Genomic DNA, 55,951 nt, shown 5'->3' on the forward strand with positions numbered 1-55,951 from the left:
CACCGGCACCGCCTTCGGCTCCCTGGTCCTGTCGAGCCATCCCGGCACGGCCAGCATGGGCAAACTCCTCGCCCTGGCGCGGGTCTTCACCCTCGTCGCCGCGTTCTTCGTGGTCCCCGCCTTCCTCGGTCCGCCGCCGAAGAGGCCGGACCCGAAGCGCCCCGAGGGCGGGGATGCCGGGTCGGGGTGCAGGCCGGCTAAGTCCGATCCCGTGCCGGTGAAGGAGGGCTGAGGAACGGGCCATGAAAAAAGACGGCCTTCGCATCGCGCGGCGGCCGCCTTGTCTTTGCCGGGGCCTAGAGCATTTTCAAGCGAGGTGGACGCCGGATCGCGTGAAGAAAATGCGGCTACACAGCAGGGTAGAGCATTTGCAGTGATCCAGCGATTACGGAAACTGCTCTAAGAGAAGTCCGAAAACCCGCCCCTCACCGCCCCGGAATCCGCCAGGGCCGCGATCGTCTCCGGCGCGATCAAGGCGTCGCGCTCGGCGGCATAGGCATAGCCCGGCGCCGCGCCCGGAAAGCCGCCGCCCGTGGCGGGATGGGTGTACAGCTCGGTGAGGCCGTCCGGCAGGTGGCGCAGGAGCCCCGCCACGCGCTGCGGCGTCATCGCGCCCGACCATGCCAGCCCCAACGTGCGATCGGGGATCAGCAGGCCCGCCTGACGGGCGCGGACGGCGAGCAGGCCGGCCCAGGGGGCGATGTCGAGGGCGGGTTTCGGATTGGCTCCAGGCTCGGCGGCGCGCAGCACGGCGCGCGGCTCGCGCGGCACCCGGATCGCCCGCATGCCATAACCGCGGCCGATCGCCAGAATGCGGCCGGCGATGAGCGGATGCACATGGAAATGCTTGTGGGCGTTGACGTGGTCGAGGGGGAGGCCCGTCGCCTTGTACGCCTCGAACTGCGCCGTGATCTCCGCCGAGAGCTGACGACGCGCCGACGGCTTCACGGCGAGGTCGAGGCCGAGGCGGCCCATGTCGCTGCGGATGAGGCCATCCGGTCCGACGAGGTCGGGCAGGTCGCCGGCGGGCAGGGTCGGCCACGCTTCCACCATGACGAGGTGGAGGCCGACGCGCAGGGACGGCAGGCGCCGGGCGCGTGCGACCGCATCCGCGGCGGCGGGCGCGCCCACCATCAGGCTGGCGGCCGTGAGGATGCCCCCGCGATGGGCCTGCTCCACCGCCTCGTTGACCGCCAGGCTCAGGCCGAAATCGTCGGCGGTGACGATCAGGCGTTTCTTATGGGCCACGCTCAGTCCTCGTCGGGGGAAGCCGCTCCGCCACCGGGCGCCGATGCGGCAACGGCTTCTTCGCCTCTTGCCCGCCCCTCGGCGGTCGACCCGGTGTGAGCCCGGAACGAAAACGGCCGGGCAGCGAGCCCGGCCGTCATGTGTTCCTGCAAACGGACGCTCAGGCGGCCTTGGCGGTGCCCTGGCGCTCCTTGAGGAAGCGGTAGAACTCGACGCCCTCGCGCAGGCGGCGCTTCATCATGTCGGGCGAGCGGACCATCTCGGAGACGATGGAGGCGATCTTCGGGGCGCGGAAATAGAATTTACGGTAGAATTCCTCCACCGCCGCGAAGATCTCGGAATGCGACAGGTGCGGGTAGTGGAGCGGCGCGATCTGCACGCCGTTCTCGTCGACGAGCTCGGCGTTCGCGACATCGAGCCAGCCGTTCTCCACGGCCTGCTTGTAGAGGAAGGTGCCCGGATAGGGCGCAGCCAGCGAGGCCTGGATCGTGTGCGGGTTGATGCGCTTGGCGAAGGCGATCGTCTCCTGGATCGTCTCACGGGTCTCGCCGGGCAGGCCGACGATGAAGGTGCCGTGGATGGCGATGCCGAGGTCGTGGCAATCCTTGGTGAACCGCTCGGCCACCTCGACGCGCATGCCCTTCTTGATGTTGTTCAGGATCTGCTGGTTGCCGGATTCGTAGCCGACGAGGAGCAGGCGCAGGCCGTTCTCCTTGAGCACCTTCAGCGTATCGCGCGGAACGTTCGCCTTGGCGTTGCACGACCAGGTGACGCCGAGCTTGCCGAGTTCGCGGGCGATCTCCTCGGCGCGGGGCAGGTTGTCGGTGAAGGTGTCGTCGTCGAAGAAGAACTCCTTCGTCTGCGGGAACTCCTTCAGGCAGTACTTGATCTCCTCGATCACGTGCGCGACCGAGCGGGTGCGGTAGGTGTGACCGCCCACCGTCTGGGGCCAGAGGCAGAAGGTGCAGCGGCTCTTGCAGCCGCGGCCGGAATAGAACGAGATGTAGGGGTGCTTGAGGTACCCGATGAAGTACTTCTCCATCTGGAGATCGCGCTTGTAGACGCTCGTGACGAATGGAAGCTGATCCATGTCGGTCATGATCTCGCGGTCCACGTTGTGGATCACGACACCGTTGGCGTCCCGGTAGGACAGTCCCTTGATCTCGGACATCGGGGTGCCGTCGGCGACTTCCTTGACGGTGAAGTCGAACTCGTTGCGGGCACAGAAATCGATGCAGGGGGCCTGGGCCATGGCACCGGCGGCATCCACCGCGACCTTGGCGCCGATGAGCCCGGCGATGAGCTTCGGGTTGGCGGCCTTCAGCGCCTCGACGGTCTTCACGTCGGACTTGAACGACGGCACCGAGGTGTGGAGCACGACCAAGTCGAAGTCGTTGGCCTGGGCCACGATCTCGGCGAGCTTGATGTTATGGGGCGGCGCGTCGATCAGCTTCGAGTTCGGCACCAGGGCGGCCGGCTGGGCGAGCCAGGTCGGGTACCAGAACGACTTGATCTCGCGCTTGGCCTGGTAGCGGGAACCGGCGCCGCCGTCGAAGCCGTCGAAGGTGGGAGCCTGGAGGAAAAGCGTGCGCATGGGGTTCAAGGCCTCAGCGAGAAAGGAAAAGGGCGGGCGGGACGCTAAAAGCGAAGATCAGAGCGAGGATGCACCAGCATCGTGGCCGAGGCTTCGCTCGGGGATCAGTGTGCCATCTGCAACCACCCGATAATCGTGACCTTTCCATGTCACCGCCCCCGAGACGAAGCTCCAGGAGAAGTTCATGAAGGAGAGGATGTCGCGAATCGGCAACAGCCAGTAGGGGTGCGGAGCGAGGCCGAAGGCGCGCTCCAGGCGGACGCAGAGGATGATGCGGCAGGCAAGGGCCAGGGCCGCCACCACGAGGCCGCTCGTATCGGCGCCCGGGATCAGGGCGCCGATGAGGGCCAGCGGGAAAGCATGGGTGACGATGGAACCGGCATAGCCGGCCGGATCGACGTTGCGGATGGTCCGGTTCCAGCGCAGCTCGTGCTTCCACAGGCCGGCGAGATCGGTGTCGACGCAGGTATGCCCGATGGTGAAGGTCGGGATCGCCACGAGGCCGCCCTTGGCGCGAAGGGCCTCGCCCACGGCGTAGTCGTCCGCGAGATCGTCGCGGAAGGCCTCGAAGCCGCCCATTTCCGCCAGGGCCGTGGTGGTGAACGCGATGGTCGAGCCGAAGCAGGGCTTGGCGAGGCCGAGCGAGGTGCCCATCACCACGTTCGGCAGGAACTGCACATCGATGGCCAGGGCCGAGAGATGGGCCCAGACTCCGCGATGGGCCGGCACGCCGTGATAGAGGCAGGTGACGCCGTTCACGCCCGGTTGCCCTAGTTCGGCGACGATCCGGTCGAGGTAATCGGGCCTTGCCACCATGTCGCTGTCGGCCAGCACGATCACGTCGTGGGCGATCTGGGCTGACATGTTGATGAGGTTGGAGACCTTGCGGTTCGACCCGTGCTGACGGGCGTCGATGACGAGATCGAGCTTGAGGGCCGGATAGGCTTCGGTCAGGCGGCGCACCACGGCGATCGCCGGATCCGTTGCGTTCTGGACACCGAACACCACCTGGACCGGTCCGGCGTAATCCTGACGGCAGAAGGTCTCGAGGTTCTCGTAGAGATTGGGCTCCATGCCGCAGAGCGGCTTCAGGATGGTGACCGAGGGACGTGCGGCGTTCGCCGGCATGACCGGGACGGGGCGGCGTGCATAGCGGCCCGCCAGGAAGGCCGCCGTCAAGCCGTAGATGCAGCCGGCCAGGGCCATGAACTGGAACACGAGCGAGAGCCAGTTCAGGCTCGCCGAAGGCAGATCCGTCAAGGTGAGGTCCATGATGGTCGATGCTCGGTCACGGTTTGGATGATGGTGCCGCAGGGACGGGAAGACGGCACGGGTGGGGTCGTTGGGCCAGGCCCGGCGAGGGCGTCTGGCCTGCGTCTAAGGCTTTGGTTTGGCGGCGAGCATCGCCGCCGTCCGATCGCGAAGGAATTTCAGCAGGCTCTCCGCGCCGCCACCCTTCAGCGGATCGGCGAAGCTGCCGCGCATGGCGGCGATCTCGCTGACGTTGCCGTTGAGGTAGACGTCCTGGATCCGGTTGCCCGAGCCGACGAGGTAATCGACCTGCGAGGCGTCGCCCTCCGCATTGGCGACCTCGGTCTGGACCACGCGGTTCTGACCGCGTGCCTCGCTCTCGGGCTTGATGTCGAACTTGCCGCCGGCGGCCTGGGACAGGCGGGTGGCGTAGGTCGCGGTGAAATACTGTTTGAAGGCTTCCGTCAGCGCGCCCTGCTGCTCGGGCGTGAAGCCCTTCCACTTCGCGCCCACGGCGATCCGCGCCATGGTGGCGAAGTCCATGCTCTGGTCGAGGACCGGGCCGATGACGAGCGCCCGGCTCTTCACATCGGCCTCGGGCGCCTTGAGCGCGCCCTCGAAGCTCGCATAGAGCCCGCGCACGGTCTGCACCGCCGCATCCTCGGCGGCGCGGACAGCCGTTCCCGACAGGAGGGTGACGGCGAGGAGGGTCGAGGCGGCGAGCCCCGATGCGAAGCCGCTCACGCGCATTTCCGCAGCGTCCCCATATCGCTCTCCATCGACCGCAGAACGGTGTGGTTTCCCGCGAGATTGGCGGGCACCCGCGACACCGGCATGGTGTCCAGGCTCACCGCGCGGGCGATGTCGCCCCCGGCTCTCGATGTCCCCTGCTCCGCGGACACCTGGTCCGGGGAGGTCCGGTCTTCCGTGTCCGGCGCGTCCTTCTTGCCTTCCATGAAGTGCCAGGCCACCAGGCCGGGCACGCCGACCATGAGATCGGCCAGGCGCTTTACCAGGGAGAGCGCCAGGGCGGCTTCGGCGGGGATGTCGAAGATCGCGCAGAGGGCGATGAGGCCGCCTTCCTGGGCGCCGAGGGCGCCCGGCACGGCGAAGGCCGCGCCGCGGACCGCCTGGGCCAGGCTCTCGATGACGATGGCCTCGGCCACGGTCACCGGATAGCCCATGAAGTGCAGCGCCACGTAGACCTCGGCCGCGCCGATGATCCAGCCGATCATGTGCACGCCCATGGCGCCGATGACACGCCTGGGCGAGGAATAAAGTCTGCGCAGGCCGTCGTAGAGCACGTCGACCGCGCCGAGGGCGCGCCATTCGCGGGCGGCAGCGAAGCGGTTCAGCATGGCCTGGATGACCCGGTGACCGCTGCGGCGTTGGATCAGGAAGAAGGCGCCGAGGGCCGGCGCGGCGATGGCGAGACCGCCGGCGACGGTGCGCACCACCGGACCGTCGCCATGCAGCCAGGCGAGGAGGGCGACGCCGCCGACCGTGAAGAGGAACTGGGTGACGGCCTGCGTCATCAGGTCGACGAACATGCTGGCGCCGGCAAGGCCCCCCGATACGCCGCGCTGTGCCAGGAGCCGTGCGCCGACGAAGTCGCCGCCGACCTGGGCCACGGGAAGGAGCGTGTTGATGCCCTCGCGGACGAAACGCAGGGAGACGCAGTTCCACAGGCTCGGGCGTTCGGCCCGCGGGAACACGGCGAACCAGCCGAGACCGGCCCAGCCCACGGCGACGGCGCGTGCCACCACGACGATGGCGGCCCCCCAGCCGGCGCTCACCACCGCGGCGGCGACGTCATCCAGTCCCGATGACAAGAACAGGCCTGCAACCGTGCAGAGGCCGACGATGAGGGCCAATGTCGTCAGACGCTTCATGATCCCCCTTCGACCGTCGGCGCGGACGATTTTTTTAGAGAAATTCACCGACCCTCCGGACGAAAAACCTTCCGGAAAACGTTGGCATCATCGGAAGTTGCAGCTTTGGATTTCGTTGTCTATCACCCGATAGACACAGTGCGGGCCAAAGCGGCGATGGGGCCTGAGCCTCGAAGAAACAGCCGCATCAAAGGCGCCACTAAGGGACGAATGATGGACCGCGAAGCTTTCACCACGGCCGGGGATGCCGTGCTCGCCGACGCGCAGATCGATGCCTACGACACCAGTTCGGCTCCCTATCGCGGCACCCCCGCCCCGAAATCGCCGGTCATGGCATGGAACGAGTGGGACCCCCTGGAAGAGGTGATCGTCGGCAGCCTCGACGGCGCGACCATCCCCTCCCACCACCTCACGGTGATCTTCAACCTCCCGCGTGCCGCGCAGCCGTTCTATCGGTTCGCCGCGGGTTTCCGCTATCCGAAGTTCATGAAGAAGCTGGCCCAGGCCGAGCTCGACAACTTCATTTCGATCCTCGCCGGCGAGGGCGTGAAGGTGCGCCGTCCCGACACGGTGGACTTTTCGCGCAAGTACAATGCACCGCGCTGGTCGTCCCGCGGCTTCTGCGTCGCCTGCCCGCGCGACCCTTACCTCGTCATCGGCGACGAGATCATCGAGAGCCCGATGTGCTGGCGTTCGCGCTACTTCGAGGGCGATGCCTACCGTTCGCTGTTCAAGGAATATTTTCGTAACGGCGCGCGCTGGACCTCGGCGCCGCGGCCGCAATTGACGGACGAACTCTACAATTACGACTACCGCGTGCCGAACCTGAAGGCCGGCGAGCCGATGCAGTTCACGGTCAACGAGTTCGAGCCGGTCTTCGACGCCGCCGACTTCGTCCGCTGCGGCCGCGACCTGTTCGTCACCCGGTCCAACGTGACGAACCTGATGGGCATCGAGTGGCTGCGCCGCCATCTCGGTTCGGGCTTCCGCATCCACGAGATCGAGAGCCGCTGCCCTCAGCCGATGCATATCGACTCGTCCTTCATGCCGCTGGCGCCGGGCAAGGTGCTGGTGAACCCGGACTATATCGACGTCGAGAAACTCCCCGTCGTGCTGAAGACGTGGGACGTGCTGATCGCGCCCCGCCCCGACCCGGTGGAGGGCTTCATGAGCAAGATCTCCATGTGCTCGCCCTGGACCTCGATCAACGTGCTCGCCATCGACGAGAAGAAGATCGTCGTCGATGCGAGCCAGCCGACCTTGATCAGGGCGCTGAAGGATTGGGGCTTCGATCCGATCCCGGCTCCGTTCCTGTCCTACGGGCCGTTCGGCGGCTCGTTCCACTGCGCCACGCTCGATGTGCGCCGCCGCGGTGCTCTGAAATCCTATTTCTAGGAGCAAGGGCTCTGGCGCGTCGAAAGACGGCGCGGCAGAGCCAGCCCTCGCTCGACGTGCTTCCTTGGACACACCGATACGGAAACTGCGGCCTCGCGCGGATTACGGGGTGATGCATTAGGGAATCGTGTCCACAACCGGCGTCATGGATACACTGACCCCGACGCCGCGATCGCACCATGGTCAACGGAACCGCGCCGCCTCAGCCGGCGCGGCGCTTGCCCTAACGGCTTGTCTCGCATCCGGGACCGGCGCCCTGGCGGCCGACCTGATCGAGCCGCAGCGGCCTCCGACATTCGTTGCCCTCGACCAGAACCTCTGGATCGTCACGGTGACCGCCAACATCCAGGCGACGCCGCGATATCCGGGTTCGGACGACTACACCGCCATCGGCTATCCTTCGATCAGCATCAGCAAGGTCGGCGATCCGGTCCGGTTCTCGTCGCCCGACGACGGTATCAGCTTCTCCTTCTACGACTCGTCCAAGGTCCATGTCGGCGTCACCGCCCGCTATGTCCCCGGTCGCTATTACGGCGACGACCGTCGCAACCTCTTCGGCCTGCGCGACGCGCAATACGCGATCGAGCCCGGTGTCTTCCTCGAATACTACCCGGTGGAATGGCTGCGGACCCGCGCCGAACTCCGCCACGGCATCTTCGGTCACCACGGCTTCGTGGGATCGCTCGGTGCCGATGTGATCCAGCCCTTCGACCGCTGGCAGGTCTCGATCGGACCGCGCTTCAATTTTGGCGACGAATCCTTCGCCAAGCGCTATTTCGGCGTCCAGCCATTCGAATCGGCGCTCAACGGCGGGTTGAGGCCGTTCAAGCCGGACAATTACTTCACGGTCGGCGCGCTCGGGGCCCTCACCTACACGTTCAACGAAACCTGGGCGGTGACCGGATATGTCGGCTATAACCGGATCGTCGGATCCTCGTCGAACAGCCCGCTGGTCTCCGGCCGCTACGGCACGCCCAACCAGTACACGTTCGGCATGAAGGTGAATTACAGCTTCACCACGCAGCCCTGGTTCTAAGCGGGCTTCGGGGACTTGGTCCCCGGTTCCGCGACGTCGAGCGGCGACACTTCACAGAGCCGCGCCGTGTAAAGCGTCGGCGCGCCGACGCGAACCAGCTCGGGGCAACGAACCGGTTTAGGCAAACAGGCCCGAGTTAGACCGTCCGGGCCGCCGTATCACCCGGCGGTACGGGTCCGGACTTTGCCGTCCGGGACCGGCGGCGTCGCGAGTGCCCGTCGCCACGTGAATCCGGCGAGGGCGATGGCGAGCCCGTATTGCAGCAACCCGTTCTCGGCGAGGTCGGCCGGCGCCATGTGTGCCTGAATCCCCCAGCGCGTCAGGGCATTGAGCAGGATGAGCCCGGCACAGAAGGCGGCGGCGGTGATCAGGGCGGCGACGAAATCGGGCATGGCACGACCTCCGGAGAACCGGATTTCGAACTAGCAAGGCGTGCGCCAGACCGTCTCGGCGAACGAGTTCCGGTTCAGGCCGCCGGCGGCTTGGTCGCCGTCATGGCAGGGTGCGCGGCAAAGCTCGTGAACCAGGCCGCCAAGTTCGGGTGTGCCTGCGTCCAGCCGAGTTCGGCGAAGCGCAGATCGAGATATCCGAGGGCGCAGGCGATGCTGATCGTCCCGATATCGACCCGGTCCCCGAAGCGTCCCGCCTGTCCGTCGAGGGCCGCCAGCGCGCTCAGGATCTTCGCCTCCTGGCCGCCCATCCAGCCGGCCGAGCGTTCGGATGGGTCACGGACCGTGAGTTCGTAGCGGATCAGCAGGGCCGCATCGAGGATGCCGTCGGCGATGGATTGCTCATTGAGCGCCGCCCAGCGGGCGGGACCGGCCGGGGGGAACAGCCCTCCCCCGGAGCGGGCATCGAGATATTCGCAGATCACCCGGCTGTCGGCCAAGGCGTGGCCCTCGTCATCGAGGAGTGTCGGGACCTGCGCCAGGGGGTGATGGGCGAGGATGGTGCCGTCGCGTTTCACCGGATGCGCGGCGCTCGGCAGGAGCTCGATACGCTCGACGATGCCCAGGACATGAGCACAGGCCATGACCTTCCGCGCGAAGGGCGAGAAGTGCGAATGGAACAGCTTCATCGGGACCTTCCAGGCTCGGGGCGTGGGCGTGAGGGGAATAGGTCCGCTTTCGGGAAAAGCCGCTGAGAAGGCAAGCCCCTGAGGAGGCAAACCCCGGCGGCCTCGCGATCATGGTCGAAGGGGCCGAGATCAGGGCCGGCGCGCGGGCTTGGGCTTGGGCGGTGCACCGGAGGCGGGTGCCGGGGCCACCGGCGCGACCACCCGGGCGGGGCGCGGTGTTTCCACGGCGAGACGTTTCACCGGCCAGCCGTCGCTCCAGCGCTCCATGTCGCTGAGGCGTGGGTTGGCCTTGAGGGTCGTCGGATCCCCGCCGAACGCCGCGGTCGCGGCCAGATCGAACGTTTTCCAGTAGGCGAGATAGTCGAGGCTGTCCGCGCGGGAATTGTTGAGTTGCGCCAGCAGCGTCGTCTGTTCGCCGGTCAACGACATGTCGGCCGACCATTTGAACGGGGCGGGCGGTTGCTTGGGATCCTTCGGCGGTTCCGGCGGCAGCTTGATCGCGCCCCCATCATAGGCGGTGTCCACGGCGCCCGGCGACGTCAGCGTCGCCGTGAGCGACGGGAATCCGTGATCGTCGGACAGCGCGCGGATGAACAGCTTGCGCTCCGGCGCCACCGCACTCGCCTCGCGCAAGAGGCGCCTGGCGGCGAGGTCGGCCGCGCGGGCATCCCGGTCGCCGATGACGGTGATGACCAGGGTTTCAGGATCGATCTTCGACAGGTCACGCAGCACGACGCCCCTGGATTTGGCATCGCTCGCGATCCCGCCCGGCATGATCGCGAAGACGAGGCGAGGCACCGGCAGGCCCGCCTCCCCGGCATCGGCGGCGAGGTTGGCCGCGATCGGCGCACCCGCGAGGTGGCCGATGAGGGCGACGCGCTTCAGGTCCGGCTTGGCATCGGGATCGGTCTCGAGATCCGCGAGGGCGGCCTTCACCAGTTTCTCGGCGTTGGCGGTGGCATCGGCCGGCCTCGTCCGGTTGATCTCCTGGAAGCGCGGGAACACGACGAGATATCCGGCCCTGGCAAGGTGATCGATCCATGCCCCGTAAGGCTGCGGATTGGGCGAACCCCAGGCGTGGAGGAAGACGACCACGGGTCGCCCCTCCGCGGGGGCGGCACCGGCCGCATGGAAGATGAAGCTCGCCGCACTGGGCCGACCGAGCGCCCGTTTCACGATGGAAACGGAGCGGTCTCCGACCCCACCCGGACCGTCGGCGGGCTGATTGGGCGGTGTCGCGCCGAGGACCGGTTCGCACAGCGACGCGACGACGAGCGACGCGCCGAGAACGAGGCAGGCTTTCAAACGCATGACGGGCTCGTCAGATCGATCCGGAAGGGCGCGTCCGGAATATCAGGTTTCCGGCGAGGAAGGCGAGGCGATCCAGGCCTCGCGCCAAGTCCTGAGGGGTTGCGTCATTCGGGCCGCACCAACGACGCGATCCGGATCATGACGCGAGGGACAGGGCCCTATCGCTTGGCCGCACCGGCGCTGCGTTTCTCATCGATCCGCGCTGCCAGGCGAAGCAGTTCCTCGGGCATGGAATGATCGATGACCTCGCTGTAGAGCACGCGCAGATCTTCACCGACCTTCTGCATCATCCTCGACTCCGAATAGACCGTATACGATTGGTCGGATCGATTGATATTGGCCATGGCCATAGCGGCGGAAGTGGTCATGTGAAGCTCGTCAGATCGGATTCCAGCATACGTGGACTGTCGTTCCAACGGCTGGAGCCCGCGAAGTTTCCCCTTAAACTAGGATAATTTCGTCCGAGGGCCGAACCCGCCATCAGGGAGAGGTCCCGCCGATCCTGTCGATGCCCGGACCTTGCTCAGGCGTGCGACCCGCGGCCTCCTCGACCCAGGCCAGGATATCCGACGCCCGCCACGGCTTCGGGATGAAGGTCGCGGAAACCCTCAGGTCGCTCGGCTGGTCGCCGGCATCGCCGGACGTGAGCAGAACCCGTACACGGGGCCAAGTGACACCGATGATCCGGGCGAGTTCGAAACCACCGATGGGACCGGGAGTGCGCACGTCGGAGAAGACGACGCTCACCGCGCCATCCTTCTCGTTCAAAATCGCCAAGGCTCGCTCGGCGGTTTCCGCTTCGATGACGCTGAATCCGGTCTCTTCCAGTAATGCAGCCGCGAGGAATCGCTCGTCGGGCTCGTCCTCGACCACGAGGATTACCGGTTTCGCGCCCGATGGATTCACAGCACTCATGGGTCCGGAACGCTCTTCAGGGCTGACGACCGCATCGGCCGCCACCCCAGCAACGCTATGTAGTCCTGCCCGTCAATGTGTCGATCCGGCGCTTGGATCATGAATTTCGGCGGGTCGACGCCGAAGAAACATGATCACTGTGCCGGTTTCTCAATTCTAGCAGAGGGAACGCTCTGCCGGGAGAGGCCGGAATGCCCCGCTACGCCATTTCCGGCGCCGGTGCACCGCGGTACGATTTACCCGACCCCGTGGCTTTTAAGGAACGCCAGAGCGCGAGCCCAACCCTGCTCTGCGCTGTCCTTGCGATAGCTCGGCCGGTAATCGGCGTGGAATCCGTGCGGCGCGTCGGGGAAGACGACGAGTTCGACGCTGCGCCCTGCGGCGTTCGCCCGGTCTCGGGCTTCCTCGACACTGGCCACGGGGATGCCCGTATCGGCGCCGCCGTAGAGGGCGAGAAGCGGCGCATGGAGATCGGTCGCCACGTCCCCCGCGGTTTTCGGCTGAAGCTCCGTGCGGTCGCCCCCGAGGGGGCCGTACCAGGCCACCGCCGCCTTCAGGTCACGTCTGTGCGCCGCGTAGAGCCACGCCCCGCGTCCTCCACGGCACCATCCCATCGTGCCGATCCGCTCCGGGTCGGCTTTCGAATCGGCGACGGCCCAGGATGCCGCCGCATCGAGATCCGCGATCCACTGGGCGTCCGGCGTCTTCAGGATGATGTCTCGGACGATCGCCTTCACATCCGTCATCGTCGAAAGATCGCCCTGCCGCGCGTAGAGTTCGGGCGCGACCGCGCAATAGCCGGCCTTGGCCAGACGGCGGCAGACGTCCTTGATGTATTCGTGGACCCCGAAGATCTCTTCGATGACGAGGATCAGGGGAAACGGACCCGCTCCCTCGGGCATCGCCCGGTAACCCGGCATCGGCCCGTCGGCCGCCGGAATCTTCACCTCGCCGGCGACGAGACCGCCGGAATCGGTCGTGACGACCTGCGCCTGCGCATTCGCCTCGGCCAGGGTGAACCCGGCGATGAGGCTCGTCATGACGAAGCCCCGTCGCGAGAAGGGCGGGACCATGAGTCCGTCGAGACCGCCCAGACCCGTGCTGCGCTGGTCCTTGTTCGTCCCGTGATCGTCCATGGGAAACCCTCCTGCCCGGCGCCCTACGACGCGTCCTCAGGGAACTAGGGCATCCCGGGGAGAGGTCACGTCAGGACAGGGACACCCGCGCCATCTCGGCCTCGTCCTTTCGTCCGGCGCCATGGCGATGGAGGGCGGGACGGCCGTCCGTCAGGGCGGGCTTCCGCCGGGCAATGGATGTCGGACGCACCATTTCCGCCAGCTTGGTGAAGCCCTCGCTGCCGGACTGACCACCCTGCCCCATTCGAAGACCGAAGCCGGTGACGAAGGACTGTGCCAGCGCCTCGTCGCGCTCGATGTCGAACAGATCGGCAGCCGCATGGAAGGCTTCACGGAACGGGCGCAGGAAGCACCAGCTTTTTTCCGCGAGATGGAGCGGCCATTCCCACAGGCCGGTCTCGGAGCGTCGCCCCAAGCCGTCGCGCCCGATGAAATACCCGGTCTCGCGATGCTCCAGACCATCCGCGATCACGCGCCAGTCGGCATTCTCGAACAGGACCACATCGTCGCCTGACGCCGCGAGGTCGATCATCGCGTTCCCCTTGCCATCGTGGAGGAGCGCGCTGACGCGGGCTCGCTCGCTTCAAGAACAATGAGGGAACATTGGTGGGAAACGGAACGGGCGTCAAGCCGGTTGTTCACCCTGCGTTCGCATCGCTCCGGCGGTCGAGGAAGGCCGATCCGCTCTGTTCAGCGCGATCCGAACATCGGGTGCTCGACCCGGTCACCGGCCTTGATGCCGAGCTTCGCCGTCGTGCCGGCATTCAGTTCCAGCACCGCCAGCACCGGGTCGCCCGACGGGATGATCTTGGTCGACAACGGCTCGGTATTGGTCGCGATCCGGGCGATGCTTCCATCTGGGCGGATGAAGAGCATGTCGAGGGGCAGATAGGTGTTCTTCATCCACATGGCGACACGCTCGACCTTCTGGAAGTCGAACAGCATGCCGTGCTCGGGCGGCATCGAGCGGCGGAACATCAGGCCGCGCGAGCGCGATTCGTCGTCGCGCATCACCTCGACGGAGAAACCGTGCCGCACGCCCCTGCCGGTGATCTCCAGCGGCTCCGTCGCCGCGATCTCCTGAGCCGTGGCCGCGCCGAGGCCGGCCAGGATCGCCACCAGGATCAGGAACGCGCGCAGGGGCGCGAACGAGCGAACGTCGTGGAACGGTGTCACGTGGGTCAATCCGTCAGTGGGAGGCAGGCAGCGCGCCGTCCAGAAGCCGAACCTCGGCCGCCATCTTGCCCTTCGAACCGTCGCCGTACCGAACGAGAACGGTCTCGCCGGGCTTCAGTTCGGCGATTCCGTAGCGACGCAACGTCTCCATATGGACGAAGATGTCGGGGGAGCCGTCGCCACGGCTGAGGAAGCCGAACCCGCGCAGGCGGTTGAACCACTTCACCACGGCCGTCTCGAGTCCGCTCGTCGGCGTGACGCTCACATGGGTGCGGGGCATGGGGAGTTCGGACGGGTGCGTCGCGGTCGACTGGTCGAGGGAGATCACCCGGAAGGCCTGCCATCCCCGCGGGCGCTCGGTGGCTTCCACCACGATCCGTGCGCCCTCGCTCGCCGCCTGGTGTCCATCGCGGCGGAGGCAGGTGATGTGGACCAGCACGTCGGCGGAGCCGTCGTCCGGCAGGATGAAGCCGAACCCCTTCGAGACGTCGAACCACTTGATGCGTCCGGAAACCTCGACGAGGTCTAGGGGGCGCTGAGCCTCTCCGTCGGCGAGATCGGTGCGTCGGCCGTCGACCGATTCTCCCGAGGCGTGAAGCCCATGCGGGCCTGATCCGACATCGTCCGACATGTAAGCAACCCACACCGAATCACGCGTCGCGATCCGCACCACAGATTAACAAAGTCACAACCCGGCGGAAGCCCGTTTGACCCACATCGACTGCGACGATTGATACATTCTTCAGCATATCGGCTCGCGCGCAACAAACCGTCCCGGACGTGGCGCCGGGGCCGAATCCACTCCGGGTCATCCGGCGCAATCCCTCCCTGCCAGAGGAGCCGGATCGTGGTCCGGCCGATCATGATCGGTCGCCATCGCATTCGGAAAAAGCCCTGCTTGCGTTGACCGCGCCGGAGCGAACGGGTGATCCCATGATTGGCGGTGCCCTTGCGTCGGGCTCATGACCGGCGATAGCCAACGCGGATGATCCAGTCAGTCCACGTCGCGCTCGGGCCTGCGCTCCGCCCGCGCTCCTCGCACCTTTCCGAACGGCCCCCCCATCGGAGGCCGGGCGCATGAGCACTTCGACGGCGAGCCCCATTTCCGGTTCCGAAGCGCCGGCATCCCCCGCCCGGTTCCGCGAGACGCGGCGGTTCGACCTCATCGACGGGGCGCGCGGCGTCGCCCTGGTGGCGATGGCCGCTTACCACACCACCTGGGATCTCGGATATCTGGCGCTCACACCGGAGAACTACGCCCTGGCGCCGCTCGGCAAGGTCGCGGCCCATCTCATCGCGGGCTCGTTCCTCGTGCTCGTCGGCATCGGCCTCGTCCTGATGAACCGGGATGGCCTGCGGCCCCGCGCGTTCCTCCTGCGGCTCGCGCGGATCGGCATCGCCGCCCTCCTCATCACGGCGGCGACGCTCTACGCCTTTCCGGACAGCTATATCTTCTTCGGCATCCTGCACTGCATCGCCGTGTCGAGCGTGCTCGCCGTGCCGTTCCTGCGGGTCTCGCCGGTGGCAGCGTTGGTGGTCGGCATCGTCGTGCTGGCCACGCCGGCCGTGATGGCGAACCCCGACTATCACCTCGCCGTCTTCGACGATCCGATCCTGAGTTTCCTCGGCCTCGGCATGCTGCCGCCCCGCACCAACGATTACGTGCCTCTGTTTCCCTGGTTCGGGCTGGTTCTCCTGGGGCTCGCCCTGGCACGCCTCGGATTGCCGGCCTTCCTGCGCAGCGGCCTGTCGCGGTGGCGGCCGGGCTCGCTCGCCTCGCGGGGGCTGGCCCTGGCCGGGCGCCACAGCCTCGCGGTGTATCTCGTGCACCAGCCGCTGCTGCTCGCGCTGCTCACGGGCGTCGTGGCCGTGACCGGTCCGCATCCGAAGGCCGGCCTCGTCGCCTTCCGTCAGGATTACCGCACCCAGTGCGAGGCGACCGGGGGCAATGCGCAGACATGCCGGGTGGCCGCCCGCTGCGTCGCCGATGCCCTCCAGCGCGAGAATCTGTGGGCGATCAAGGGGCGGAGCTTCACCGTGGAGGAGCGGGCGAAGGCCCAGGCTCTGTCCCAATCCTGCTACGACACGGCCGATGGTCCGACCGTATCACCGTGAGGCCGTCCTGAACGAACGGCACCCGCCTCGCCGGGGAAGCGGGTGCCCGAGCCTTCGAGGCATGAGCCTCGATCGCCCGACAGGCTCAATGACCCAGGGATCTCAATCCTTGGCGCGTTCCACATAGGAACCGTCTTCCGTCAGGATGACCACCCGGGTGCCCACTGCCACATGCGGCGGCACGGCGGTGCGCACGCCGTTGGACAGGATCGCCGGCTTGTAGGAGGAGGAGGCCGTCTGCCCCTTCATGGCCGGCTCGGTCTCGGTGATCTCGAGGGTGACGCGCTGGGGCAGTTCGATCGTGAGCGGCACGTCGTTGTGCGAGGCCAGCATCACCTTCATGCCTTCCTGCAGGTAGGGCGCGGCGCTGCCGACCACGTCCTTGGGCACCGCGACCTGATCGTAGGTCTCGGGGTTCATGAAGTGGTAGCCCTCGCTGTCCTCGTACAGGAAGGTGTGCTCGCGGTCCTCCACGAAGGCGCGTTCCACCGATTCGGTGGTGCGGTAGCGCTCGGACACCTTCACCCCGTCGGTGATGCGGCGCATGTCGAGCTGCGTCACGGGGGTGCCCTTGCCGGGGTGGATGTTCTCCACCGTCAGGATGACGTAGAGCTTGCCGTCCTTGTCGACGACGTTGCCCTTGCGGAGCGTAGAGGCGATCACCTTCACGGGGTCAGATCCTGTTCGAGACAAACCATGCGATGCTCCGGCGCGGATTCGGCCCACGGAAGCGACATTTGTGTCCCGCCACTATCCTATCCGGCCGCGTGTTGCCAGCAGCACGGCGCCGGCACGCGCATTTGACGTGCCGGCTACGGGACGCGCGGGCGTGACCGGTTCTTCCTCGCCCTGGTGGGTACCGCACCGCCATGCCGACCGCCGCCCGGCCCTTCTGACGCGAAACCGCATCGTCGCGGCCCTGCGCCAGCATTTCGCGGCCCGCGACTTCGTCGAGGTCGAAGCCGCCGCCCTGCAGGTCTCACCTGGCAACGAGGCCCATCTCTTGGCCTTCGCCACCTCGGCCATCGGCCATGACGGTGCCGCCTCCCCGCTCTATCTCCACACCTCGCCGGAATTCGCCTGCAAGAAGCTCCTGGCCGCGGGTGAGACGCGGCTGTTCAGCGTGGCGCGCGTGTTCCGCAACCGCGAGCGCGGCCCCCTGCACCATCCGGAATTCACCATGCTCGAATGGTACCGGGCCGGCGAGGACTACGACGTGCTGATGCGCGACTGCGCCGACATCCTGGCCCTGGCGGCCGACGAGGCGAAGGTCCGCTCCCTCCGCTTTCGCGGACGGGAATCCGATCCCTTCGCCGCCTTCGAGCGCCTCACCCTCGCCGAGGCGTTCGCGCGCCATGCCGGCATCGACCTGCTGGCGACGATCGAGCCCGGCGGCGGCACGGACAGGGACGGTCTCGCCGCAGCGGTAGCCGCCTGCGGCCTGCGGGTGGCGGACGACGATTCCTGGGCCGACCTGTTCAGCCGCGTCCTCGTCGCCCTCATCGAGCCGAAGCTCGGCGACGGGCGGCCGACCCTGCTCTGCGACTATCCCGTGAGCGAGGCGGCCCTGGCCCGCCCCAGCGCCCGCGACCCCCGTGTGGCGGAACGGTTCGAGCTCTACGCCTGCGGCGTCGAACTCGCCAACGCCTTCGGCGAACTCACCGACCCGCACGAGCAGCGGCGCCGGTTCGAGATCGAGATGGCGGAGAAGGCGCGGATCTACGGCGAGACCTATCCGATCGACGAGGATTTCCTCGCTGCCCTCGCCGTCATGCCGGAGGCGAGCGGCATCGCACTGGGCCTCGACAGGCTGGTCATGCTCGCCGTGGGCGCGCCGCGCATCGACGACGTGATCTGGACCCCGGTGGCCGAGACGCCGGCGGCGAGGGACGGCAACGCGTGAACAGGCCGCTTCCCCGTTCTCTTCCCCGCTCCCTTCGCAACCCCGCGCAGCTCGCCGAGGCCGGGCTCGTCGCGGCCTCCGACCTTCCGGCCCTGGAGGCGGTGGCGGCGCGCTATGCGGTGGCGCTGACGCCGGACATGGCCGAACTCATCGACCCGTCCGATCCCGCCGACCCCATCGCCCGCCAGTTCCTGCCCCGCGCGGAGGAACTGGCGACACGTCCGGAGGAGGATTCGGACCCGATCGGCGATGCGGCGCATTCACCATTGCCGGGTCTCGTCCATCGCTACCCGGACCGGGTGCTGCTGAAGCCCCTCCATGTCTGCCCGGTCTATTGCCGCTTCTGTTTCCGCCGCGAGATGGTGGGGCCGGACGGGCTCGGCACGCTCGGCGAGGACGAACTCTCCGCCGCGTTCGCCTACATCGCCGACCGGCCGGAGATCTGGGAGGTGATCCTCACCGGCGGCGATCCGTTCGCGCTCTCGGTCCGCCGGCTCGGGCAGATCGCCGAGGCCCTTGCCGCCATCCCGCACGTCAAGGTCCTGCGCATCCATACCCGCGTGCCGGTGGTGGAACCCGCCCGCGTGGACGACGATCTCGTCGCGGCCCTGAAGCGTTTCGGCGGTGCGGTCTTCGTTGCGCTCCACGCCAATCATCCGCGCGAGTTCACGCCGGCCGCGCGAGGCGCCATCGCCCGCCTCGTGGATGCCGGCATCCCGATGGTGAGCCAGACGGTGCTGCTCGCCGGGGTCAACGACGACCCGGAGACGCTTGCCGGCCTGATGCGGAGCTTCGTCGAGAACCGGGTGAAGCCCTACTATCTCCATCACGGCGATCTCGCGCCGGGCACCGGCCATCTGCGCACCGGATTGGCGGCGGGGCGCGACCTGATGGGACGCCTGCGCGGGCGCCTGTCGGGCCTCGCCCAGCCGCTCTACGTCCTCGACATTCCCGGCGGCCACGGCAAGGTGCCCGTGGGGCCGCCCTATCTCGCGGCCGACGAATCCGGCTGGCGGGTCACCGACCCGCAGGGGATGGAGCACCCCTACCCGCCGGATGCGGACGGACTGGACCGAGATTGACCCGCGCACGGGGAATCGTCCGGCAGATATGAGGCTTCAGGGTCCAGACATGTTCTTTCCGCTCTCGAAACTGATCTATTTCGTGATCACGCCCTCGAACTTCTTCATCCTGATCGGGCTCGTCGGCTGCGTCCTCATGTTCGGTGGATGGACGCCGCGCCTCGGGCGCGGGCTGGCCCTCCTCGGCTTCGCGGGGCTCTTCCTCGGCGGTCTCCTGCCCCTTTCCACATGGATCGCCCTGCCCCTGGAAAACCGGTTTCCGCGCTTCGCGGACGACGGCGCACCGGTCACGGGCATCATCGTGCTCGGTGGCGCGGTGGAGACCCAGACCACGCTGGCGCGCGGCCAGCTCTCGGTCAACGATGCCGGCGAGCGGCAGATCGCGTTCGCGGATCTCGCGCGCCGCTACCCGCAAGCGCGTCTTCTCTTCTCCGGGGGCAGCGGTCTGCTCGGCACCGACGGGACGTCGGAAGCCGAGATCGTCAGCCGCTTCGCCGATACGCTCGGCCTGCCGCGCACGCGGCTGATCCTGGAGGATCGCTCGCGCAACACTCACGAGAACGCGCGGTTCTCGGCCGATCTGATCAAGCCGGTGGCGGGCGAACGCTGGCTGCTGGTCACCTCCGCCTGGCACATGCCCCGCGCCATGGGCTGCTTCCGGCAGGCCGGCTTCGACGTGACGGCCTATCCCGTGGATTACCGCACGATGGGGTGGAGCGACGCATGGAAGCTGAAGAGCTTCGCCTCCGACGGATTGCTGGTCCTCGATCTCGTGGTCAAGGAATGGATCGGGCTGATCGTCTACCGGCTCACCGGCTACACCGATGCGGTGCTGCCTGCGTCGGCGCCGTCGACCGACTGATCCCATCCTGGTGACGAGGGGTCAGCCTTCCCCGGTGGCCGGAACGGGCATTCCGAGGCGGTAGATCCCGCGAAAATCGTCCGGGTCGGCCACGGGCTTGCCCTTGCGCAGGATGGCGATGCGGCCCTCCTTGGTGAGGCGCACGGCCATGCGGCGAACCGGCTGCATCAGCGGGCTCCAGGCGTCGGGATGCGGCCCGCCGAGGTGACGCGCGACTTCCGATGGGCAGACGGTCTTGCCTGCGCCCCGCTCGGTGACGAGGCGGAGGATCGATTCGCCGATCTCCTCCTCGCTGACGGATTTGCGCTCTGTGCTCATGACTCGGTGTCCTGCAGGGTGGACTCGTCGTCCTCGTTGAGGAGGATGGCGCGGATGTCGGAGGTGAATTGCCGGCGCCACATGACGCAGATGACGGCCGTGGTGGCGATGATGAGGAACCAGGCGTTCACGAACCAGCCGAGATAAGCCAGCGCGAAGAGGAAGGCGCGCTGTCCTTTCGCGAAATGGCTGCCGGCGGCGATGTTCATGGCGGCGGCCCGGCGGGCGGCGCGGTTCATGTCGCCCTGCGCGGCGCCCGCACCCTTGGGGGGCACCGCGCCGATGAGGATCGCCCCGTAATTGAACAGGCGGTAGGCCCAGGCGAACTTGAAGAACGCATAGACGAAGACCACGGCGAGGCCCGCCACCTTGACCTCCCAGGTGACGCGCGTGGCGATGGCGCCGAAGGGCAGTGCGCCGAACAGGGTGAGCACATCGTCGCCGGAGCGGGACAGGGTCAGCACGCCGCCGAGCGCGATGAGGGAGGTCGAGGCGAAGAAGGCCGTCCCGTTCTGGAGGGAGGCGTTGATCGTGGTGTCGACCACCCGGTTGTCGCGGACGATGAGCTGGCGCGACCATTCCTCCCGCTGGCGGTTCATGATCTGGCTCAGGCTCGTGCGCCGCCCGCGCATCCGGGCCACCGCCATTCCGTAGCCGGCCCAGGCGGTGACGAAATAGAGGAGGCCGGCAATGTCGAGCGGCGAGAAATCCGCGAGGGTGAACGTGTGCTGCATGGGCTCGGATCGCTTCCCGGCATGGGGCCGACCGGAACCCGGCCACACCGGTCCGGCGCCCCTCCGCCTGCGGCGCGGACCATAGGGCATCGACCCGATCCGTGGGAAACGAATTTCTGACGATGCGGGATGGGAGAACGCCGTGATCGTGGCCGTCGGCACAGTGGGATCACGTTCGCAGGATGCGAAATCCCGCATCTGGAGGGTCGCCGGAGTCGGCCGCCTCGACCGAGGACACGACGGCATCGGCGGGCCCCTGCCTGCAGGCATCGAGCATGGCGTCGACCGCATCCGGCGGTCCGCTGAAGGTCGCTTCCACACCGCCATCGGCCCGGTTGCGAACATGTCCGTTCAGGCCCCGACGTTCCGCTTCGCGCGAGGTCCAGTACCGGTAGCCGACACCCTGCACCCGGCCACGGATGACGACATCGACGGTTCTGATCGTATCCAGGGCAACACTCCTCGCATGCCGCCCCGTCAGCGATGGGGCGATGTCCTCGTGGGAAGCCGGGCGCGGCTCAGTATGGAAATGTCATCGCGCCTGCCTATCATCGACCTCCATGGTGCCAGTTTCGTCATCGACGCCATCGCGAGGAAGGGCCTCTCGCGACCATACGATGCGATCCGGCTTCCGTCAGGGGACAATCCCCGCTGCGTGACACGGCGCCGGTCGCGGGCGGAGCCGATGCTGGCTGGATGAGGAGCGGCAGATGGATATTCTGAAGCGGCTGTTCGGGCGACGCGAGGCGGTGTCCGAACCGGCAGCGGTCGAGACGCTCATCGTCAACGCCTACGCCACCGTCCGAGACCTGCCGCCGCTCGACTTTCCGCATGAACTGTTCGGACGGCGCGATCTGTCCGATCCCGAACTCGCGCCGCATCTCGAAGGGTTCATCGGTTACGTCATGGGACGGGGCGACGGCCAGATGACGGCCGTCCGCTACCATCTCTGGCGTCACCTGCAGCGGGTCCGCAACCATGCGAGTTTCGAGGTCGTGCCCGCCGATCTGGATGACGTGGAAGCCTGGGCGCACGCTGCCAATGCGGTCCTGTTCCTGCCGGACGGATCCGTGCGGGCGCCCGACGGGAAGGTCGTCATCTCGGCCGAGGGCGAAACCGACCCGGCCGCCGTCCTGCCCTATCCGCCCGACGCGGTCGCGCGTCGCGCGCGGACCCTCGATCGCCTGCAAGGGCTGGAGCCGAAGCCGCCGACCGGCATGCCGCCCGCGATCGGGGAGAGCGAACTGGTCCTGCGACGCCCGGACGACGTGTTCCGGCGCGCCCTCGCGCTTCTTTATGTCGCCGCTCACGTTCAGGCGCAGGCGACCGGCGGGGAGGCGATGGAGGCGGGGCAGCCGGCCCGCAATCCGGTCGGCCTCGATGCGTTGACGCCCCGCGAGACCCGTCAGGTCCGCGCCGTCGCGGCTGACGACGCCTTCGCGATGACGTGGCGCTACGAGGCCGCGAACGCCCTGTTCTGGGCTCTCGGCGTCGCGCCCGCCCGGATCGACGAGAGTGACCGGCTGGTCGATGTGGATGCCCTCTGGCGGTCCGTCGCGCCTCTCGCCCGCGACGGGAGCGCATCCGCGGGATTGCGCCTTCGGCCGGCCGGAGAGATTCTCGACGCCCTCGACCGCGCGTGGCGGGAGCATTGGATCGTGCGGCAGGCCCGCGAGAAGGACCTCCGCCTCGACGGGCTCGACGGCGACGTCGTCGCGGAACGCCATGTCGCCCTGAACTGGCTCACCGGTTTTCAGAACGGCCACGAGACCGCGTGGGACGACATCGACACCCCGACGTGACGGCAGGCGACCCCGCGTGAGTGCGGAGGTGATCGTTCGGCGGCGACGCGGCCGTCCGCCGCCACCAGGCTTGGCAAGGGCTCGGCAGGAGCCGTCCTCAGCCGCGCGGCGCCCGCAGCCAGCGGCGCATCTCCGCGATGTAGGCGGGCGGGAGCGCGGCGGCTTCGGCGGCCGCCAGGACCGGCTGAAGATAATCGGGTCTCGGCGCCCCGGGAACGGCGCTGCATCCGAGATAGATCAGGGCGCGTTTCACCCCGGTCGGGGTCGTCACCGGCTGGTAGGCCTTGGTGTAGAGCCGCCCGGCGACCCCCTCGTAGCGGTCGAGGGCCGGCACGTCGGCCAGGGCCAGATCCCACAAGACGCCCCAGACGGTGGAGGCGGGGGCCCGGACCACCGAGGCATAGCCCTCCCGCATGATGATGAAGCGGTGCCGGTTCAGCCGGGCCGTGCCGAGGCGGGTCGAGCCGGGGCAGCGCATGGCCATCGCGGCGGCATCCATGTTGGCGCCGTAGGAAAAGTAGAGGGGCATGGGCTGGATGACCGGATGGGAGTTGCCGAGCGTCCGGGGCGCCCCTTCACCCTCGACCGGGCGCCCCTCCTCCAATGCTCCGCCCCGGAACGGTGAAGCGGCCGCGCAGCCCGGATCGGTCCGGCCGAGGGAGGCAGGAAGCCTCCGGGCCAGTGGGGTGGGACGAGGCCCACCCCACTGGCATGGAGGACAACGTGTTCAGGCGAATTCGATGATGACCGCGTCCACGGCGAGGCTGTCGCCTTCCTTTGCCGCGATCTTGGAGATCGTGCCGTCACGCTCGGCGCGCAGGACGTTCTCCATCTTCATCGCCTCGACGATGGCGAGGGGCTCGCCGTTCTTCACCTCCTGGCCTTCCTTCACCATGATGGACTTCACCAGGCCGGGCATCGGGCAGAGCACCTGCTTGCCTGAGCCGGCATTCTCCTTGACCGGCATCAGGGCTGCGAGTTCGGCCTCGCGCCGGGTGAAGACCCGAGCCTCCGCCGCCGCGCCGCCGTGCTGGAGTGCCACGCCGTTGAGGAGGCCGCGGACCTGGATGGCGACGCGGGTGCCGCCGATCTCGCCCGACCAGACCGGCTCGCCCGGACGCCAGTCGCTCTCCACCGTCCAGGTCTTGCCGTCCTCGGCCGTGACGATGAGCTGGTCGCCGAGATCGTCCACCGTCACCGGGTAGGATTGGCCGGCGAGGATCACGACGCGGTCGCGCTCGAAATGGAGCAGGGCCGGATCACGCATCTGGCCGGAGATGCCGCGCTTGCGGGTGTTGAGCTTGTGGTCGATGGCCGCCGCCGCCGCCGCCATGCGCTGGGCGATCTCGCCCGCCGGCTCAGGCGCCGTGAAACCTTCCGGGAACTCCTCGGCGATGAAGCCGGTGGAGATGTTGCCCGAACGCCAGCGCGGATGCGCCATCAGGGCCGACAGGAACGGGATGTTGTGGCGGATGCCGTCGATGGCGAAGGCGTCCAGCGCCTCGCCCTGCGATTCGATCGCCTCGGCGCGGGTGGGCGCCCAAGTCACCAGCTTGGCGATCATCGGATCGTAGTGGATCGCGATCTCGCCGCCCTCCTCCACGCCGGTATCGTTGCGCACGATGGCCGAGCCGAACGGCCCTTCCTCCGGCGGCTGGTAGGTGGTGAGGCGGCCGATGGAGGGCAGGAAGTTGCGGGTCGGGTCCTCGGCATAGACGCGGCTCTCCACGGCCCAGCCGTTGAGCGTCACCTGATCCTGGGTCAGCGGCAGCGCCTCGCCGTAGGCCGAGCGGATCATCAACTCCACGAGATCGAGGCCGGTGATCATCTCGGTGACCGGATGCTCGACCTGGAGACGGGTGTTCATCTCGAGGAAGTAGAACGACTTGTCCTGGCCGGCCACGAACTCGACGGTGCCGGCGGAATCGTAGGAGACGGCCTTGGCCAGCGCCACGGCCTGTTCGCCCATCTTCTTCCGGGTCGCCTCGTCGAGGAGCGGCGACGGCGCCTCCTCGATGACCTTCTGGTTGCGGCGCTGGATCGAGCATTCGCGCTCGCCGAGATAGATCACGTTGCCGTGCTTGTCGCCGATCACCTGGATCTCGATGTGGCGCGGGTCGGTGATGAACTTCTCCACGAACACGCGATCGTCGCCGAACGAGGAGGCGGCCTCGGACTTGGCGCGGGCGAAGCCCTCCGCGACCTCGTCGGACGAGTAGGCGATGCGCATGCCCTTGCCGCCGCCGCCGGCCGACGCCTTAATCATCACCGGGTAGCCGATCTCGTCGGCGATGGTGACCGCGTGTTCGGGGCTCTCGATGACGCCGAGGAAGCCCGGCACGGTGGAGACGTTGGCGGCCGATGCCGCCTTCTTCGATTCGATCTTGTCGCCCATGGCGGCGATGGCGCCGGGATTGGGGCCGATGAAGACGATGCCGGCCTCGGCGAGCGCCCGCGGGAACGCCTCGCGCTCGGACAGGAAGCCGTAGCCCGGATGGACGGCCTGGGCGCCCGTCTGCTTGCAGGCCTCAATGATCTTGTCGATGATCAGGTAGGACTGGGCGGCCGGAGCGGGGCCGATATGCACCGCCTCGTCGGCCATCGCCACATGCACGGCGTCCCGGTCGGCATCGGAATAGACGGCGACCGTCTTGATACCCATCCTGCGCGCGGTCTTGATGATGCGGCACGCAATCTCGCCGCGGTTCGCAATCAGGATTTTCTCGAACATCGGTCCAGGCACTCTGGTGAAGCAGGAAAGGTCACGAGCGCCGTCGCGCTCAAGCTCGTTCCCGTTAAAGCAGTTGTGCGGCTTCGCAAAGCTGGGCCAATGAAGGATTGTTCATGCGCTGCGACAGGGCGCGTGTGTATTCAAAATCATGGGGATGGCGGCCACCCGGCGGCGCAGCGGGTGCGCCCCTCCTCCTCGGCCCGATGGAGCGCGTGGTCCGCCCGGCGGACCCGTTCCGACAGCTCGATGTCAGGCGGCGTCGAGCAGTTCGGCGACGGGGGCCGAGGCCGCATTTTCCACCTGGACGCGCCGGTGTGCGCTGCCGATGGCGAAGGCCACGAGGATCTCGTGGCTGGTCTCGGCCTCACGCACGATCTCGAAGGCGATGCGGGCGGCAAGCGGGGTCGGTCCGGCATCGCTGCGCAGGGAGCCGACGAGCCAGCGGGCGATCTCGAGATCGACGTAGCCGGTGGGGCGCTCGCCCCAGACGGCGAAGTTCACCACGGCGGCGCTGACGAGGTCGGCAAAGGAAGCGTCGCTCCGCGGCACCGCCCGGTCGAGGGCGATGAGCATGTCGGCTTCGTCCGCGTGCGAAATGCCGTCCGGGAGGATGTCGCGGCCGAGGATCTCAACGTCGGCGGCGGTGATGAGGCCGGCGGCGACGACACGGTTACAGAAAAGCTGAAGCGAATGGTTGATCATTGGTTGGTGCCTCCCCGGCTTTATTTGCGCCGGTCTGTGTTTCTGCATGTCGATGACTATGCAGGAGGCACCCGTTCAAGACGTTAACGGCCAAATCTGAATCAACGTTCAGGTTAAAGCCTGCTCACGAATGAGCCTTTCCGAATCGTATAACCGGATTTCGGCTCCGCCGTTTCGGCGGCGGAGCCGGGAAACCGGTGCCGCCTCAGCGGACCACGACCTTGGCGCCGATCGGAACGCGCTCGTAGAGATCGACCACGTCCGCGTTGAGCATGCGGATGCAGCCCGAGGATACGGCCTGGCCGATCTTCTCCGGCTCGTTGGTGCCGTGGATGCGGAACAGCGTGTCCTTCTTGCCCTCGGCGAGGTAGAGTGCGCGGGCTCCGATCGGGCTGGTGGGGCCGCCTTCCAGGCGCTTGGGCAGTTCCGGCCGGCGGGCAATCATCTCCGGCGGAGGGTTCCAATCCGGCCACTCGCCCTTGCGGTCGACATTGGCGGTCCCGGCCCAGGCCATGCCCGCATGGCCCACGGCCACGGGGTAGCGCACGGCCTTGCCGTCCGGCAGCACGTAATAGAGGCGGCGCTCCTTCGTCACGACGATGACGGTGCCGGGGGGCTCGTTGGTCTTGTAGTCGACGGTGGTGCGGGCGATCTTGGGATCGACCGCCCCCTGCGGCGCCTGTTTCAACCACTCCTTGTCGCGGGCCTCCCCGGTGAGGGCGGCGGGTTGGGTCAAGGCCGTATGTGCGATCGGCGGGCTGAGCGGTGCGGTCGCCGTCTGCGTGTTGCAGGCGCCGAGGGCGAGGGCGGACAGGATCGTCGCGCCGCCGAGGGAGCGGCGCAGGATGTTCCGATCTGACGGGCTGAACGACCAGGGCATGGACGACATGGGATAGGGTGCCTGTCTCGAGGCCGGAGGGCTTCGAAGAATGTGGTTGATGGATTATGTCGCCATCTAACTCGCAGACTTGCCCGCGCGTAATCTCGCTGCCCTGAACCGTGGCGTAATTGCATCGTATGTTGTGCGCAAAGCACAGTCGGCTCGGGTGGGACGACGAGGATCGTTCGGAGGGATGAGCGTGACGACCCTGTACGTGAGCCACCCCTCCGCTCTGGATCACCAGATGCCCGAGGGGCACCCGGAGCGGGCGGACCGGATCCGGGCCGTGGAGGCCGCACTGGAGAAGGAGCGGTTCTGCGGTCTGCTGCGCGAATCGGCGCCCCGCGCGGAGACGGAGACCGTCGCCCTGGCCCATCCCGTTCCCTATGTGGAGGCGATCATCGCGGCCTCCCCGCGGTCGGGCTACGTCCAGATCGATTCGGATACGCTGATGTCGCCGGGCACCCTCGACGCCGCCCTGCGCGGTGTCGGCGGCGCGGTCCATGCCGTGGATGCGGTGATGAGCGGGGCCTGCTCCAACGCCTTCGTGGCCATGCGGCCGCCGGGCCACCATGCCGAGCGTATGCAGGCGATGGGTTTCTGCCTGTTCAACTCCGCCGCCATCGCCGTCCGCCATGCAAGGGAACGCCACGGAGCCAGCCGCGTGGCGCTGGTGGATTGGGACGTTCACCACGGCAACGGCTCGCAGGACATCTTCTGGGACGATGCGGCGGTGATGTACGCCTCGACCCACGAGATGCCGCTGTTTCCCGGCACGGGCGCCGTGGGCGAGCGCGGCACCCACGACACGATCGTCAACGTGCCCCTGCGGGCCGGAGACGACAGCGGGATTTTTCGCGAGAAATTCGAGAAGGGGGTTCTTTCCCGCCTCTCCGCCTTCGCCCCCGACCTGATCGTGATCTCGGCCGGGTTCGATGCCCATCGCCTCGATCCGCTGGCCAGCGTCGAACTCGACGAGGCCGATTTCGGCTGGGCCACCCGGAAGCTCATGGAGATCGCCGACAGGCATGCCGGCGGCCGGATCGTCTCGGTGCTGGAGGGCGGCTACAGCTTGGACGGTCTCGCCCGGTCCGTCACCGCCCATATGGATGCCCTGATGGGGCGGTGAGGAGGCCTCACCCTTCCAGCGGCACGTCGCCGAGCAGATCGATGCCGAAGCCCGAGAGGCCGACATAGGAGCGGGACGAGGTCGCGAGGTTACGGATCGAGACGATGCCAAGGTCGCGCAGGATCTGGGCGCCGAGCCCGACCTCGCGCCATTGCCGCACGCGCTGGGCCTCCGCCCCCTCCTCCGCATATGAGGAGAGCGGCACGCCGGCCGTTCCGTCGCGCAGGTAGACGAGGACGCCGCGTCCCTCCTTGGCGAAACGGCGCAGGACGCAATCGATCGACTTGCCGCCGCCGATCACGTCGGCGACCACGTTGGAGCGGTGCAGGCGCACCAGCACGTCCCGGCCGTCGCCGATATCGCCGTGGACGAAGGCGAATTGCTGAACCGTCTCGAACGGGGTCGTGTAGGCGAAGCCGGTGAGGTCGCCGACCTCGCTCTTGACCGGGAAGGTCCCGACCCGCTCCACCAGCTTCTCGCGGGCCTGGCGGTAGGCGATGAGATCGGCCACCGACACCCGCTTCAGGCCATGCAATTCCGAGAAGGCCGTGATCTGCGGTCCCTTCATCACCGTGCCGTCGTCATTGGCGAGTTCGCAGATGACGCCCACGGGCGGCAGCCCGGCGAGCTTGCACAGGTCGACGGCCGCTTCCGTGTGTCCGGAGCGCATGAGGACGCCGCCATCCTTGGCGATGAGCGGGAAGACGTGGCCGGGACGGACGAAGTCGGATTCGCCCATATTGCCGTTGGCCAGCGCCCGCACCGTATTGCAACGCTGCTCGGCCGAGATGCCGGTGGTGAGCCCGTGCTTCACATCCACCGTGACGGTGAAGGCGGTGCCCAGCGGCGCGTCGTTGGAGGCCACCATCGGGTCGAGGCGCAGGCGCCGCGCTTCGGCGCGGGTCAGCGGCGCACAGACGATGCCGCAGGTGTTGCGGACGATGAAGGCCATCTTCTCCGGCGTGCAGAGGGAGGCCGCGACGACGAGGTCGCCCTCGTTCTCGCGATCGTCGTCATCGGTGACGACGACGATCTCGCCGCGGGCATAGGCCTCGATGGCCTGCGTGACGTGGGTATGGGGCACGGGATGTCTCTTGAAAGTCTCTGAGCGGATGGGCTGCAGTTCGTCGGGTCACCCCCGCGTCCCGACCTGCCCCCGATGACGCAGATAGTGATCCGCGAGCACACACGCCATCATCGCTTCGGCGACGGGGACGGCGCGGATGCCAACGCAGGGGTCGTGGCGGCCCTTGGTGACGAGGTCGACGTCGCGGTTGTCGGCCGTCACGCTCATGCGCGGGGTCAGGATCGAGGAGGTCGGCTTGACCGCGAAACGGCAGATCAGCGGCTGGCCGGTGGAGATGCCGCCGAGGACGCCGCCCGCATGGTTGGCGAGGAAGGTCGGCGCGCCCGCATTGCCCGAGCGCATCTCGTCGGCATTTTCCTCGCCGCGCAACGCCGCCGAGGCGAAGCCGTCGCCGATCTCGACGCCCTTGACCGCGTTGATCGACATCATCGCGGCGGCGAGGTCCGCGTCGAGCTTGCCGTAGATCGGCGCTCCAAGGCCGGGCGGCACGCCTTCGGCGACGACTTCGATGACGGCGCCGATGGAGGAGCCGTCCTTGCGGATACCGTCGAGATACCCTTCGTAGAACCGCGCCGTCTCGGGATCGGGGCAGAAGAACGGGTTGCGCGCCACCTCGTCCCAATCCCAGCGCGACCGGTCGACCGCATGCGGCCCCATCTGAACCAGGGCGGCCCGGATGACGATCTCGGCCGGTAGGACCCGGCGCGCGATAGCGCCTGCGGCGACGCGGGCGGCGGTCTCGCGGGCCGAGGAGCGCCCGCCCCCGCGATAATCGCGGATGCCGTATTTTGCGTCGTAGGCGTAGTCGGCGTGGCCCGGCCGATAGCTGTCGCGGATCTCGGAGTAATCCTTCGAGCGCTGGTCGGTGTTCTCGATCTCCAGGGCGATCGGCGTGCCGGTGGTGAGCTGGACGCCGCCGGTGCGGTCGTCGGAAAACACCCCCGACAGGATGCGGACCTGGTCGGGCTCCCGGCGCTGGGTGGTGAAGCGCGACTGTCCCGGCTTCCTCCGGTCGAGCTCCGCCTGGATGTCGGCCGCCGCGATGGGAATTCCGGGCGGGCAGCCATCCACCACGCAGCCGAGGGCCACCCCGTGGCTTTCGCCGAAGGTGGTCACGCGGAAGAGATGGCCGAAGGTGTTGTGCGACATGGTGTGGGACGCTCTAGCGCGGGTTTCGGCTGAGGGCAAAGCGCCGGGCTCACGCCTCCGGCCGCGCCAGCACCCCGCCGGTCATCGCCTCCCGCACGCCCGTGGTCGACGGGAAGGTGATGGGCAGGCCCTTCAGCGAGCGCACGGCGAGATGCGCGAAGGCCTGGGCTTCGAGATAGGCCGAGGACCAGCCGATGGCGTCCGCCGTCGTGATCTCGGCGCGCAGGTGGTAGTTGAGCAGCCGCACCAGCTCGCCGTTGCGGGCGCCGCCGCCGGCCACGATCCAGCGGGTGGGGATCTCCGGCGCGTGGTCGAGGGCGCGTGCCACCGCGCGGGCGGTGAAGGCGGTGAGCGTCGCCGCCCCGTCCTCGGTGGAGAGCTGGCCGGCGAGCTTGTGCGAGAACCAGTTGCGGTCCAGCGATTTCGGCGGCCGGCGGAAGAAGAACGGATGGGTCAGGAGCCAGGCAAGGAGCGGCTCGTCGGGCCGTCCCCGCGCCGCCGTGCGCCCGCCGTCGTCCAGGGGTCGGCCGGTGCGCTCGCGCATCCAGTCGTCGATCAGCGCATTGCCCGGGCCGGTATCGAAGGCGATGACATCGCCGTTCGAGGCGATGAGGGTCGCGTTGGCGACGCCGCCGATATTGAGGATGCCCAGCGCCCCCTCGAACCCGGCGGCCTTGGCCAGCGCCTTGTGGAAGACCGGTACCAGGGGCGCGCCCTGCCCGCCTGCGGCGATGTCGGCGTGACGCAGGTCCGACACCACCGGAATCCCGAGGCGACGGCTCAGGGCCGCCCCATCGCCGATCTGGACACTCATGCGCTGGTCGGGGCGGTGGACCACGGTCTGGCCGTGGAAGCCGATCACGTCGATAGCGGCGGCGTTCAATCCGTTATCGGCAAGGAAGGCTTCCACGGCTTCCGCATGGGCGGCGGTGACGAAAGCCTCCGCCTCGGGCAGGCAGCCGGGCCGGTCCTCGCGGGCGACGACGGCCTCGGAATCGGACAGCGCCCGGCGGAGCAGCTCGCGATCCTCGTCCGAGTAGCCGCGATAGCCGGTGGGGCCGAGGGGTTCGAGGTAGCCGTTGGGGCTGCGCACGACCTTCACGTCCTCGCCGTCGGTCTCGATCAGGGCGACATCGACCCCGTCGAGGGAGGTGCCGCTCATCAGGCCGATCGCCCGCATCATGGTCATGCCGTCTACGCCCCGTGCCTTCCCGTGCCAGCCCTGCTAAGAGCCGGCGCATCACCGTGCGGTGCTATCACGGGGGCATTTGTCCTGTCCCGCATCGCGACCTATCGAATCCGGAACCTCGCATGTCCTCCGCTCCGACCCCTGCCGCCGAGCCCTTCGTGCCGAAATCCGATTTCCTGCGCACGCTTCAGGAACGCGGCTTCATTCACCAATGCTCGGACCTCGCCGGTCTCGATGGCGTGCTGAGCAAGGACCGGATCACCGCCTATATCGGGTTCGACTGCACCGCCGCCTCTCTCCATGTCGGCTCGCTGGTGCAGATCATGATGCTGCACTGGCTCCAGGCCACGGGTCACCGGCCGATCGTGCTCATGGGCGGCGGCACCACCCGCATCGGCGATCCGACGGGGCGCGACGAGAGCCGCAAGGTTCTGACCGCCGCCGACATCGAGGCCAACAAGATCGGGATCGCCCAGGTCTTCGCGAAATTCCTGAAATTCGGCGGTCCGGATTCCGCGGACGCCTTCATGGTCGACAATGCCGAATGGCTGTCGGGCATCAACTACCTCGATTTCCTGCGCGACGTCGGCCGGCACTTCTCCATCAACCGGATGATGTCGTTCGACAGCGTGCGCCTGCGCCTGGAGCGCGAGCAGGAATTGTCGTTCCTCGAATTCAACTACATGCTGCTCCAGGCCTACGATTACGTGGAGCTGAACCGCCGCTACGACGTCACCCTGCAGATGGGCGGCTCCGACCAGTGGGGCAACATCGTCAACGGCCTCGATCTCGGCCGCCGCATGGGCACCAAGCAGCTCTTCGCCCTCACCACACCGCTGCTGACCACATCGTCCGGCGCCAAGATGGGCAAGACGGCGGCCGGCGCCGTCTGGCTCAACCCCGACATGCTGAGTCCCTACGATTACTGGCAGTTCTGGCGCAACACCGAGGATGCCGACGTGGCGCGCTTCCTCAAGCTGTTCACCCTGCTGCCCATGGACGAGATCGCCCGGCTCGCCGCGCTCCAGGGCGCCGAGATCAACGAGGCCAAGAAGGTGCTCGCCACCGAGGCGACCGCCCTCATGCACGGCCGCGAGGCCGCGGACGCCGCCACCGAGACCGCGCGAAAGACCTTCGTCGAGGGCAGCGTGGCGCAGGACCTGCCGAGCGTCAGCGTCGCACGCTCGGCCCTGGAAGCCGGTCTCGGCGTGCTCTCGGCCTTCGGCCCCGACCACGCCAGGCTCGTTCCCTCCACCAGCGAGGCGCGGCGCCAGATCAAGAGCGGCGGGTTGCGGGTCAACGACGTCCAGATCACCGACGAGAAGGCCGTGCTGACGCTGGCCGATCTCGGCCAGGATGGCGTGGTGAAGCTATCCTTCGGCCGCAAGAAGCACGTGCTTCTCAGGGTGGAGTGAGGCGACGGGGGCGGAACCTCGATCGGCCATGGCGCGATCGCGGGCTTTGAGAGCCCAGCGCATCTCCTTCCCCCTTCGCGGGGGAAGACAGCCGGCGCCTCAGCGTTCGGTCTCTCCGGCGGACGTCGCGCCGGGCAGGCCGTCATTGCCGCCGGCGCTGAACAGGCGGCGCAGGATGCCGGGCGCCAGCACGGAGAGCGGGTTCACGCTCACATCCGGCTTCGACAATCGGCCCGAGACCCGGAAATTCAGGGCGAACAGGCCTTCGTTGTTGCCCCCTCCCAGAAGCTGACCGAACAGCGGCAGTCGCGAGACGACGTTGTTGAGGCCGTAGAGGGGGACGAAGGTGCCGTTGATGTCGGCGCGTTCTTTGGCCGTGTCGAGGTAGCCGCTCATGGTGAAGCCCATGGCGGCGTTGGAGATGGCGGCGTCGGTGAAATCGACGCGGCTGCCGATCCGGGTGAAGTTCGCCCGCAGGCGGTCGAAGCTCACATCGTTGCCGGCGTTCTGGATGATCTGCTTGCGGCCCTTGGCATCGACGACTTCGCTGGTCGCCGGACCCTGCGCCATGATGCTCGACAGGGCCGGTTCGTTGCGCAGCACGAAGTCGCGGATCTGGACAACGCCGGTCTGCGGCCCGTCGCCGAGGGAACTGCCGAGAACGAGCCGTCCGCCATACATGCGCTTGTAGATGTCGACGAAGCGAAGGGTCGCGCCGGCATCGGTGGTCTCGATGTTGATCGAAGGATCGCCGCGCCCCGAGCGGGACACCACCGCCGAGAATCCGGCACCGTTGAAGCGGCCCTGGAGACGGCCCGAGCGGAAATCCTTGCCCTTCATCGAGAGCTTCGCGCTGGCGCCGGTCAGCGCCTCGCCGTTGAAACCGGTGATGATGCCCAAATTGATGTCGGCCTCGATCTCCTTGGACGGGTCGCGGCCGCTCTCCTTGGCGGCCTTGCCCTCCGGTCCTCCGAGCGACTTCAGGAAGGGCCGCGCATCGGCCACGGCTCCCTTCACGGCCACCTTGTAGAGGCTGCCGCTGCGGTCGATCTGGATGCGCATGTCGTCGCCGGGCGACAGCTTGAAGCTCGAGAGGTCGGCCCGGTCGAATTGTCCGTCGCCATTGATCGCCGCCGTGCCGCGTGCGCTGGCGCTGCCGGCATCGAGGACGATGTCGCGCAGGTCCATCGCCCCGCCGGGGCTGACCTCGGTCATGACGAAGCCCAGGCGCCCCGGCTTGCCGGCGGGTTTGACGAAGCCGGGGATCAGGCCGTCGATGGAGGCCCGGGACAGGTCCGCCTCCATGCGGATGGGGGAGCGTGCCGGGCTGCCCTTTCCGATGGCGAGGTTGATCTTCAACGGAATCGGTCCGGCGAGCTGCGGCGCCACCGGCAGGCCCCGCCTCGCCCGCAGGGCCTCGTCGAGGAGGAGCGTCGCGTTGACCTCGCCGGGCGCACCCGCCTTCGGCTGGCGCAGCTCGAGGGTGAGCGGCGAGCCGAGCACCCGGCCGTCGCCCTTGAGGGTGAAGCCGCCGCGCTCGTAGGAGACGGCGAAGCGGCCGTTCTCGAGCTTCTCCTTGCCGAAGGCCTTCTCAACGGCGAGGTCGCTCAGGGTTCCGGTGAGACTCACGGGCAGATCGGGCAGTTCGGGGATGCGCTTGAGGTTGAGCGGGAAGTCGATCCGTAGGTCCGCATTCCCCTTGACCGAGGCCGGGTCGATCTCGACCCCGGTGAGGTTCTTGAACATCTTCGTCTGAAGCAGGGCGACGAGCGCATCCGCCCCGCCGCCGAGCTTGAGGCCGATCTGGGCGATGACGGTCTCCGGCGTGATCTTCGGGATCACGAAGGACCCGTCCGTGATGGAGAGCGTCCGGTCGTCCGGCATCCTGACGTCGGCGGTGACGCCACGGATGTTCGTGGTGAGGCCGGTGATCGTTCCCGTCACACGGCCGCGGCTCAAGGGAGGAGCGCCCTCGCTCACCGCCAGCGTCGCGTTGGAGACGGCGAAGTCGATATGGATGGCGCTGTCCGGCATCGGCTCGCCGCGCGTGGCGGCGGCGAGTTCGCTGCCGCTCATGTCCACGGTGATGTCGACCTTGTCGACGAGGCCGCCCTGGAGGTTGTCTACGAGGTACTCGCGGGCGGGAGGAGCGATATGCTCCGGCCACAGGCGCAGGGCCATGCGCCCGTCGGTATGGGCCGCGGTGATGTTGAGGGTCAGGCCGCCCTCGTCGGCATTGGTGTCCACCGTGCCGGTGACCCGGCCGGTGGCTCCCCCGGCACCGGCTACGGTGAACTCGTCGATGGAGAGGCCGCCGTCGCGCCCCGTGACATGGGCCGAAAGGGAATCGAGCTTGACCGGCTTGTCCGTCCTCGCGGCGCCGCGCAGGACCGCGTCCTTGCCCGCGAGGGCCAGGGTCCAGGCCGTGGGGCCGCCCACCGGGCTCGCGGTCCAGACGCCGGCGAGATGCACCGCGTTGCCGGCTCCCAGATAGTCGATGCCGTCGAGGTTCAGGATCCGCCGGGCCTCGTCCCAGCTGACCGAGGCGGTCAGGCTCTCGATCGTGACCGGGTTGAAGTCCTTCTCCTCGATGAGGAAATTGCCGTCGCTGGTCTTCACCGTCGCTTTCAGGGTCTCGACCCGGCCGTTGTCGAGGCCGACCTCCGCCTTGGCCGACACCTTCAGGTCGGTCTCGATCGGCAGTTTCGATTGGCCGGAGAGGAGGAGCAGATCGGTGACCGGCAGGTCGTCCAGGGTGATGATGCCGTTGCGCTTTCCGTCGCCGCCCTCATGCAGGTCGCCGCCGAAGCGCCATTCCCCGTGGGGGCCGTCGATGCGCAGTTCGAACACGCGGGAATCCCGCGCCGCGTCGCGTCGGAACAGCCCGTTCACGTGCTCGAACACGCCGCGCTGGCGGGCGTCGTCGTCGATCAGGGTCAGGCGGCCATTGGTGATCCGCGCCCGGTCGAGGGCGCCGACCACACCGGCGGGATCGAGGACGATGCCGAAGATCGAGGCAATGGCGGCCGAGATCGGCGACGAGGTTCCCCGGGCGTTGTCGACGCTGGGCAGGGTGTGGGGTTCCGCCGCCGCACGGGCGGGATCGGAAGCGGCGAAGGCGATGGACCCGTCCCGGTGGACGAGGGCGGTCATCTGCAGGTCGCGGAACTCGATTGCCCTCGGCTGGACCGCGAGGCGCAGCAGGCCCCAGGTATCCAGGCTCACCACCGCCATGGGAGCGCGCAGGACGAGGGCGCCGTCGGGGTTGTGGATGTCGAGGCCGGCGACCTGAAGCGCCAGGGAATTCTCGGAATCGAGCTCGATGGTGCTGTCGCGCAGGTCCACCCGCCAGCCGGGGCCGATGCTGCCCGCAATGGCCGAGGCCACGCGCTCGGACATGCCGTCGATGCGCAGGGGACCGTTGGTCAGACGCCAGACCACGCCGGACACGGCGAGCGTCAGGGCGACCATGAGAACGAGCGAGCACCATAGCAGCGGGCGCCGCCGCCGGGGCGACCCGCCCCGTCGCAAACCTCTGGCCGTGTCCTGGTTCATCGATCCTTGAGCCGCTGGATCGGACGGGCCGCTCACGCTATCGAGCGGGTGTCCGAGATTCGGGGTTGCCTTGACCCGGCAATCTTTTGGTCCTCAGCCGAGGGGCTGCCTGCACCCCTCGATCAACGCCTCTTGTGGCACACTATCAATCGGCCGAAAGGAAGGCATCATGCCTCTCGACACCGGAGATCACGCTCCCGCCTTCACATTACCGGGCGCGGGCGGTGAGGAAATCAGCCTCGGCGCGCTCAAGGGTCGCAAGGTCGCACTCTACTTCTACCCGAAGGACGATACCAGCGGTTGCACCCTGGAGGCGCAAGGCTTCAACGCCCTCGGCACCGCCTTCGGGGAAGCGGATGCCGTGGTGGTGGGCGTCTCCCCGGATACGGTGAAGAGCCACGACAAGTTTCGGGCGAAGTACGATCTGACCTTCCCCCTCGCCTCCGACGAGAGCAAGGCGATGCTCGAAGCCTACGGCGTCTGGGTGGAGAAGAGCATGTACGGCCGCAAGTACATGGGGGTGGAGCGCACCACCGTGCTCATCGACCGCGAGGGGCGCATCGCGCGCATCTGGTCGAAGGTGAAGGTGCCCGGCCATGCGGAGGAGGTGCTCGCCGCGGCGCGTGCCCTCGCGTAAGGAAGCTGCCGCGCGTCCCGCGCGCGATTTTGCGCTTCGTTAACCCTGATCCCCTCCAATGACGGGAGTTGGAGTGGGGTTGGCCCGGATGCGTCTCTCGTTTCCCATCACCGGAGGGATGCGCCTGCCGGACGGCGGACGGCGCCTCGTCCCGGCCCTGATCGGTGGTCTCGCGATCGCCACGCTCTGGGCCGGCGCCGCCACATGGTACCTCGTGTTCCACGACGAGGTCCTGGCCCGCTTCGTATCCCAGCAGACCGCCCTGCAATATGCCTATGAGGAGCGGATCGGCGCCCTCCGGCTGCAGCTCGACCGGGCGACGATGGAGCATCTCGCCGCGCGCGAGGGGTTGGCGGCGCGGGTGGCCGATCTGTCCCAGCGTCAGGCCGCGATGGAGACGCGACAGGCCCAGCTTTCGCGTCTCGCCAGCGACCCGGCGCGCGCCACCGCGATGGCCGACCGGATCGCGGCGGATGAACCCGCCGAGACCGGGGCGCTCGGTTACGCGAGCCCCATCCCTGATCCCGTCGCCAGATCTCCGGCCAAGCCGACGCCAAAACCCTTTCCGACGCCTGACGCCTTCGAATTGCGCTCGCGCGACGGCGCACCCGGCCGGCAATCCATGCGGGAGACCGAGCAGACTCTGGCAGGGCTGGAACAGCGCCTCGATCGTCTGGGCGCGCACCAGATCCGGACCCTCGACGGGTTGGGCGTGCGCGCGATCCGTGGCGCCCAGCGCCTGCGTGACATCGTCGTCCGGGTCGGCCTCGATCCGCAGCGTTTCGAACGCCAGCGCGAAGCCGGGATCGGCGGGCCGCTCGTGCCCCTCGCCACCGATCCGTTCGGCATCGCGGTGGGACAGGTCCAGCGGGCCTTTGACGAGGAAGCGCGTCTGCGACGCATCGCCTCCGCCCTCCCCCTCCGGCGGCCCCTGTCCGGGGATTACAGCCTGTCGAGCGGGTTCGGCCCTCGCCTCGATCCGTTCACACGCGGGCTCGCTTTGCATACCGGCCTCGACATGAAGGCCGAGTTCGGGGAAAGCGCCCGCGCCACGGCGGCCGGGCGGGTGACGGTGGCCGATTACAACGGCGGCTACGGCAACATGGTGGAGGTCGACCACGGCAACGGCCTCGCCACCCGCTACGCCCACCTGTCCTCGTTCGCGGTCACCCCCGGCCAGTGGATCGATGCCGGCGCACCTGTGGGCCGCGTCGGCTCCACCGGCCGCTCGACGGGAAGCCATCTGCATTACGAGACCCGCATCGACGGCGAGCCCGTGGACCCGCAACGGTTCCTCAGAGTGTCCGCCGATCTTCAGGCAGCGTGGCCCAGCGAGGGAGGCGCGCTCGACCGCGCCGTCGGATACCGCCCCTGAACCGCCGCCGATCGTCGGATGAGTACGACGGTCGTCGCACTGTCAGGCAATCCAGTCCGTTCGGCAGAGTAGCGTAGATCGCTCGCCATCCTGCGTTGTGCGCTGGGCCACTTGCCCGCATGCTCGGTCACTGAATAGCTGCCTTGCCAAGCGCGGGCATGATGCGCGATCGCTCGGCGGGCGGGACTTCGTGTGGACGCGATGCCGAAAGACGGTTTTTCCCGGCGCGCTGTCCTCAAAGGCGGAGCGCTCCTCTCCCTCGGCTGCGCCTTTCCCTCCGTCGTCTACGGCGCCGAGCGCCGGACCGTGCTCAACGATGCCAGCCGCCTGAATCCGACGCCCGTCCTCCGCCACCTGACGCTCGGAGGTCGGGGGTCGACCGTTCTGCTCGAGACCCTGCGGGTAGAGCTGAAAGCGGCAGCGGCGGAAGGAAGGCCGGTATGTGCCAGTGCCGCGCGCCATTCCATGGGCGGCCAGAGCATCCCTCGAGATGGCTTGGCGGTGACTCTCACGGGGGATCAGCCTGAGGTCGACTCCGCTACCCTCACCTGTCGGGTCTCGGCGGGAACACGTTGGTCCCAGGTGATCCGAAGGCTCGACCCACTTGGACTCTCGCCTGCCGTGATGCAATCGAACCACGATTTTGCGGTCGGCAGCACCTTCTGCGTCAATGCCCATGGCTGGCCGGCGCCCCATGGACCGTTCGGCTCCACTGTCCGGTCCCTGCGCCTGCTTCTCGTGGACGGCACCCTTGTGACCTGTTCGCCGGCGGAGAACGCCGAGCTGTTCGGCCTTGCAATGGGCGGCTATGGCCTGTTCGGCATCCTGATCGATCTCGACATCGCGGTGACGCCGAACCTTGTCCTCGTTCCCGTGGTGCAGCGCATGGAGGCGGGGCGGTTCGCGCAAGCCTTCATGGAGGCTGTCGAGGGCGATCCCCAGACGAGAATGGCCTACGGCCGGATGTCTGTGGCCCGGAAAAGCTTCTTTCGCGACGCTCTGCTGACGGTCTACCGCCCCCTTGATAAACAGCCGGCGACGTTGCCGGCTGCGGTCAGCGGAGGCTTCCTCAACACCGTGTCGCGAGACATCTACCGGGCGCAGATCGGCAACGAGACGGCCAAACACGCCCGCTGGTTGGCCGAGACGCGTCTGAACCCGGCGCTCGGCTCCGGGATCGCCACGCGCAACTCGCTGATGAACGAGCCCGTCTCCAATCTCGCCAACACCGACATGCGGCGCACCGACATCCTGCATGAATATTTCGTGCCGCCCGAGCGGTTCGATGATTTCCTCGAGGCCTGTCGCGCCATCATCCCGAAAGCCAGGGCCGAATTCCTGAACCTGACCCTCCGGTATGTCGGTGCCGACCCGGTCGCAGTGATGGCCTATGCACCCTCCCCCCGGATTGCCGCCGTCATGTCCTTCTCTCAGGAGGCCTCGCCGGTGGGCGAGGTCGACATGATGCAGGTCACGGAGCAGTTGATCGATCGGGTGGTGGGGCTCGGTGGCACGTTCTACCTGCCCTACCGGCTTCACGCCCGCAGAGACCAAATCGCTGCGGGTTATCCGCGTCTGGCTGAGTTCATCGCCGCGAAGCGCCGCTACGATCCGGGACTGCTGTTCCGCAACGCGATGTGGTCCACCTACTTCGCGTGAGGATTTAGCCCCCGGGACCATCGCTTGGTCAGATCATCGTCGTCGACCGCCACTCCGTTCATGGCAGCCGCCGATCCGATCCCGTTCCCTCGAAGCCGAGCTATTCGATGTCCTCGACCTCGCCGGCGCCGCCATAGACGCGCTGGGCCAGGGACGCTTCCATGAACGGGTCGAGGGCGCCGTCGAGCACTTCGTCGGGATCGGTGGACTGGGTGCCCGTGCGCAGGTCCTTCACCAGCTGGTACGGCTGCAGCACATAGCTTCGGATCTGGTGGCCCCAGCCGATATCGGTCTTGGCCGCGTTCTCGGCGTTGGCCTTCTCTTCGCGCTTCTTGAGCTCGGCCTCGTACATGCGGGCCCGCAGCATGTTCCAGGCGGTGGCCCGGTTCTTGTGCTGGGACCGCTCCTGCTGGCACGCCACCACGATCCCGGTGGGATTGTGGGTGATGCGCACCGCCGAATCCGTCGTGTTCACGTGCTGACCGCCCGCGCCCGACGACCGGTAGGTGTCGATGCGGCAGTCGGATTCCTTGATCTCGATGACGATGCGGTCGTCGATCACCGGATAGACCCGGACGGAGGCGAAGCTGGTATGGCGTCGCGCGCTCGAATCGTAGGGCGAGATGCGCACGAGACGGTGCACGCCGGATTCGGTCTTGAGCCAGCCATAGGCGTTGTGGCCCTTGACCATGAGCGTCGCGCCCTTGATCCCGGCCTCGTCGCCATCCGACCATTCGACGATCTCGACCTTGTATTTCCGGCGCTCGGCCCAGCGGCTATACATGCGCTGGAGCATGTTGGCCCAGTCCTGGCTCTCGGTGCCGCCGGCACCCGCATGGACTTCGACATAGGTGTCGAGCCCGTCGGCTTCGCCAGACAGCAGCGTTTCGATCTGGCGGCGCGCGGCCTCCTTCTCGACGACGCGGATTCCGTTCTCGCCCTCGAGGATGGTGTCCTGATCGCCTTCCATCTCACCGAGCTCGATGAGCGTCGCGGCGTCATCGAGATCCTGGGAGAGTTTGCGGATCGCGTTCACCGCGTCGTCGAGCTGGGTGCGGTCGCGCATGACGGTCTGCGCCGCCTCCGCATCGTTCCACAGGTCGGGGTTCTCGGAGGCTGCGTTCAGCTCCGCGAGACGTTTCTCGACGGTATCCCAGTCAAAGATGCCTCCTCAGCAGTCCGATCGACTGCTTGGCGGCATCCGAGAGTTGTTCGATCTCGGCGCGCATCTGGTGTTTCGGCTCGTGGTGAAGGTATGGGGCTCGGCGTGTGAGCGCGGGTGATACCGAGACGCCCGCCCGGTGTAAACGGCAGCGCCCGACTTCCGCCCCGTTACGACACCCGCACCATCCGAGACGCTCGACCCGCATGACGCCCGCCACCACCTCCCGACCCATCGGCCGCATCCGGGCGCGGGGGGCCTGTCTCGCGGCGAGCCTCGCCATCATCGTCGCGGGGCTGACCCTGCGCTTCGTTCCCCTCGGGCTGCCGATGGGGATCGTCAAATACGGCGGTTCGGCCCTGTGGGCGGCGATGGTCTACGGCCTGGTCGCGGCCTTGCTGGTGCACCGGCGCGTGCGAACGATCCTCCTCGTCGCCGGTGCGATCGCCCTTCTGGTGGAGCTGTCTCGCCTCACCCATACGCCGGAGCTCGACGCGTTCCGACTGACGCTTCCCGGCGCGCTGCTGCTCGGGCGGATCTTCTCGCCCTGGAACCTCGTCGCCTATGCCGCAGGCCTCGCCGCATTCGCCCTCGTGGATCGCTAAGCCGACCTCCGGGCGAAGGGAGATAGCGGTCAGCGGCCGTAGGCGGGGGGCGCGACACGCGCCGGAGCCAGGACGAATTCGTGCGGCCGGTGGCGTCCGTTCAGGGGACCTTCCGTCGGCGAATCCTCGAAATAGCTGTTGCCGCTGAGGCCGAACCCGCCGCCATTCATGACGCTCGGCACGGGAATCGCGCGCGCATCGTCGGGGACGGGACGGCCCGTCGCCCGGTCCGTGGGCAGGATGTAGGGGCCGTGCGAGGCCGTATAGGAGGTCTGGGCGACGGCGCCGGTGGCGAGGGATAGGCCGAGGCCGATCAGGCCTGCGGCGGCGAAGGTCGAAAGATGCTGCACGGGTCGCTCCGTCGCGGTTTTGCGGCCGCGGCCGCTCATGCCGATACCATGCCCCATGAGAGGTTGCCTGTCCGTGTCCTTGCCGCGCCAAGGTGCAACTTTTTCGAAGCCGGCGGGCCTCGCACGGGAGGGATGCCCGACGATCCCACCGGCAACCAGCCAGGAATCTCCGCGTTTAACCCACAAGCGCACGCGATAAGCGCATTCAGCAAGGAGCCCACCATGACCGCCATCAAGATTTCCACCGCCGCCGCGGCACTGGTCGTTGCCCTGTCCGGCGCTGCCTTCGCGCAGACCGGAACGCCCGAGAGCCATGGCACGAACGCCGCCGGTTCGAAGTCGGGTGTGGTCGGCAAGGGGGACAGCATGGAGGCAGGTCCCGCCACCACCGGCACGGCGACCGCGCCGGGCGCCCGCATGGCACCGGGCACCGCCATGCCGTCCACTCCCGGCATGACCACCAACGATCCGAGCGCAGCGCCGCGGCCCGTCGCCCCGGCACCGGCCGTCCGCTGACACCAGGGCCGATCGCCCGACGAAAAGAAAAGGCCGGAGCGATGCTCCGGCCTTTTTTTCGTAGATGGGACGCTGTGTCCGCGCAGCTCAGCCCCTGGCGCGCAGCACGACCTGGGGCTCGCGTTCCACCGGTACGCAGTTGCTGCGAACCGCGTTCAGGACGAAGGGCCGCGAATCGCAGACATAGCTGAGACCCGGCTCCGGCGCGGGAACGGGGTCGCGCGCGACGATCGGGTTCGGCGCGCAGGCACCGGCCGATCCGGCCAGCAGCAGCGCGACGGTCAGGGTCAATCCGCGCATACGATCCTCGGTGACAGGCGACATGGCGCGACCCTGCTCACCGGGACGGCGCGTGACAAGCACAGGAGAGGGGTCGAGGCCGCTTTGGCGCCACCTGTCTCCTCCCCGCCACATCGCCGGCGATGCGTCAGCCCGCCTTCGTCAGCGGCACGACGTTGTGGAGCGTGCGATCCGACGTCTCGAAGAAGCGGCGGATGTTGCGGGCCGCCTGACGGATGCGCTGCTCGTTCTCCACCAGGGCGATGCGGACGTAATTGTCGCCGTGTTCGCCGAAGCCGATGCCCGGCGCCACCGCCACGTCCGACTTCTCGAGGAGGAGCTTGGAGAATTCGAGGCTACCGAGGCTCTGATACTTCTCCGGGATCGGCACCCAGGCGAACATCGAAGCCGACGGACTGGGGATCTTCCAGCCGGTCTTGTCGAACGACTCGATCAGCGCGTCGCGGCGCTTCTTGTAGATCGCGCGCATCTCGACGATGCAATCCTCGGGTCCGTTGAGGGCGGCGGTGGCCGCCACCTGGATCGGCGTGAACGCCCCGTAATCGAGGTAGGATTTTACCCGCGTGAGGGCTGCCAGCAACCGCTCGTTGCCCACCGCGAAGCCCATGCGCCAGCCGGCCATGGAGAACGTCTTCGAGAGCGAGGTGAACTCCACCGTGCAGTCGATGGCGCCCGGAACCTCCAGCACCGAGGGCGGCGGCTCGCCGTCGAAATAGACCTCGGCATAGGCGAGATCCGACAGGATGATGATCTCGTGGCGTTTCGCGAAAGCGACGAGATCCCGGTAGAAATCGAGGCTCGCCACGTAGGCGGTCGGGTTCGAGGGATAACACACCACGATCGCCACGGGCTTGGGGATCGAGTGCTGCATCGCCTTCTCGACGGCGGGGAAGAAGGCCGGGGTCGGTTCCGCCGGCACGGAGCGGATCACGCCGCCCGCCATCAGGAAGCCGAAGGCATGGATCGGGTAGCTCGGATTCGGCACCAGCACCACGTCGCCCGGCGCGGTGATCGCCTGCGCCATGTTGGCGAAGCCCTCCTTGGAGCCCAGCGTCGCCACCACCTGGGTGTCGGGGTTCAGGCTCACGCCGAAACGCCGCTTGTAGTAGTTGGCCTGCGCCCGGCGGAGACCCGCGATGCCCTTCGAGGAGGAGTAGCGGTCCGTGCGCGGCCGGCCGGCCGTCTCCACCAGCTTGGCGATGACGTGGCGCGGGGCATCGAGGTCGGGATTGCCCATGCCGAGATCGATGATGTCGGCACCGTTGGCCCGCGCCTGGGCCTTGATCTTGTTGACCTGCTCGAACACGTAAGGGGGCAGGCGCTTGATGCGGTGAAAATCGGTCATGGGCTTCACGGGATCCGATGCGCCAATCGCATGATTCGCGCGTTCAAAACTGTCATCACTCTGACGTGGTCGGCCTGTCTACCACCTCGGGCGTCGCACGCCGACCGTTATTGTGCGGGCGGCGTCTGTCCGGTGGCGCGGGCGGCATTCTCGGCGGCACGGCCCTTGGCCTCGTTGCGCCCGCGCGCACCCATCAGATCGTTCTCGAGGTCCCTTGTCCCCTCGGCGGTGCGGGCGCGGATGGGTCTGGCGGGTGCCGCGACACCCACCGGCAGGTACTCGGCATCGGTCTTGCGCGATGTGACCACGAAGTCGGGCGCCTTCATATCCTTCGGCCCGCCCCCGGCGAGGGTATAGGCGCCGCGCATGGCGTTGAGGTCGCCGGAGCATCCTCCCGCGGCGAGAAGGCCGCCGAGGACGAGGGCGAGGCGGGGAGCAAAGCCGCTCCGCCTGTGATTCCGTGATGATGGCTCTGACATAATGACCCGAAACGTAAGCCGCGCCCTGGCGGAAAGTCGAGGTGCCGCGTTAATTTGTCGAGAACGAGGACGGTTCGGCCGGGCCGTCCCGCGGAATAGAGGGGAAATCGACGCGTGACGACCGACAGGACGACACCGCTTCCCGACATCGACGCCTTGTCGCGCAACGCGACGTTGCTGATCGAGGAGTTCAGCCGCACCGCCAGCGCCTACATGAAGCCGATCAGCCAGGCCGATCCCCTCGATCCGGAACTGGCCAAGCCCCCGGAAGAGGTCAACGACGTCGTCAAGACCCTCGGCACCGTCGTCGAGCGCTGGATGGTCGATCCGCAGAAGACCCTCGAGGCCCAGAAGAAGCTCAGCGACTCGTTCATCACCCTCTGGGGCTCGACCTGGAATCGGCTCCAGGGCGAGGACGCGTCGCCGGTGGCCTTGCCCGAGGCGAAGGACAACCGCTTCAAACACGCGGAATGGTCCACCAACCCGATCTTCGATTTCATCAAGCAGAGCTACCTCATCACCTCCCGCTGGGCGGAAGAGCTCGTCGACGAGGCCGACGGGATCGACGAGCATACGCGGCACAAGGCTCAGTTCTACCTGCGCCAGATCGTGGGTGCGCTCTCGCCTTCCAATTTCGTGATGACCAACCCCGAGCTGATCCGGCACACGCTGCAGGAGAACGGCGCCAACCTCGTGCGCGGCATGAAGATGCTCGCCGAGGACATCGAGGCCGGGCAGGGCCAGCTGCGCGTCCGCCAGACCGACCCGTCCGGTTTCGAGGTCGGCGTGAACGTCGCGGTCTCCCCCGGCGAGGTCGTGTTCCGCAACGACCTGATGGAACTCATCCAGTATTCACCGACCACCGAGATGGTGCTCAAGCGCCCGTTCCTGATCGTGCCGCCCTGGATCAACAAGTTCTACATCCTCGATCTCAACCCGTCGAAAAGCCTGATCGGCTGGATGGTGTCCCAGGGCCTGACGGTCTTCTGCATCTCGTGGGTCAATCCCGACGAGCGCCATGCCGACAAGGATTTCGAGAGCTACATGCGCGAGGGCATCGAGGCGGCCATCGACGCGATCGGGGTCGCCACCGGGGAGAGCGAAGTCGCGGCGGCCGGCTACTGCGTCGGCGGCACGCTCCTCGCCGTCACCCTGGCGATGCAGGCGGCGACCGGCAACAAGCGCATCAAGAGCGCCACCTTCCTGACGACGCAGGTGGATTTCACCCATGCCGGCGACCTCAAGGTCTTCGCCGACGAGGAGCAGATCCGCGGCATCGAGGCCCGCATGAAGAAGCGCGGCTACCTCGAAGGCTCCGGCATGGCGACCGCGTTCAACATGCTGCGCCCCAACGACCTGATCTGGTCCTACGTGGTCAACAACTACGTGAAAGGGCAGACGCCTTCCGCCTTCGATCTGCTCTACTGGAACGCCGACGCGACGCGCATGCCGGCGGCCAACCATTCCTTCTACCTGCGCAACTGCTACCTCGATAACACCCTCGCCCAGGGCCGCATGATCCTCGGCAATGTCCGCCTCGACCTGAAGAAGGTGAAGGTGCCGATCTTCAACCTCGCCACCCGCGAGGATCACATCGCGCCGGCCATCTCCGTGTTCGAAGGGTCGTCGAAATTCGGCGGCAAGGTCGATTACGTGCTGGCCGGGTCCGGTCACATCGCCGGTGTGGTCAACCCGCCCTCCAAGCCGAAATACGGGTTCTGGACCGGTGGGGCGGCCAAGGGACGTCTGGAGGACTGGATCTCCGCGGCGACCGAACACAAGGGGTCGTGGTGGCCCTACTGGTTCGAGTGGCTGGAGAAGCAGGCCCCCGCCCGCGTGCCTGCCCGGATTCCGGGAGAAGGCGGCCTCGCCTCCCTCGGGCCGGCGCCCGGGACCTATGTCCGCATGAAGGCGTGATGGACGTGACTAAGTCTCCGTCAAGTCAGGGCGCAGGCTGGACGCTGCGGATGGAGCCGAATCCCGATGGCGTCATCCGAGAGGGGATCCTCGCGCCCCTGGTCGCTCACAATGACGGGGCCGCCGGGCCGGGTGATTGGGGGCTTCTAGCCATCACCGTGCGAAATTCCGGGGATGAGATCGTTGGAGGCCTATGGGGCCGCACCGGCTACGGTTTTCTGTTCGTCGAATTGCTGGCCCTTGGTAGCGCGCGCGGCAACGGTCTCGGGCGGCAAGTCATGGCCATGGCCGAAGCGGAAGCCGGGAAGCGTGGCCTCTCCGGCATCTGGCTCGATACCTGGACGTTCCAGGCGCCGGAATTCTACCGGGGTCTCGGTTTCGAGGAATGCGGCCGCATCCGGGACTATCCACCGGGACACGACCGCATCTTCTTCGTGAAGCGCCTGACCCCACCCGGAACGGGCGGTCCGCCAACGGCTCAGAACTTCCGCACCAGCGGCGCGGGAGCGACCGGCGCCGATGGCGTTCCGAAGACGTAGCGGAAGCCCACCGAGACGATGTCCGCGCTGCCGCTCGTATCGGCCGCGAAGGGGATGTTTCGGACGTTGTAGTCCCGCCCCGGCCCGGCCAGGAGCTTCGAATCGCCCACGAGGAAGAGGTGGGAATAGGCGATGTTCAAGGTCAGCTTCTCGCTCCAGCGATAACTGCCGCCGAGCGAAACGTTGAAGCGGTCGCTGTCGGGCAGCCGAACCGAGCGGTTCGAGAAGTCGATCGGCGACTCCTCGTAGGCGAGGCCGGCCCGCACGGTGAGGGCGGGCGACCAGTCGTACTCGCCGCCGACGGAATAGGTGTAGCCGTCCTTGTAGTTCAGGGGCAGCGTGGTCGCGATGCCGCCGGTGGTGCGGCCGACGATGCCGATATTGCCGAGCCTCGACCAATTATCCCATTCGAAACCGAGATTCACCCGGGCCACCGGGCTGACGGCCTGGGTCAGGCCGACGCTCAGCTTCTCCGGCGTGTTGAGATTGGCGGTGACCTGCTGGCTCATGAAGGCCGCCGGCCCCGGCAATCCGAAGGCGCCTTCGATGTCGTGATGCACGGACGAGCGGTAACCGACGCCCAAAGCCGTGCCGGCCCAGGGGGTGATGAGCACGCCCGCCGTGAAGCCGACGCCCCAGGATTCGCCCTTGAGTGACGCATTGGGGGCGATGAGAGGGACGACCGAGAGCGGGAAGGCCTGGCGGAGGGTCAGGCGGAAATACTCGATGTTCGGCCCGGCGGCGATCGAGAGCCACTCGTTGACCTTGAAGCCGATGGTCGGGTTGAACGAGAGCGAGAAGATGCGGCTCGACCGTCCATAGATCTCACCGGCCCAGTCGTCGCGGGGTTTGGTGACGAGGCCGAACGGAGCGCCCGTCTGGATGCCGATCCAGAGCCGGTCGGTGAGTTGGTAGGAGGTGGCGCCGGCCGGGATCACGGCGCCCTGGCCGATGTCGCCGCTGTCGCCGAGGCGCGCGAATAACGGGGAAGTGCCGTCGGTCGGGGTGATCTTCGACGACAAGTTGATGAAGGTGAGATTCTGCTCGCTGACCCAGCCGGGGTTCATGGTGATCGTGGCCGGGTTCCAGAACATCGACGAGACGCCGCCGGAGCCGGACGCGGCGCCCGCGAAAGCCTCACCCTGCGCGAGAGTGCTCTGTTCGCGGATGCCGAACGCGCCGGCGAAGGCGTCACCCGCCGTCAGGGTCAGGACAGCGGCGGAGATCCCCGCCAGAGCCGTATTGCGAATCCTCATAGCCATGTCCTGCTCCCGACCCTTGATTGCGATGCTCGGATTTACCGCGGCGTGATCCCCGGCCCGCATCTTGATCAGAAGAGTGCCGTTCTTGCCCGGTCTTTGCAATCGATACGATACAAAGTATTGCCCGTTTCGGAAAGCTGAGATTTGCTTTGGCTATGCATCCGATTACATTGTCGGCCCGTGTCACCGAAAGGCATCACGACGAATGGTTCATATCTAAACTGTCCGATCTACGTATCCGGCAACCGGCAGAAAAATGCGTAGCCTCACGGATTTTCCGAGCGATGTCTGAATTATGCAACATCCCCCTGTCCGGCCTCGACACCTTGCCAGGGGCGGCGGAGAGACCGATGTCTTCGGCGGACAACGGATCGAAACGGAGCGAGAACCGATGAAACTGGTGCGTCACGGAGATGTGGGCGACGAGAAGCCCGGCTTGATCGATGCCGAGGGCGGGTTGCGCGATCTGTCGGGCATCCTGCGCGATATTTCCGGCGCGGCCCTCGCCACGACGTCATTGGAGCGCCTGCGTTCCATCGATCCCGAGACGCTGCCGCTCCTGCCCGCCGAGACGCGGCTCGGCCCCTGCGTCGGCGGCACCCGCAACTTCATCGCGATCGGGCTGAACTATTCCGATCACGCGGCGGAGATCGGTGCGGACATCCCGTCCGAGCCCATCGTCTTCAACAAGGCGCCGTCCTGCATCTCAGGACCCAACGACCGCGTCATCCTGCCGAAGGGCTCGGCCAAGACGGATTGGGAGGTGGAACTCGCCATCGTCATCGGCGCACGCGCCTCCTACGTCCATGCCAACGAGGCCCTGTCCTATGTGGCGGGCCTGTGCCTCTGCAACGACGTCTCCGAGCGCGAATTTCAAATGGAGCGCGGTGGAACATGGACCAAGGGCAAGGGCTGCCCGACCTTCGGTCCCCTCGGGCCGTGGCTCGTGACCCTGGACGAGATCCCCGACCCGTCCGCCCTCGACCTGTGGCTCGACGTGAACGGCGAGCGGATGCAGTCGGGCTCGACATCGACGATGATCTTCGGCGTCGCGCAGATCGTCGCCTATCTCTCGCATTTCATGATGCTGGAGCCCGGTGACGTCATCACCACGGGCACGCCCCCCGGTGTCGGGATGGCGCGGAAGCCCCCCCGCTTCCTCCAGAACGGGGACGTGGTGACCCTCGGCATCACCGGGCTCGGCGAGCAGCGGCAGGAAATCCTGGCCTTCGACGACTGGACGGCGAGGGTCGCGGCCGGCGAACCAACCCAATGACGCGCGAAGGGGGATCGAAATCCCCCCTCGCTCGTCTCCTCTGCTAGACACAGCTTGGCAGGACATCTGCGTCACACAGGCCGACCCATGGCAGTTGGAAGGACCGAACCTTGAGCATCGGACTGATCGCCCTCCTCGACGATATCGCGGGACTGGCCAAGGTGGCGGCGGCCTCCCTCGACGACGTCGCCGGGCAAGCCGCCAAGGCCGGTGCGAAGGCCGCCGGGGTCGTCATCGACGATGCCGCCGTGACGCCGCGCTACGTCGTGGGTTTCGCAGCCGAGCGCGAATTGCCTATCGTGGCGAAGATCGCCGTCGGTTCGCTGCGCAACAAGATGCTGTTCCTGCTGCCGGCGGCCCTGCTGCTGCAGGCCTTCGCTCCGTGGGCGATCACCCCACTGCTTATGCTCGGCGGGGCGTATCTCTGCTACGAGGGCACCGAGAAGGTCTACGAGGCGCTGTTCCCGCACGAGGCCCATGCGCACGAGGCCAAGCTCGATGCCGATGCCGGGGACGGCCAGGCCCTGGAAGCGCGCAAGGTCTCCAGCGCGATCAAGACGGATTTCATCCTGTCCGCCGAGATCATGGCGATCTCCCTGGCCTCCCTTCCGGAAGGCGGCATCTGGACCAAGGCCATCGTGCTCGCGGTCGTCGCGATCGGCATCACGGTCTTCGTCTATGGTGGCGTCGCGCTGATCGTGAAGGCGGACGATGCCGGGGTCGCGATGGCGAAGAACACCTCCGCGTCGGTATTCGGCAGCGCGATCCGCGGTTTCGGCCGTGCCCTGGTCAAGGGTATGCCGGTTTTCCTGCAACTCCTGGCGGTGGTCGGCACCGCCGCGATGATCTGGGTCGGCGGCGGCATCCTCGTCCACGGCCTCGAAGGATACGGCCTTCCCCAGATCGCCCACACGATCCACGAAGCCGCGGCCGCCAGCGCTAAGCTGGTTCCGCCGGTCGGGGCGATCGTCGAATGGATCGTCACCGCCATCGGCTCCGGCATCGTTGGTCTCGTGGTCGGCGCCGCCCTGATTCCGATCACGAGTTACCTGATCGCGCCCCTCTGGTCGGGCCTGTCGGGGTTGCGCGGCAAGACGGCGTGAGGCGCCGATCCCGGCGGGTCTGACGGGAAATGCATCGGGGCATGCGATGGCCCCGGCTTGATTTTCCGGCCAAGATTCGCCTCATGGGGGCCATGACCGAGACCGTGGCCCCCCTCGCCCCCTTCCCCGCCACCGAGATCCCCGCGATCCGGCACGATTGGACCGTGGCGGAGATCCAGACGATCCACGACCTGCCGCTCCTCGACCTCGTGTTCAGGGCGGCCCAGGTTCACCGCGCGCATAACGACCCGGCCGACATCCAGCGCGCCGCCCTGCTGTCGATCAAGACCGGGGCCTGTCCCGAGGATTGCGCCTACTGCCCGCAATCGGCGCATCACAAGGGCACCGGCCTGCCACGCGAGCGCCTGATGGCCGTCGACAAGGTGCTGCAGGAGGCCGCCGCCGCGAAGGCCGCCGGTGCCCATCGTTTCTGCATGGGCGCCGCCTGGCGCCAGCCCAAGGACGGGCCGGAATTCGACGCCGTCCTCTCCATGGTGCGCGGTGTCCGCGGTCTCGGGATGGAGGCTTGCGTCACCCTCGGCATGCTCACCCCGTCCCAGGCGGGCCGCCTCGCCGAGGCCGGATTGACCTCCTACAACCACAACCTCGATACCGGCCCCGATTTCTACGGCGACATCATCTCGACGCGGACCTACGAGGATCGCCTGAACACCCTCCAGAACGTGCGCGATGCCGGAATCGGCGTGTGCTGCGGCGGCATCGTCGGCATGGGCGAGGGGGTCAAGGACCGCGCGGCGATGCTCCAGGTGCTCGCCAACCACGCCCCCCATCCCGAGAGCGTGCCGATCAACGCGCTCGTGGCCGTCGAGGGCACCCCCCTCGAAAACCGGCCTGCCGTGGACCCCCTCGATCTCGTCCGGATGTGCGCCACCGCCCGCATCGTCATGCCGAGGGCGCGCGTGCGTCTCAGCGCCGGCCGCAAGGGGCTCACCCGCGAAGCGCAGATCATGTGCTTCCTGGCTGGCGCGAACTCGATCTTCTACGGCGAGCGCCTCCTCACCACGGCCAACAACGAGACCGATGCCGATGCGGAGTTGCTTCGCGACATCGGCATCACCGTGCCGGGCCTGACCCTCGCGGCCGCCGAATAGGCTCAGGGCGAGGACGGCGCACGATCCGGGATCACGATCCGGAAGCGGGCGCCCTCCCCTTCCCCCGTCGGGTCGAGGGTGAGGCTGCCGCCCTGGAGCTGGATCAGTTCGGCGGCGATCGGAAGCCCGAGCCCCGTCCCTCCCGCGCGCATCGAGCCCTCGAACGGCGAGAACAGGTTCGCCCTCGCCCGTTCGGGAAGCCCGGGCCCGTTATCCGCGATGAGGATCGTCACCCCGCCCGCCCCCGGCCGGCCGTGGCGCGTGGCCTCGATCACGATCACCGGGTCGTGCGACCGGGCCTTGCTCGAGCCGGTGGCCTGAACGGCGTTGCGCACGATGTTGGTGAGCGCCCGCGAGAACTGGTCGGGATCGACCTCCACCTCCATATCCTGCCCGCAGACCACGCGAATCGTCACCCGGGACGCGCCGTCGAGCCGGGACAGGTCGGCTTGCTCGGCCAGGATCGGCGCGAGCCTGACCTTCCGCCGTTGCGCCACGGCCTCCGTCGCCCGCCCATAGGCCAGCGTCTCCTCGCAGAAGCGGATCGCCCGGCCGAGGGTGGCGAGGAGGCGGGGGGCGATGCGCTGGACCGCCGGGTCGGACACGGATTCCAGCCGGTCGCCGAGGAGCTGGGCCGTGGTCAGGAGGTTGCGCAGTTCGTGGTTGATCTTGCTCACCGACAGGCCGAGCTCCGCGAGGCGCCGTTTCTGCCGTAGCTCGCCGGCCAGCGCCGTCTCCATGCGGGCCAGGGCCACCTCCGCGTGACCGATCTCGTCGGTCCGGCGCGACGGCGTGATGATGCGGTCGCTCCCCTGGGGATCGTCGGCGAACTCCGTGATGTTGCGGGCGAGGCGCCGGACCGGGCGCACGATGATCCGCTGCAGCATCAGGAAGACGAGGCCGGCAACCGCCGCGGCGATCGCCAGCGACGAGAGCAGCAGCCGATCGGCGAAGTCGATCAGCGCCTCGCGCAGGGGGGCCTCGTCGAGGAGGATCTCCACGAGGTCGAACCCGTCCCGGCCATGGCCGATGACCCGGATCGGGCCGTTGCTCTCGGAGAAGACGGTGCGCCATGCTCCCCCGATGGAGGCGATCCAGTCATGGGAGCGCAGGTCGACGAGACCGGCGACCTCCGAGGGCATCGCATCCACGGCGAGGAGGCGACGCCTCCCGTCGCCGCGCACCGCGATGGCGCTGGCGCCGACCCCTTTCAGGAGATGCCGCGCGAGATCCTCCGAAACGTGCTGATCGGGCGAAGCGTCGAGGACGAGGGCGGCGATCTGGGCGGCGGCGATACGGTCGGACAGCCACATGCGCCGGTAGTTCGCCACGGTCGGCACGTAGATCAGGATCTCGACCAGGGCGACGAAGGCGATGGTCACGAGGAACAGCCGGCCCGACAGGCCGAGATGACGGCCGAATCCCGCCCGATTCTCCGCCTCGACGGGAACAGGCAGTTCCATGCCGGCGCGTGGCGTCGCGTCCATCACGGGTCCCCGATCATCCCTCATCCCGGGCTTCTTCGTTCATCCCGGTTTCTCCGGCGCAGTGCCTCCCGCGGCGGTCATTCCGATCTCTCGGCGTCCAACCCTACGTCTTAATGCGATGAACCTAAATCCCGGTTACGCTCCGGCCGCCGCGTCGTCGAGTGCCCGGCCGCGGGGCTCTGCGCCGTGCCGCCTCGCTTGCGGGCGAACCGGCGTTTCAGCCCGATGGAGAGCAACGCGAAGGCGGCGAGGCCGCCGAGGCCGGCGAGGGTCTTGACGGTGACCAGCGACCGCAGGGACAGGGCCTCGTCGCAGGCGTCAGCGCCGCTTGCCAGGCACGCCGCCTTGGCCGCCTCGTTGGCCGCGACGACATCCTCGATCGCCGATCCGGCCGCCGCATAGGCGAAGGCGCCGGGGGCGAGGCCGAGAAAGGTGGCGAGCACGAAGGTGCGAAGGGGAACGCCGAAGGCCGCCGGGGCGAGGTTCGTCATCCAGAACGGAAAGATCGGCAGGAGCCGCAGGACGAGGATGTAGCCGAAGGCATCGTGGCGAAACCCCGCTGCGAGGCGGCCGAGGCGTGGCCCGGCGCGGTTCAGCAGCAACTCCGACACCGGTCCACGGCCGATGGAGAAGACGATGGCCGCCCCCGTCGTCGCCGAGACGAGGGCGACCCCCGCCCCGGTGGTGGCCCCGAACAGGAAACCGGACAGGATCGTCAGGACCAGGGAGGCCGGTACGGAAACGATTACGCAGCCGATATAGACCAGGCAGGCGATGCCGATGGCGCACAGGCGATCCTCGGCCACCGCCTCCATCAGCCATGCGCGATAGGACAGCAGGCGGTCGAGACTGAGAAGGTGCGAGGCGCCGGAGACCAGCACGCCGAGGGAGATGGCCACCAGGGCGAGGACGGGCAGCCACCGCAGGGCGCGGCGCAGGGAGCCGTTCGACGGGCGTGCCATGGCTCCGACTCCCTGGTGCCGCTGTGCCGCGCCGGGTTCAGCCGGGCTTGCGCATCCGCAGGATCTTGAAGAAACCGCCGGGGAAGGTCGGCGAGACGCCGATGAACTCGACGCCGTTGCGCCGCGCCCAGGCCTCGATGCGCGTCGACTTGAAGGCCGAGGACCAGCCGATCTTGGTGCAGAGCGGTGCCACGATCTCCTCCACCTTGGCGACCGCGCCCTTGGTCTGGCCGAAATGGTTGGCGAGCACGATCTCCCCGCCCGGCCGCACCACGCGGAGGAATTCCGACAGCGCGGCCTCCGGGTCGGGCACCAGGGTGATGAGGAACTGCGCGACCACCGCGTCGAAGCTCGCATCGGCATAGCCGAGGCGGCACACATCCATCACCTGGAGGCCGCGGACATGGGTGAGGCGTCGGCGCAGCACCTTGGCGCGGGCGCGCTTCAGCATGTCCTCGGACAGGTCGACGCCACAGACGAAGCTGCCCGCCGGATAATAGCCGAGGGACAGCCCGGTGCCGACCCCGGCCTCCAGGATGCGCGGCCCGCATGCGGTGGCGGCCATCACCGCGTCGCGCGCGGCGGGCTCGGTGAGCTTGTCGTAGACGACATCGTAGACCGGCGCCCAACGGGCATAGGCCTTGCGCATCAGGGCCGTGCTCGGACCGGCCTGCGGCTCGCTCAGCATTTCGTCTCTCAGTCCTGCGGATGGGAAGGGGTGGCGTCTCGGGCGGCGGAACCGGGGCGTGTCACGGGAGGCCTGGTTTTCAGGCCGCCTGCGCCGCTCCCGCTGCCAACGCGTCGATGCGGCGAATGGTGCCGCCGCCGAGCACGCGCGCGCGCGGGCCGTCATCGGCGTAGATGACGCAGGCCTGGCCCGGGGAGACGCCGTCCTCCGGCGTGGCCAGCACGACCTCGGCGGTTGCTCCACCCGGATCGACCGTCAGATGCGCCGGGCGCGGTTCGCGGGTCGAGCGGACACGCACGGCCACCGGCATGTCGACGACCCCTCCGGGCGGTAAAATTCCGAGCCAGTTCAGGTCGTCGAGGCGGATGCGGCTGGTGGCCAGGGCGGAACGCGGGCCGACCACCACGCGGGCGGTGGCCGGCTCCAGCCGGATCACGTAGAGCGGCTCGCCGACGGCGAGGCGAAGACCCTTCCGCTGCCCGACCGTGTAAT

At 67.7% G+C, this 55,951-nt stretch carries 56 protein-coding genes (1 of these 56 cut by a window edge); 20 read left to right on the forward strand and 36 right to left on the reverse strand.

Translation table 11 applies throughout. From position 1 onward, the window contains the following. Positions 1–232: hypothetical protein (locus tag MKK51_RS23260; protein WP_243981451.1), on the forward strand; the 232-nt coding region annotated here is incomplete at its 5' end. Between the two features lie 167 nt (positions 233–399). On the opposite strand, the gene hpnK is transcribed toward MKK51_RS23260, so the two are convergent. From hpnK to MKK51_RS23285, 5 genes are all read right to left on the reverse strand, one after another. Beyond that, positions 400–1,248: a hopanoid biosynthesis-associated protein HpnK gene (gene hpnK / locus MKK51_RS23265; protein WP_243981456.1), complete on the reverse strand. Its 849-nt coding sequence runs from the start codon at positions 1,246–1,248 to the stop codon at positions 400–402. 160 nt (positions 1,249–1,408) lie between these two features. Then, on the reverse strand, positions 1,409–2,842 hold the full coding sequence (gene hpnJ / locus MKK51_RS23270; protein ID WP_243981458.1) for a hopanoid biosynthesis associated radical SAM protein HpnJ: 1,434 nt from the start codon (positions 2,840–2,842) through the stop codon (positions 1,409–1,411). 57 nt (positions 2,843–2,899) lie between these two features. Then, on the reverse strand, positions 2,900–4,114 hold the full coding sequence (gene hpnI / locus MKK51_RS23275; protein WP_243981460.1) for a bacteriohopanetetrol glucosamine biosynthesis glycosyltransferase HpnI: 1,215 nt from the start codon (positions 4,112–4,114) through the stop codon (positions 2,900–2,902). A 105-nt stretch (positions 4,115–4,219) separates the two neighbouring features. Next, entirely contained in the window at positions 4,220–4,843 is a 624-nt protein-coding gene (locus MKK51_RS23280; RefSeq protein WP_243981462.1) for a phospholipid-binding protein MlaC, read from the reverse strand. Beyond that, positions 4,834–5,985: a flippase-like domain-containing protein gene (locus MKK51_RS23285; protein WP_243981464.1), complete on the reverse strand. Its 1,152-nt coding sequence runs from the start codon at positions 5,983–5,985 to the stop codon at positions 4,834–4,836. The genes MKK51_RS23280 and MKK51_RS23285 overlap by 10 nt, the downstream gene beginning before the upstream one ends. 213 nt (positions 5,986–6,198) lie before the next feature. Here MKK51_RS23285 and MKK51_RS23290 point away from each other — a divergent pair, with 213 nt between their 5' ends. Further along, the gene (locus MKK51_RS23290; protein WP_243981466.1) at positions 6,199–7,380 is read left to right on the forward strand and encodes an amidinotransferase; all 1,182 of its coding nucleotides are present in this window, start codon (positions 6,199–6,201) and stop codon (positions 7,378–7,380) included. A 145-nt stretch (positions 7,381–7,525) separates the two neighbouring features. Then, complete coding sequence (locus MKK51_RS23295; protein WP_243981468.1) at positions 7,526–8,416, forward strand: MipA/OmpV family protein; 891 nt, start codon at positions 7,526–7,528, stop codon at positions 8,414–8,416. A 158-nt stretch (positions 8,417–8,574) separates the two neighbouring features. Here the strand turns inward: MKK51_RS23295 and MKK51_RS23300 are convergent, their stop codons facing one another. The 9 genes from MKK51_RS23300 to MKK51_RS23340 all read right to left on the reverse strand — a co-directional run bounded on the left by MKK51_RS23300 (position 8,575) and on the right by MKK51_RS23340 (position 14,663). After that, complete coding sequence (locus tag MKK51_RS23300; RefSeq protein WP_243981470.1) at positions 8,575–8,808, reverse strand: hypothetical protein; 234 nt, start codon at positions 8,806–8,808, stop codon at positions 8,575–8,577. Positions 8,809–8,882: 74 nt separating this feature from the next. After that, positions 8,883–9,494, reverse strand: coding sequence for a glutathione S-transferase family protein (locus MKK51_RS23305; RefSeq protein ID WP_243981472.1), 612 nt, complete (start codon positions 9,492–9,494; stop codon positions 8,883–8,885). 129 nt (positions 9,495–9,623) lie between these two features. Next, positions 9,624–10,805: a chlorophyllase/cutinase-like alpha/beta fold protein gene (locus MKK51_RS23310; protein ID WP_243981474.1), complete on the reverse strand. Its 1,182-nt coding sequence runs from the start codon at positions 10,803–10,805 to the stop codon at positions 9,624–9,626. Positions 10,806–10,963: 158 nt separating this feature from the next. After that, the gene (locus MKK51_RS23315; RefSeq protein WP_243981476.1) at positions 10,964–11,173 is read right to left on the reverse strand and encodes a hypothetical protein; all 210 of its coding nucleotides are present in this window, start codon (positions 11,171–11,173) and stop codon (positions 10,964–10,966) included. A gap of 112 nt (positions 11,174–11,285) precedes the next feature. After that, positions 11,286–11,720 (reverse strand): response regulator, encoded by a 435-nt coding sequence (locus tag MKK51_RS23320; RefSeq protein WP_243982223.1) that lies wholly within the window; start codon positions 11,718–11,720, stop codon positions 11,286–11,288. Between the two features lie 236 nt (positions 11,721–11,956). Continuing rightward, positions 11,957–12,793 (reverse strand): dienelactone hydrolase family protein, encoded by an 837-nt coding sequence (locus tag MKK51_RS23325; protein WP_243982225.1) that lies wholly within the window; start codon positions 12,791–12,793, stop codon positions 11,957–11,959. A gap of 133 nt (positions 12,794–12,926) precedes the next feature. Beyond that, the gene (locus MKK51_RS23330) at positions 12,927–13,388 is read right to left on the reverse strand and encodes a hypothetical protein (RefSeq protein WP_243981478.1); all 462 of its coding nucleotides are present in this window, start codon (positions 13,386–13,388) and stop codon (positions 12,927–12,929) included. A 158-nt stretch (positions 13,389–13,546) separates the two neighbouring features. After that, a complete protein-coding gene (locus MKK51_RS23335; protein WP_409565753.1) occupies positions 13,547–14,032 on the reverse strand; it encodes a DUF192 domain-containing protein in 486 nt (161 codons plus the stop codon). 13 nt (positions 14,033–14,045) lie between these two features. Then, a complete protein-coding gene (locus MKK51_RS23340) occupies positions 14,046–14,663 on the reverse strand; it encodes a cold-shock protein (RefSeq protein WP_243981480.1) in 618 nt (205 codons plus the stop codon). Positions 14,664–15,109: 446 nt separating this feature from the next. Here MKK51_RS23340 and MKK51_RS23345 point away from each other — a divergent pair, with 446 nt between their 5' ends. After that, positions 15,110–16,147 (forward strand): heparan-alpha-glucosaminide N-acetyltransferase, encoded by a 1,038-nt coding sequence (locus tag MKK51_RS23345; protein ID WP_243981482.1) that lies wholly within the window; start codon positions 15,110–15,112, stop codon positions 16,145–16,147. Positions 16,148–16,249: 102 nt separating this feature from the next. Here the strand turns inward: MKK51_RS23345 and efp are convergent, their stop codons facing one another. Continuing rightward, positions 16,250–16,816, reverse strand: coding sequence for an elongation factor P (gene efp, locus MKK51_RS23350; protein WP_243981484.1), 567 nt, complete (start codon positions 16,814–16,816; stop codon positions 16,250–16,252). A gap of 160 nt (positions 16,817–16,976) precedes the next feature. Between efp and epmA the strand changes: the two genes are divergently transcribed. The 3 genes from epmA to MKK51_RS23365 are packed head-to-tail and all read left to right on the forward strand — an operon-like array spanning position 16,977 to position 19,994. Then, positions 16,977–18,050, forward strand: coding sequence for an EF-P lysine aminoacylase EpmA (epmA, locus tag MKK51_RS23355; protein WP_243981486.1), 1,074 nt, complete (start codon positions 16,977–16,979; stop codon positions 18,048–18,050). Continuing rightward, entirely contained in the window at positions 18,047–19,132 is a 1,086-nt protein-coding gene (locus tag MKK51_RS23360) for a lysine-2,3-aminomutase-like protein (protein ID WP_243981488.1), read from the forward strand. The genes epmA and MKK51_RS23360 overlap by 4 nt, the downstream gene beginning before the upstream one ends. Positions 19,133–19,181: 49 nt before the next feature. Further along, positions 19,182–19,994, forward strand: coding sequence for a YdcF family protein (locus MKK51_RS23365; protein WP_243981490.1), 813 nt, complete (start codon positions 19,182–19,184; stop codon positions 19,992–19,994). 21 nt (positions 19,995–20,015) lie between these two features. Here MKK51_RS23365 and MKK51_RS23370 read toward each other — a convergent pair whose 3' ends face one another. The 3 genes from MKK51_RS23370 to MKK51_RS23380 all read right to left on the reverse strand — a co-directional run bounded on the left by MKK51_RS23370 (position 20,016) and on the right by MKK51_RS23380 (position 21,497). Beyond that, a complete protein-coding gene (locus MKK51_RS23370; RefSeq protein WP_243981492.1) occupies positions 20,016–20,312 on the reverse strand; it encodes a DUF3253 domain-containing protein in 297 nt (98 codons plus the stop codon). Further along, positions 20,309–21,046: a DUF599 domain-containing protein gene (locus MKK51_RS23375; protein ID WP_243981493.1), complete on the reverse strand. Its 738-nt coding sequence runs from the start codon at positions 21,044–21,046 to the stop codon at positions 20,309–20,311. Before MKK51_RS23375 ends, MKK51_RS23370 begins: the two co-directional genes overlap by 4 nt. Before the next feature lie 169 nt (positions 21,047–21,215). Continuing rightward, complete coding sequence (locus MKK51_RS23380) at positions 21,216–21,497, reverse strand: acylphosphatase (RefSeq protein ID WP_243982229.1); 282 nt, start codon at positions 21,495–21,497, stop codon at positions 21,216–21,218. Between the two features lie 259 nt (positions 21,498–21,756). Here MKK51_RS23380 and MKK51_RS23385 point away from each other — a divergent pair, with 259 nt between their 5' ends. Continuing rightward, positions 21,757–22,848 (forward strand): DUF4272 domain-containing protein, encoded by a 1,092-nt coding sequence (locus tag MKK51_RS23385; protein WP_243981494.1) that lies wholly within the window; start codon positions 21,757–21,759, stop codon positions 22,846–22,848. 97 nt (positions 22,849–22,945) lie between these two features. Here MKK51_RS23385 and MKK51_RS23390 read toward each other — a convergent pair whose 3' ends face one another. The 4 genes from MKK51_RS23390 to MKK51_RS23405 form a co-directional block, all read right to left on the reverse strand. Further along, positions 22,946–23,377 (reverse strand): gamma-glutamylcyclotransferase family protein, encoded by a 432-nt coding sequence (locus MKK51_RS23390; protein ID WP_243981495.1) that lies wholly within the window; start codon positions 23,375–23,377, stop codon positions 22,946–22,948. A gap of 198 nt (positions 23,378–23,575) precedes the next feature. Continuing rightward, a complete protein-coding gene (locus MKK51_RS23395; RefSeq protein ID WP_243981496.1) occupies positions 23,576–25,579 on the reverse strand; it encodes an acetyl/propionyl/methylcrotonyl-CoA carboxylase subunit alpha in 2,004 nt (667 codons plus the stop codon). Positions 25,580–25,828: 249 nt separating this feature from the next. Then, complete coding sequence (locus tag MKK51_RS23400; RefSeq protein WP_243981497.1) at positions 25,829–26,281, reverse strand: hypothetical protein; 453 nt, start codon at positions 26,279–26,281, stop codon at positions 25,829–25,831. A gap of 205 nt (positions 26,282–26,486) precedes the next feature. Next, positions 26,487–27,170, reverse strand: a complete 684-nt coding sequence (locus MKK51_RS23405) for a L,D-transpeptidase (RefSeq protein ID WP_243981498.1) — start codon at positions 27,168–27,170, stop codon at positions 26,487–26,489. Positions 27,171–27,354: 184 nt separating this feature from the next. On the opposite strand from MKK51_RS23405, the gene MKK51_RS23410 reads away from it, so the two are divergent. Then, complete coding sequence (locus MKK51_RS23410) at positions 27,355–28,290, forward strand: histone deacetylase family protein (RefSeq protein WP_243981499.1); 936 nt, start codon at positions 27,355–27,357, stop codon at positions 28,288–28,290. Positions 28,291–28,297: 7 nt separating this feature from the next. On the opposite strand, the gene ribB is transcribed toward MKK51_RS23410, so the two are convergent. The 3 genes from ribB to MKK51_RS23425 are packed head-to-tail and all read right to left on the reverse strand — an operon-like array spanning position 28,298 to position 31,715. Further along, entirely contained in the window at positions 28,298–29,374 is a 1,077-nt protein-coding gene (ribB, locus tag MKK51_RS23415; RefSeq protein ID WP_243981501.1) for a 3,4-dihydroxy-2-butanone-4-phosphate synthase, read from the reverse strand. Between the two features lie 48 nt (positions 29,375–29,422). Then, complete coding sequence (gene aroC, locus MKK51_RS23420) at positions 29,423–30,526, reverse strand: chorismate synthase (protein WP_243981502.1); 1,104 nt, start codon at positions 30,524–30,526, stop codon at positions 29,423–29,425. 49 nt (positions 30,527–30,575) lie between these two features. Then, positions 30,576–31,715, reverse strand: coding sequence for an anhydro-N-acetylmuramic acid kinase (locus MKK51_RS23425; RefSeq protein WP_243981504.1), 1,140 nt, complete (start codon positions 31,713–31,715; stop codon positions 30,576–30,578). Positions 31,716–31,837: 122 nt separating this feature from the next. Here MKK51_RS23425 and tyrS point away from each other — a divergent pair, with 122 nt between their 5' ends. Next, positions 31,838–33,130, forward strand: a complete 1,293-nt coding sequence (gene tyrS, locus MKK51_RS23430; RefSeq protein ID WP_243981506.1) for a tyrosine--tRNA ligase — start codon at positions 31,838–31,840, stop codon at positions 33,128–33,130. A gap of 99 nt (positions 33,131–33,229) precedes the next feature. Here tyrS and MKK51_RS23435 read toward each other — a convergent pair whose 3' ends face one another. Further along, the gene (locus tag MKK51_RS23435; RefSeq protein WP_409565754.1) at positions 33,230–36,685 is read right to left on the reverse strand and encodes a DUF3971 domain-containing protein; all 3,456 of its coding nucleotides are present in this window, start codon (positions 36,683–36,685) and stop codon (positions 33,230–33,232) included. A gap of 169 nt (positions 36,686–36,854) precedes the next feature. Here MKK51_RS23435 and MKK51_RS23440 point away from each other — a divergent pair, with 169 nt between their 5' ends. The 3 genes from MKK51_RS23440 to MKK51_RS23450 all read left to right on the forward strand — a co-directional run bounded on the left by MKK51_RS23440 (position 36,855) and on the right by MKK51_RS23450 (position 40,356). Beyond that, positions 36,855–37,322, forward strand: a complete 468-nt coding sequence (locus tag MKK51_RS23440; protein WP_243981510.1) for a peroxiredoxin — start codon at positions 36,855–36,857, stop codon at positions 37,320–37,322. Between the two features lie 88 nt (positions 37,323–37,410). Next, positions 37,411–38,697: a M23 family metallopeptidase gene (locus MKK51_RS23445; RefSeq protein WP_243981512.1), complete on the forward strand. Its 1,287-nt coding sequence runs from the start codon at positions 37,411–37,413 to the stop codon at positions 38,695–38,697. A gap of 306 nt (positions 38,698–39,003) precedes the next feature. Next, positions 39,004–40,356, forward strand: a complete 1,353-nt coding sequence (locus MKK51_RS23450; protein ID WP_243981513.1) for an FAD-binding protein — start codon at positions 39,004–39,006, stop codon at positions 40,354–40,356. Positions 40,357–40,456: 100 nt separating this feature from the next. On the opposite strand, the gene prfB is transcribed toward MKK51_RS23450, so the two are convergent. Next, positions 40,457–41,585, reverse strand: a protein-coding gene (prfB, locus tag MKK51_RS23455; RefSeq protein WP_243981515.1) for a peptide chain release factor 2 whose coding sequence is annotated in 2 segments (ribosomal slippage) — positions 40,457–41,515 and positions 41,517–41,585 — 1,128 coding nt in all. Because the reading frame shifts where the segments join, the coding sequence is not laid out codon by codon here. 139 nt (positions 41,586–41,724) lie between these two features. On the opposite strand from prfB, the gene MKK51_RS23460 reads away from it, so the two are divergent. Further along, positions 41,725–42,123 (forward strand): DUF2809 domain-containing protein, encoded by a 399-nt coding sequence (locus MKK51_RS23460; RefSeq protein ID WP_243981517.1) that lies wholly within the window; start codon positions 41,725–41,727, stop codon positions 42,121–42,123. Positions 42,124–42,152: 29 nt separating this feature from the next. Here the strand turns inward: MKK51_RS23460 and MKK51_RS23465 are convergent, their stop codons facing one another. Further along, positions 42,153–42,473 carry a hypothetical protein gene (locus MKK51_RS23465; RefSeq protein ID WP_243981519.1) on the reverse strand — a complete coding sequence of 107 codons (321 nt, stop codon included), beginning with the start codon at positions 42,471–42,473 and terminating at the stop codon, positions 42,153–42,155. Positions 42,474–42,695: 222 nt separating this feature from the next. Here MKK51_RS23465 and MKK51_RS23470 point away from each other — a divergent pair, with 222 nt between their 5' ends. Next, positions 42,696–42,989 (forward strand): hypothetical protein, encoded by a 294-nt coding sequence (locus MKK51_RS23470; RefSeq protein WP_243981521.1) that lies wholly within the window; start codon positions 42,696–42,698, stop codon positions 42,987–42,989. 87 nt (positions 42,990–43,076) lie between these two features. On the opposite strand, the gene MKK51_RS23475 is transcribed toward MKK51_RS23470, so the two are convergent. From MKK51_RS23475 to MKK51_RS23485, 3 genes are all read right to left on the reverse strand, one after another. After that, entirely contained in the window at positions 43,077–43,289 is a 213-nt protein-coding gene (locus tag MKK51_RS23475; protein ID WP_243982231.1) for a hypothetical protein, read from the reverse strand. 127 nt (positions 43,290–43,416) lie between these two features. Then, positions 43,417–44,634: an LL-diaminopimelate aminotransferase gene (locus tag MKK51_RS23480; RefSeq protein WP_243981522.1), complete on the reverse strand. Its 1,218-nt coding sequence runs from the start codon at positions 44,632–44,634 to the stop codon at positions 43,417–43,419. 107 nt (positions 44,635–44,741) lie between these two features. Next, on the reverse strand, positions 44,742–45,113 hold the full coding sequence (locus tag MKK51_RS23485; protein WP_243981531.1) for a hypothetical protein: 372 nt from the start codon (positions 45,111–45,113) through the stop codon (positions 44,742–44,744). A 114-nt stretch (positions 45,114–45,227) separates the two neighbouring features. Between MKK51_RS23485 and MKK51_RS23490 the strand changes: the two genes are divergently transcribed. Further along, the gene (locus MKK51_RS23490) at positions 45,228–47,030 is read left to right on the forward strand and encodes a PHA/PHB synthase family protein (protein WP_243981533.1); all 1,803 of its coding nucleotides are present in this window, start codon (positions 45,228–45,230) and stop codon (positions 47,028–47,030) included. Positions 47,031–47,080: 50 nt separating this feature from the next. After that, a complete protein-coding gene (locus tag MKK51_RS23495) occupies positions 47,081–47,569 on the forward strand; it encodes a GNAT family N-acetyltransferase (protein ID WP_243981535.1) in 489 nt (162 codons plus the stop codon). Here the strand turns inward: MKK51_RS23495 and MKK51_RS23500 are convergent. Next, positions 47,509–48,831 (reverse strand): OmpP1/FadL family transporter, encoded by a 1,323-nt coding sequence (locus MKK51_RS23500; protein ID WP_243981537.1) that lies wholly within the window; start codon positions 48,829–48,831, stop codon positions 47,509–47,511. The two genes, MKK51_RS23495 and MKK51_RS23500, sit on opposite strands and share 61 nt — an antisense overlap. 391 nt (positions 48,832–49,222) lie before the next feature. Between MKK51_RS23500 and MKK51_RS23505 the strand changes: the two genes are divergently transcribed. From MKK51_RS23505 to bioB, 3 genes are all read left to right on the forward strand, one after another. Beyond that, positions 49,223–50,107, forward strand: a complete 885-nt coding sequence (locus MKK51_RS23505; protein WP_243981539.1) for a fumarylacetoacetate hydrolase family protein — start codon at positions 49,223–49,225, stop codon at positions 50,105–50,107. A gap of 110 nt (positions 50,108–50,217) precedes the next feature. After that, positions 50,218–51,210, forward strand: coding sequence for a DUF808 domain-containing protein (locus MKK51_RS23510; RefSeq protein WP_243981541.1), 993 nt, complete (start codon positions 50,218–50,220; stop codon positions 51,208–51,210). A 92-nt stretch (positions 51,211–51,302) separates the two neighbouring features. After that, on the forward strand, positions 51,303–52,322 hold the full coding sequence (gene bioB, locus MKK51_RS23515; RefSeq protein ID WP_243982233.1) for a biotin synthase BioB: 1,020 nt from the start codon (positions 51,303–51,305) through the stop codon (positions 52,320–52,322). Positions 52,323–52,324: 2 nt separating this feature from the next. Here bioB and MKK51_RS23520 read toward each other — a convergent pair whose 3' ends face one another. The 4 genes from MKK51_RS23520 to mnmA form a co-directional block, all read right to left on the reverse strand. Then, the gene (locus MKK51_RS23520; RefSeq protein WP_243982235.1) at positions 52,325–53,785 is read right to left on the reverse strand and encodes a sensor histidine kinase; all 1,461 of its coding nucleotides are present in this window, start codon (positions 53,783–53,785) and stop codon (positions 52,325–52,327) included. 134 nt (positions 53,786–53,919) lie between these two features. Then, positions 53,920–54,771 (reverse strand): TVP38/TMEM64 family protein, encoded by an 852-nt coding sequence (locus MKK51_RS23525; protein WP_243981543.1) that lies wholly within the window; start codon positions 54,769–54,771, stop codon positions 53,920–53,922. A 37-nt stretch (positions 54,772–54,808) separates the two neighbouring features. Next, entirely contained in the window at positions 54,809–55,459 is a 651-nt protein-coding gene (locus tag MKK51_RS23530; protein ID WP_018044448.1) for a class I SAM-dependent methyltransferase, read from the reverse strand. 79 nt (positions 55,460–55,538) lie between these two features. After that, positions 55,539–55,951, reverse strand: the 3' end of a protein-coding gene (gene mnmA, locus MKK51_RS23535; protein ID WP_243981545.1) for a tRNA 2-thiouridine(34) synthase MnmA. The gene runs 745 nt beyond the window's last position; 413 of the gene's 1,158 nt are visible here — the last part of the coding sequence; the start codon falls outside the window, past its right edge; it ends in the stop codon at positions 55,539–55,541.

Origin of the sequence: Methylobacterium sp. E-045, from assembly GCF_022829685.1 — a bacterium.
Taxonomy (GTDB): domain Bacteria; phylum Pseudomonadota; class Alphaproteobacteria; order Rhizobiales; family Beijerinckiaceae; genus Methylobacterium.

Bases quoted from the DNA above. Each gene is read 5' to 3' on its own strand.
- hpnJ (WP_243981458.1), bottom strand. From the start codon at position 2,842: ATGCGCACGCTTTTCCTCCAGGCTCCCACCTTCGACGGCTTCGACGGC.
- hpnI (WP_243981460.1), bottom strand. From the start codon at position 4,114: ATGGACCTCACCTTGACGGATCTGCCTTCGGCGAGCCTGAACTGGCTC.
- MKK51_RS23280 (WP_243981462.1), bottom strand. From the start codon at position 4,843: ATGCGCGTGAGCGGCTTCGCATCGGGGCTCGCCGCCTCGACCCTCCTC.
- MKK51_RS23285 (WP_243981464.1), bottom strand. From the start codon at position 5,985: ATGAAGCGTCTGACGACATTGGCCCTCATCGTCGGCCTCTGCACGGTT.
- MKK51_RS23290 (WP_243981466.1), top strand. From the start codon at position 6,199: ATGGACCGCGAAGCTTTCACCACGGCCGGGGATGCCGTGCTCGCCGAC.
- MKK51_RS23295 (WP_243981468.1), top strand. From the start codon at position 7,526: ATGGATACACTGACCCCGACGCCGCGATCGCACCATGGTCAACGGAAC.
- MKK51_RS23300 (WP_243981470.1), bottom strand. From the start codon at position 8,808: ATGCCCGATTTCGTCGCCGCCCTGATCACCGCCGCCGCCTTCTGTGCC.
- MKK51_RS23305 (WP_243981472.1), bottom strand. From the start codon at position 9,494: ATGAAGCTGTTCCATTCGCACTTCTCGCCCTTCGCGCGGAAGGTCATG.
- MKK51_RS23310 (WP_243981474.1), bottom strand. From the start codon at position 10,805: ATGCGTTTGAAAGCCTGCCTCGTTCTCGGCGCGTCGCTCGTCGTCGCG.
- MKK51_RS23315 (WP_243981476.1), bottom strand. From the start codon at position 11,173: ATGACCACTTCCGCCGCTATGGCCATGGCCAATATCAATCGATCCGAC.
- MKK51_RS23320 (WP_243982223.1), bottom strand. From the start codon at position 11,720: ATGAGTGCTGTGAATCCATCGGGCGCGAAACCGGTAATCCTCGTGGTC.
- MKK51_RS23325 (WP_243982225.1), bottom strand. From the start codon at position 12,793: ATGGTCCCGCCCTTCTCGCGACGGGGCTTCGTCATGACGAGCCTCATC.
- MKK51_RS23330 (WP_243981478.1), bottom strand. From the start codon at position 13,388: ATGATCGACCTCGCGGCGTCAGGCGACGATGTGGTCCTGTTCGAGAAT.
- MKK51_RS23340 (WP_243981480.1), bottom strand. From the start codon at position 14,663: ATGTCGGACGATGTCGGATCAGGCCCGCATGGGCTTCACGCCTCGGGA.
- MKK51_RS23345 (WP_243981482.1), top strand. From the start codon at position 15,110: ATGAGCACTTCGACGGCGAGCCCCATTTCCGGTTCCGAAGCGCCGGCA.
- MKK51_RS23365 (WP_243981490.1), top strand. From the start codon at position 19,182: ATGTTCTTTCCGCTCTCGAAACTGATCTATTTCGTGATCACGCCCTCG.
- MKK51_RS23370 (WP_243981492.1), bottom strand. From the start codon at position 20,312: ATGAGCACAGAGCGCAAATCCGTCAGCGAGGAGGAGATCGGCGAATCG.
- MKK51_RS23375 (WP_243981493.1), bottom strand. From the start codon at position 21,046: ATGCAGCACACGTTCACCCTCGCGGATTTCTCGCCGCTCGACATTGCC.
- MKK51_RS23385 (WP_243981494.1), top strand. From the start codon at position 21,757: ATGGATATTCTGAAGCGGCTGTTCGGGCGACGCGAGGCGGTGTCCGAA.
- MKK51_RS23390 (WP_243981495.1), bottom strand. From the start codon at position 23,377: ATGCCCCTCTACTTTTCCTACGGCGCCAACATGGATGCCGCCGCGATG.
- MKK51_RS23395 (WP_243981496.1), bottom strand. From the start codon at position 25,579: ATGTTCGAGAAAATCCTGATTGCGAACCGCGGCGAGATTGCGTGCCGC.
- MKK51_RS23400 (WP_243981497.1), bottom strand. From the start codon at position 26,281: ATGATCAACCATTCGCTTCAGCTTTTCTGTAACCGTGTCGTCGCCGCC.
- MKK51_RS23405 (WP_243981498.1), bottom strand. From the start codon at position 27,170: ATGTCGTCCATGCCCTGGTCGTTCAGCCCGTCAGATCGGAACATCCTG.
- MKK51_RS23410 (WP_243981499.1), top strand. From the start codon at position 27,355: ATGAGCGTGACGACCCTGTACGTGAGCCACCCCTCCGCTCTGGATCAC.
- aroC (WP_243981502.1), bottom strand. From the start codon at position 30,526: ATGTCGCACAACACCTTCGGCCATCTCTTCCGCGTGACCACCTTCGGC.
- MKK51_RS23425 (WP_243981504.1), bottom strand. From the start codon at position 31,715: ATGACCATGATGCGGGCGATCGGCCTGATGAGCGGCACCTCCCTCGAC.
- tyrS (WP_243981506.1), top strand. From the start codon at position 31,838: ATGTCCTCCGCTCCGACCCCTGCCGCCGAGCCCTTCGTGCCGAAATCC.
- MKK51_RS23435 (WP_409565754.1), bottom strand. From the start codon at position 36,685: ATGAACCAGGACACGGCCAGAGGTTTGCGACGGGGCGGGTCGCCCCGG.
- MKK51_RS23440 (WP_243981510.1), top strand. From the start codon at position 36,855: ATGCCTCTCGACACCGGAGATCACGCTCCCGCCTTCACATTACCGGGC.
- MKK51_RS23445 (WP_243981512.1), top strand. From the start codon at position 37,411: ATGCGTCTCTCGTTTCCCATCACCGGAGGGATGCGCCTGCCGGACGGC.
- MKK51_RS23460 (WP_243981517.1), top strand. From the start codon at position 41,725: ATGACGCCCGCCACCACCTCCCGACCCATCGGCCGCATCCGGGCGCGG.
- MKK51_RS23470 (WP_243981521.1), top strand. From the start codon at position 42,696: ATGACCGCCATCAAGATTTCCACCGCCGCCGCGGCACTGGTCGTTGCC.
- MKK51_RS23475 (WP_243982231.1), bottom strand. From the start codon at position 43,289: ATGCGCGGATTGACCCTGACCGTCGCGCTGCTGCTGGCCGGATCGGCC.
- MKK51_RS23480 (WP_243981522.1), bottom strand. From the start codon at position 44,634: ATGACCGATTTTCACCGCATCAAGCGCCTGCCCCCTTACGTGTTCGAG.
- MKK51_RS23485 (WP_243981531.1), bottom strand. From the start codon at position 45,113: ATGTCAGAGCCATCATCACGGAATCACAGGCGGAGCGGCTTTGCTCCC.
- MKK51_RS23495 (WP_243981535.1), top strand. From the start codon at position 47,081: ATGGAGCCGAATCCCGATGGCGTCATCCGAGAGGGGATCCTCGCGCCC.
- MKK51_RS23500 (WP_243981537.1), bottom strand. From the start codon at position 48,831: ATGGCTATGAGGATTCGCAATACGGCTCTGGCGGGGATCTCCGCCGCT.
- MKK51_RS23505 (WP_243981539.1), top strand. From the start codon at position 49,223: ATGAAACTGGTGCGTCACGGAGATGTGGGCGACGAGAAGCCCGGCTTG.
- bioB (WP_243982233.1), top strand. From the start codon at position 51,303: ATGACCGAGACCGTGGCCCCCCTCGCCCCCTTCCCCGCCACCGAGATC.
- MKK51_RS23520 (WP_243982235.1), bottom strand. From the start codon at position 53,785: ATGGAACTGCCTGTTCCCGTCGAGGCGGAGAATCGGGCGGGATTCGGC.
- MKK51_RS23525 (WP_243981543.1), bottom strand. From the start codon at position 54,771: ATGGCACGCCCGTCGAACGGCTCCCTGCGCCGCGCCCTGCGGTGGCTG.
- MKK51_RS23530 (WP_018044448.1), bottom strand. From the start codon at position 55,459: ATGCTGAGCGAGCCGCAGGCCGGTCCGAGCACGGCCCTGATGCGCAAG.